The organism is Streptomyces tatrensis (assembly GCF_049310065.1).
Classification (GTDB): Bacteria; Actinomycetota; Actinomycetes; order Streptomycetales; family Streptomycetaceae; genus Streptomyces.
In genome coordinates this window covers 4,582,501-4,640,171 of record NZ_JBMDLB010000011.1, presented here as the reverse complement: position 1 = coordinate 4,640,171, position 57,671 = coordinate 4,582,501, and the positions used below count along the sequence as shown (strand labels likewise).

Annotated in this window: 42 protein-coding genes, 6 tRNA genes, 3 rRNA genes and 1 pseudogene (2 of these 52 only partly in view); 30 read left to right on the top strand and 22 right to left on the bottom strand. The window is 70.3% G+C overall.

Annotated elements, in window-relative coordinates:
• The 6 genes from purS to ACODT5_RS36825 all read left to right on the top strand — a co-directional run.
• Positions 1–49 carry the 3' portion of a phosphoribosylformylglycinamidine synthase subunit PurS gene (purS, locus tag ACODT5_RS36850; protein WP_008740952.1) on the top strand. The gene continues 203 nt to the left of window position 1, outside the view, so only the last 49 of its 252 coding nucleotides appear in the window; the start codon falls outside the window, past its left edge; its stop codon occupies positions 47–49.
• Positions 50–51: 2 nt separating this feature from the next.
• Entirely contained in the window at positions 52–732 is a 681-nt protein-coding gene (gene purQ, locus ACODT5_RS36845; protein WP_385375313.1) for a phosphoribosylformylglycinamidine synthase subunit PurQ, read from the top strand.
• Entirely contained in the window at positions 729–2,978 is a 2,250-nt protein-coding gene (gene purL, locus ACODT5_RS36840) for a phosphoribosylformylglycinamidine synthase subunit PurL (RefSeq protein ID WP_422523387.1), read from the top strand. Before purQ ends, purL begins: the two co-directional genes overlap by 4 nt.
• Positions 2,979–3,084: 106 nt before the next feature.
• Positions 3,085–4,374, top strand: coding sequence for a hypothetical protein (locus ACODT5_RS36835; RefSeq protein ID WP_422523386.1), 1,290 nt, complete (start codon positions 3,085–3,087; stop codon positions 4,372–4,374).
• Positions 4,375–4,384: 10 nt separating this feature from the next.
• The gene (locus ACODT5_RS36830) at positions 4,385–5,176 is read left to right on the top strand and encodes a maleylpyruvate isomerase family mycothiol-dependent enzyme (protein WP_422523385.1); all 792 of its coding nucleotides are present in this window, start codon (positions 4,385–4,387) and stop codon (positions 5,174–5,176) included.
• Positions 5,177–5,214: 38 nt separating this feature from the next.
• Complete coding sequence (locus ACODT5_RS36825; protein WP_422523384.1) at positions 5,215–6,039, top strand: META domain-containing protein; 825 nt, start codon at positions 5,215–5,217, stop codon at positions 6,037–6,039.
• A 9-nt stretch (positions 6,040–6,048) separates the two neighbouring features.
• Here ACODT5_RS36825 and ACODT5_RS36820 read toward each other — a convergent pair whose 3' ends face one another.
• The 3 genes from ACODT5_RS36820 to ACODT5_RS36810 form a co-directional block, all read right to left on the bottom strand.
• Positions 6,049–6,642: an HIT family protein gene (locus ACODT5_RS36820; RefSeq protein ID WP_422523383.1), complete on the bottom strand. Its 594-nt coding sequence runs from the start codon at positions 6,640–6,642 to the stop codon at positions 6,049–6,051.
• A 54-nt stretch (positions 6,643–6,696) separates the two neighbouring features.
• On the bottom strand, positions 6,697–8,118 hold the full coding sequence (locus ACODT5_RS36815) for a sulfatase-like hydrolase/transferase (protein ID WP_422523382.1): 1,422 nt from the start codon (positions 8,116–8,118) through the stop codon (positions 6,697–6,699).
• A 141-nt stretch (positions 8,119–8,259) separates the two neighbouring features.
• The gene (locus ACODT5_RS36810; protein ID WP_323187867.1) at positions 8,260–8,355 is read right to left on the bottom strand and encodes a putative leader peptide; all 96 of its coding nucleotides are present in this window, start codon (positions 8,353–8,355) and stop codon (positions 8,260–8,262) included.
• A gap of 159 nt (positions 8,356–8,514) precedes the next feature.
• On the opposite strand from ACODT5_RS36810, the gene purF reads away from it, so the two are divergent.
• Both purF and purM read left to right on the top strand, forming a co-directional pair.
• Positions 8,515–10,032: an amidophosphoribosyltransferase gene (purF, locus tag ACODT5_RS36805; RefSeq protein ID WP_327253640.1), complete on the top strand. Its 1,518-nt coding sequence runs from the start codon at positions 8,515–8,517 to the stop codon at positions 10,030–10,032.
• Positions 10,033–10,194: 162 nt separating this feature from the next.
• Positions 10,195–11,265 carry a phosphoribosylformylglycinamidine cyclo-ligase gene (gene purM / locus ACODT5_RS36800; protein WP_422523381.1) on the top strand — a complete coding sequence of 357 codons (1,071 nt, stop codon included), beginning with the start codon at positions 10,195–10,197 and terminating at the stop codon, positions 11,263–11,265.
• Positions 11,266–11,366: 101 nt separating this feature from the next.
• Here purM and ACODT5_RS36795 read toward each other — a convergent pair whose 3' ends face one another.
• Both ACODT5_RS36795 and ACODT5_RS36790 read right to left on the bottom strand, forming a co-directional pair.
• Positions 11,367–11,639: a DUF3073 domain-containing protein gene (locus ACODT5_RS36795; RefSeq protein WP_214946570.1), complete on the bottom strand. Its 273-nt coding sequence runs from the start codon at positions 11,637–11,639 to the stop codon at positions 11,367–11,369.
• A gap of 298 nt (positions 11,640–11,937) precedes the next feature.
• Entirely contained in the window at positions 11,938–13,035 is a 1,098-nt protein-coding gene (locus tag ACODT5_RS36790) for a Leu/Phe/Val dehydrogenase (RefSeq protein ID WP_422523380.1), read from the bottom strand.
• Positions 13,036–13,231: 196 nt separating this feature from the next.
• On the opposite strand from ACODT5_RS36790, the gene ACODT5_RS36785 reads away from it, so the two are divergent.
• Both ACODT5_RS36785 and bldC read left to right on the top strand, forming a co-directional pair.
• Positions 13,232–14,086 (top strand): DUF8083 family protein, encoded by an 855-nt coding sequence (locus tag ACODT5_RS36785; RefSeq protein ID WP_422523379.1) that lies wholly within the window; start codon positions 13,232–13,234, stop codon positions 14,084–14,086.
• A gap of 588 nt (positions 14,087–14,674) precedes the next feature.
• On the top strand, positions 14,675–14,881 hold the full coding sequence (gene bldC, locus ACODT5_RS36780; protein WP_003949541.1) for a developmental transcriptional regulator BldC: 207 nt from the start codon (positions 14,675–14,677) through the stop codon (positions 14,879–14,881).
• Positions 14,882–15,578: 697 nt separating this feature from the next.
• Here the strand turns inward: bldC and ACODT5_RS36775 are convergent.
• Both ACODT5_RS36775 and hrpA read right to left on the bottom strand, forming a co-directional pair.
• A tRNA-Asp gene (locus ACODT5_RS36775) sits at positions 15,579–15,652 on the bottom strand.
• 69 nt (positions 15,653–15,721) lie between these two features.
• Positions 15,722–19,657, bottom strand: a complete 3,936-nt coding sequence (hrpA, locus tag ACODT5_RS36770) for an ATP-dependent RNA helicase HrpA (protein ID WP_422523378.1) — start codon at positions 19,655–19,657, stop codon at positions 15,722–15,724.
• A 183-nt stretch (positions 19,658–19,840) separates the two neighbouring features.
• Between hrpA and ACODT5_RS36765 the strand changes: the two genes are divergently transcribed.
• From ACODT5_RS36765 to ACODT5_RS36755, 3 genes are all read left to right on the top strand, one after another.
• Positions 19,841–20,299, top strand: a complete 459-nt coding sequence (locus ACODT5_RS36765) for a hypothetical protein (protein ID WP_422523377.1) — start codon at positions 19,841–19,843, stop codon at positions 20,297–20,299.
• 99 nt (positions 20,300–20,398) lie between these two features.
• Positions 20,399–21,154 carry a DsbA family protein gene (locus tag ACODT5_RS36760; RefSeq protein WP_422523376.1) on the top strand — a complete coding sequence of 252 codons (756 nt, stop codon included), beginning with the start codon at positions 20,399–20,401 and terminating at the stop codon, positions 21,152–21,154.
• Complete coding sequence (locus ACODT5_RS36755) at positions 21,151–22,002, top strand: cytochrome c biogenesis CcdA family protein (RefSeq protein WP_422523375.1); 852 nt, start codon at positions 21,151–21,153, stop codon at positions 22,000–22,002. Before ACODT5_RS36760 ends, ACODT5_RS36755 begins: the two co-directional genes overlap by 4 nt.
• A 48-nt stretch (positions 22,003–22,050) precedes the next feature.
• On the opposite strand, the gene ACODT5_RS36750 is transcribed toward ACODT5_RS36755, so the two are convergent.
• From ACODT5_RS36750 to ACODT5_RS36735, 4 genes are all read right to left on the bottom strand, one after another.
• Positions 22,051–22,127 (bottom strand) — tRNA-Phe (locus ACODT5_RS36750).
• A 22-nt stretch (positions 22,128–22,149) separates the two neighbouring features.
• Positions 22,150–22,223 (bottom strand) — tRNA-Asp (locus ACODT5_RS36745).
• A gap of 39 nt (positions 22,224–22,262) precedes the next feature.
• Positions 22,263–22,335 (bottom strand) — tRNA-Glu (locus tag ACODT5_RS36740).
• 132 nt (positions 22,336–22,467) lie between these two features.
• On the bottom strand, positions 22,468–22,818 hold the full coding sequence (locus ACODT5_RS36735) for a metallopeptidase family protein (protein WP_327253633.1): 351 nt from the start codon (positions 22,816–22,818) through the stop codon (positions 22,468–22,470).
• Between the two features lie 80 nt (positions 22,819–22,898).
• Here ACODT5_RS36735 and ACODT5_RS36730 point away from each other — a divergent pair, with 80 nt between their 5' ends.
• The 5 genes from ACODT5_RS36730 to ACODT5_RS36710 all read left to right on the top strand — a co-directional run bounded on the left by ACODT5_RS36730 (position 22,899) and on the right by ACODT5_RS36710 (position 27,374).
• Positions 22,899–23,366: a FluC/FEX family fluoride channel gene (locus ACODT5_RS36730; protein ID WP_422523374.1), complete on the top strand. Its 468-nt coding sequence runs from the start codon at positions 22,899–22,901 to the stop codon at positions 23,364–23,366.
• Positions 23,363–23,737 carry a fluoride efflux transporter FluC gene (locus tag ACODT5_RS36725; protein ID WP_385375269.1) on the top strand — a complete coding sequence of 125 codons (375 nt, stop codon included), beginning with the start codon at positions 23,363–23,365 and terminating at the stop codon, positions 23,735–23,737. The genes ACODT5_RS36730 and ACODT5_RS36725 overlap by 4 nt, the downstream gene beginning before the upstream one ends.
• Before the next feature lie 116 nt (positions 23,738–23,853).
• Entirely contained in the window at positions 23,854–24,423 is a 570-nt protein-coding gene (locus ACODT5_RS36720; protein WP_422523373.1) for a hypothetical protein, read from the top strand.
• 310 nt (positions 24,424–24,733) lie between these two features.
• Complete coding sequence (locus tag ACODT5_RS36715) at positions 24,734–27,136, top strand: DEAD/DEAH box helicase (protein ID WP_422523372.1); 2,403 nt, start codon at positions 24,734–24,736, stop codon at positions 27,134–27,136.
• A gap of 165 nt (positions 27,137–27,301) precedes the next feature.
• Positions 27,302–27,374: transfer RNA gene (locus tag ACODT5_RS36710), tRNA-Lys, on the top strand.
• 58 nt (positions 27,375–27,432) lie between these two features.
• On the opposite strand, the pseudogene ACODT5_RS36705 reads toward ACODT5_RS36710, so the two are convergent.
• Positions 27,433–27,555 (bottom strand): annotated as a pseudogene (locus ACODT5_RS36705) (helix-turn-helix transcriptional regulator); the annotation flags it as partial.
• A 112-nt stretch (positions 27,556–27,667) separates the two neighbouring features.
• Between ACODT5_RS36705 and ACODT5_RS36700 the strand changes: the two are divergent.
• The 3 genes from ACODT5_RS36700 to ACODT5_RS36690 all read left to right on the top strand — a co-directional run bounded on the left by ACODT5_RS36700 (position 27,668) and on the right by ACODT5_RS36690 (position 30,462).
• Positions 27,668–27,741: transfer RNA gene (locus tag ACODT5_RS36700), tRNA-Met, on the top strand.
• Between the two features lie 188 nt (positions 27,742–27,929).
• On the top strand, positions 27,930–29,111 hold the full coding sequence (locus tag ACODT5_RS36695; protein WP_422523371.1) for a PP2C family protein-serine/threonine phosphatase: 1,182 nt from the start codon (positions 27,930–27,932) through the stop codon (positions 29,109–29,111).
• Between the two features lie 292 nt (positions 29,112–29,403).
• On the top strand, positions 29,404–30,462 hold the full coding sequence (locus ACODT5_RS36690; RefSeq protein WP_422523370.1) for a M23 family metallopeptidase: 1,059 nt from the start codon (positions 29,404–29,406) through the stop codon (positions 30,460–30,462).
• Here ACODT5_RS36690 and ACODT5_RS36685 read toward each other — a convergent pair.
• The 4 genes from ACODT5_RS36685 to ACODT5_RS36670 form a co-directional block, all read right to left on the bottom strand.
• Positions 30,413–31,786, bottom strand: a complete 1,374-nt coding sequence (locus ACODT5_RS36685; protein WP_422523369.1) for a PrsW family intramembrane metalloprotease — start codon at positions 31,784–31,786, stop codon at positions 30,413–30,415. The genes ACODT5_RS36690 and ACODT5_RS36685 overlap by 50 nt on opposite strands.
• Positions 31,787–31,829: 43 nt before the next feature.
• On the bottom strand, positions 31,830–32,651 hold the full coding sequence (gene trmB, locus ACODT5_RS36680) for a tRNA (guanosine(46)-N7)-methyltransferase TrmB (RefSeq protein WP_422523368.1): 822 nt from the start codon (positions 32,649–32,651) through the stop codon (positions 31,830–31,832).
• Between the two features lie 286 nt (positions 32,652–32,937).
• Positions 32,938–34,146, bottom strand: coding sequence for an L-2-hydroxyglutarate oxidase (lhgO, locus tag ACODT5_RS36675; RefSeq protein WP_422523367.1), 1,209 nt, complete (start codon positions 34,144–34,146; stop codon positions 32,938–32,940).
• Positions 34,147–34,227: 81 nt separating this feature from the next.
• Positions 34,228–35,778, bottom strand: coding sequence for an NsdA family TPR-like regulatory protein (locus ACODT5_RS36670; protein WP_422523366.1), 1,551 nt, complete (start codon positions 35,776–35,778; stop codon positions 34,228–34,230).
• Positions 35,779–36,473: 695 nt separating this feature from the next.
• On the opposite strand from ACODT5_RS36670, the gene ACODT5_RS36665 reads away from it, so the two are divergent.
• Positions 36,474–38,792, top strand: coding sequence for an asparagine synthase-related protein (locus tag ACODT5_RS36665; protein WP_422523365.1), 2,319 nt, complete (start codon positions 36,474–36,476; stop codon positions 38,790–38,792).
• A gap of 81 nt (positions 38,793–38,873) precedes the next feature.
• On the opposite strand, the gene ACODT5_RS36660 is transcribed toward ACODT5_RS36665, so the two are convergent.
• Together ACODT5_RS36660 and ACODT5_RS36655 are read right to left on the bottom strand one after the other, a co-directional pair.
• Positions 38,874–40,856 (bottom strand): sigma-70 family RNA polymerase sigma factor, encoded by a 1,983-nt coding sequence (locus ACODT5_RS36660; RefSeq protein ID WP_422523364.1) that lies wholly within the window; start codon positions 40,854–40,856, stop codon positions 38,874–38,876.
• A gap of 290 nt (positions 40,857–41,146) precedes the next feature.
• Entirely contained in the window at positions 41,147–41,947 is an 801-nt protein-coding gene (locus tag ACODT5_RS36655) for a TetR/AcrR family transcriptional regulator (RefSeq protein WP_422523363.1), read from the bottom strand.
• 344 nt (positions 41,948–42,291) lie between these two features.
• Here ACODT5_RS36655 and ACODT5_RS36650 point away from each other — a divergent pair, with 344 nt between their 5' ends.
• Together ACODT5_RS36650 and ACODT5_RS36645 are read left to right on the top strand one after the other, a co-directional pair.
• Entirely contained in the window at positions 42,292–43,683 is a 1,392-nt protein-coding gene (locus ACODT5_RS36650) for an NAD(P)/FAD-dependent oxidoreductase (protein ID WP_422523362.1), read from the top strand.
• Between the two features lie 147 nt (positions 43,684–43,830).
• On the top strand, positions 43,831–45,645 hold the full coding sequence (locus tag ACODT5_RS36645; RefSeq protein WP_422525146.1) for an ATP-binding SpoIIE family protein phosphatase: 1,815 nt from the start codon (positions 43,831–43,833) through the stop codon (positions 45,643–45,645).
• A 66-nt stretch (positions 45,646–45,711) separates the two neighbouring features.
• Here the strand turns inward: ACODT5_RS36645 and ACODT5_RS36640 are convergent, their stop codons facing one another.
• Positions 45,712–46,992, bottom strand: coding sequence for an MFS transporter (locus ACODT5_RS36640; RefSeq protein ID WP_422525145.1), 1,281 nt, complete (start codon positions 46,990–46,992; stop codon positions 45,712–45,714).
• Positions 46,993–47,116: 124 nt separating this feature from the next.
• Here ACODT5_RS36640 and ACODT5_RS36635 point away from each other — a divergent pair, with 124 nt between their 5' ends.
• From ACODT5_RS36635 to rrf, 4 genes are all read left to right on the top strand, one after another.
• A complete protein-coding gene (locus ACODT5_RS36635) occupies positions 47,117–47,653 on the top strand; it encodes a MarR family winged helix-turn-helix transcriptional regulator (RefSeq protein WP_327253600.1) in 537 nt (178 codons plus the stop codon).
• Between the two features lie 586 nt (positions 47,654–48,239).
• Positions 48,240–49,764, top strand: a 16S ribosomal RNA gene (locus ACODT5_RS36630).
• Positions 49,765–50,047: 283 nt separating this feature from the next.
• Positions 50,048–53,171 (top strand): 23S ribosomal RNA (locus ACODT5_RS36625).
• A gap of 74 nt (positions 53,172–53,245) precedes the next feature.
• Positions 53,246–53,363: ribosomal RNA gene (gene rrf / locus ACODT5_RS36620) — 5S ribosomal RNA — on the top strand.
• Together the 16S, 23S and 5S rRNA genes form the textbook arrangement of a ribosomal RNA operon.
• A gap of 70 nt (positions 53,364–53,433) precedes the next feature.
• Here the strand turns inward: rrf and ACODT5_RS36615 are convergent.
• Entirely contained in the window at positions 53,434–53,844 is a 411-nt protein-coding gene (locus ACODT5_RS36615; RefSeq protein WP_422523361.1) for a GNAT family N-acetyltransferase, read from the bottom strand.
• Positions 53,845–54,144: 300 nt separating this feature from the next.
• Between ACODT5_RS36615 and ACODT5_RS36610 the strand changes: the two genes are divergently transcribed.
• Complete coding sequence (locus ACODT5_RS36610; protein ID WP_422523360.1) at positions 54,145–54,735, top strand: hypothetical protein; 591 nt, start codon at positions 54,145–54,147, stop codon at positions 54,733–54,735.
• On the opposite strand, the gene ACODT5_RS36605 is transcribed toward ACODT5_RS36610, so the two are convergent.
• Complete coding sequence (locus ACODT5_RS36605; RefSeq protein ID WP_422523359.1) at positions 54,649–54,999, bottom strand: transposase family protein; 351 nt, start codon at positions 54,997–54,999, stop codon at positions 54,649–54,651. The two genes, ACODT5_RS36610 and ACODT5_RS36605, sit on opposite strands and share 87 nt — an antisense overlap.
• A 1,045-nt stretch (positions 55,000–56,044) precedes the next feature.
• Here ACODT5_RS36605 and ACODT5_RS36600 point away from each other — a divergent pair.
• Positions 56,045–56,668, top strand: a complete 624-nt coding sequence (locus ACODT5_RS36600; protein ID WP_422523358.1) for a hypothetical protein — start codon at positions 56,045–56,047, stop codon at positions 56,666–56,668.
• Positions 56,669–57,403: 735 nt separating this feature from the next.
• On the opposite strand, the gene ACODT5_RS36595 is transcribed toward ACODT5_RS36600, so the two are convergent.
• Positions 57,404–57,671: the 3' end of a P-loop nucleotide/nucleoside kinase family protein gene (locus ACODT5_RS36595; protein WP_422523357.1), read on the bottom strand. It continues 287 nt past the right edge of the window; 268 of the gene's 555 nt are visible here — the last part of the coding sequence; its start codon lies beyond the right edge, outside the window; it ends in the stop codon at positions 57,404–57,406.

The window sequence follows — 57,671 nt, the reverse complement described above, 5'->3', positions numbered from 1 at the left end:
CCTCGCCAACACCGTCATCGAAGACTTCACCGTGAAGGTCGAGGCCTGACGGTGACCACTCGCATCGGAGTCGTCACGTTCCCCGGAACGCTCGACGACCGTGACTCGCTGCGCGCCGTGCGCCTCGCGGGAGCCGAGCCCGTATCGCTCTGGCACCGCGACAAGGACCTCCACCAGGTCGACGCGGTCGTCCTCGCGGGCGGCTTCTCCTACGGGGACTACCTGCGCGCCGGAGCCATCTCCCGCTTCTCGCCGGTGATGGAGAGCATCATCGAGCAGGCCAAGGGCGGCATGCCCGTCCTCGGCATCTGCAACGGCTTCCAGATCCTCACCGAGGCCCACCTGCTGCCGGGGGCGATGCTCCGCAACAACCACCTGCACTTCATCTGCCGCGACCAGAAGCTGCGGGTGGAGAACACGGAGACGGCCTGGACCGGCGACTACACCGCCGGCGAGGAGATCTCCGTACCGCTCAAGAACATGGACGGCCGCTACGTGGCCGACGAGCGGGTGCTCGACGAACTGGAAGCCGAAGGCCGCGTGGCCTTCCGGTACCTCGACGTGAACCCGAACGGCTCGCTGCGCGACATCGCCGGCATCACCAACGCCGCGGGCAACGTCGTCGGCCTCATGCCGCACCCCGAGCACGCGGTCGAGCCGCTGATCGGGACGGGCCGCACCGACGGCCTCCCGTTCTTCACCTCGGTCCTGAAGAAGCTGGTCAGCGCATGAGCCTCGACACCGTCAAGAACGCCACCGAGACCCCGGACGCCTCCCAGCCCTGGAAGGAACTCGGCCTCAAGGAGGACGAGTACGCCCGGATCCGCGAGATCCTCGAACGCCGTCCCACCGGCGCCGAGCTCGCCATGTACTCCGTCATGTGGTCCGAGCACTGCTCGTACAAGAGCAGCAAGGTCCACCTGAAGCAGTTCGGCGAGAAGGTCCCGCAGAACGACGCCATGCTCGTCGGGATCGGCGAGAACGCCGGAGTCGTCGACGTCGGCCAGGGTTACGCGGTCACCTTCAAGGTCGAGTCGCACAACCACCCGTCGTACATCGAGCCCTACCAGGGCGCGGCCACCGGCATCGGCGGCATCGTCCGCGACATCCTCGCCATGGGCGCCCGCCCGGTCGCCGTCGTCGACCCGCTGCGCTTCGGCGCGGCCGACCACCCCGACACCAAGCGCGTCCTGCCGGGCGTCGTCGCGGGCATCGGCGGCTACGGCAACTGCCTCGGCCTGCCGAACATCGGCGGCGAGGTCGTCTTCGACGCCTGCTACCAGGGCAACCCCCTCGTCAACGCCGGCTGCATCGGCGTCATGAAGCACGAGGACATCCACCTCGCCAAGGCCTCCGGCCCGGGCAACAAGGTCATCCTCTACGGCGCCCGCACGGGCGGCGACGGCATCGGCGGCGTCTCCGTCCTCGCCTCGGAGACCTTCGACGACACCAAGCCCACCAAGCGCCCCGCGGTGCAGGTCGGCGACCCCTTCCAGGAGAAGCTCCTCATCGAGTGCACCCTGGAGATCTTCAAGGAGAAGCTGGTCGCGGGCATCCAGGACCTCGGCGGCGCCGGGCTCTCCTGCGCCACGAGCGAGCTGGCCTCCGCCGGCAGCGGCGGCATGCGCGTCGACCTCGACACCGTCCCGCTGCGCGACGCGACGCTCTCGCCCGAGGAAATCCTCATGAGCGAGTCACAGGAGCGCATGTGCGCGATCGTCGAGCCGCAGTACGTCGACCGCTTCATGGAGATCTGCGAGAAGTGGGACGTCATCGCCACCGTCATCGGTGAGGTGACCGACGGCGAGCGCCTGGAGATCTTCTGGCACGGCGAGCAGATCGTGGACGTGCCCCCGGGCACCGTCGCCCACGAGGGCCCGGTCTACAACCGCCCGTACGCGCGGCCCTCCTGGCAGGACGCGCTGCAGGCCGACGACGCCGGCAAGCTGCCCCGCCCGCAGACCTCCGAGGAGCTCCGCGCGCAGGTCCTGGCCCTGGTCTCGTCGCCGAACCAGGCCTCGAAGTCCTGGATCACCGACCAGTACGACCGCTTCGTCCAGGGCAACACGGTGCTCTCGCAGCCCGAGGACGCCGGCATGGTCCGCATCGACGAGGAGACCAACCTCGGCGTCGCCATGTCCACCGACGGCAACGGCCGCTACGCGAAGCTCGACCCCTACACGGGCGCGCAGCTCGCACTGGCCGAGTCCTACCGCAACGTGGCCGCGACCGGCGCCAAGCCGCTGGCGATCTCCGACTGCCTGAACTTCGGCTCCCCCGAGGACCCGGACGTCATGTGGCAGTTCGCCGAGGCCTGCCGCGGTCTTGCGGACGGCTGCCTGGAGCTGGGCACCCCGGTGACCGGCGGCAACGTCTCCCTCTACAACCAGACGGGCGACATCGCGATCCACCCGACCCCGGTCGTGGCGGTCCTCGGTGTGATCGACGACGTCAACCGCCGTACGCCGATGGCGTTCGCGGAGGCCGGCCAGCTGCTGTACCTGCTCGGCGACACCGCCGAGGAGTTCGGCGGCTCCGCCTGGTCCGAGGTGGTCCACCAGCACCTCGGCGGCATGCCGCCCAAGGTGGACCTGGGCCGCGAGAAGCTCCTCGCGGAGATCCTGATCTCGGCCTCGCGCGACGGCATGATCGACGCCGCGCACGACCTGTCCGACGGCGGCGTGATCCAGGCGCTCACCGAGTCCTGCCTGCGCGGCGGCAACGGTGCGCGGATCGTGGTGCCGGAGGCGCTGGACGCCTTCACCTTCCTGTTCTCGGAGTCCGCGGGCCGGGCCATCGTGGCCGTCCCGCGCAGCGAGGAGCTCCGCTTCACCGACATGTGCGGTGCGCGGGGCCTGCCGGCGACCCGGATCGGTGTGGTCGACGGCGAGGAGATCGAGATCCAGGGCGAGTTCACCCTCCCCCTGACCGAACTCCGCACCGCCCACGAGACCACGATCCCGGCGCTGCTCGCCTGATCCGGCTCTCGCACGACGAGGCCCCGTCCACGGTGTGGGCGGGGCCTCCGTGTTGCCGCCGGGCGATTGGTACGGTCGCGGTCCATCAGCTCACGAGGGGGAATCCATGGGCTCCGTCTTCGAACCGCCCGAGCCGGGAGCGGCGTCCCGCCCCCTGCTGCCGGACCGCGGCCGTCGGCGCAACCGCGTCAACTCCCTTGTGCTGATGGTGGCGCTGGGGGCCGTCATCTTCAGCGGCATGTCGCTCAAGGACTCGTACGGGGCTTGGCAGGACCGCAGGGAGAGCCGCGCGCTGATACAGGACAAGTGCGCCGGGCTCGCGGATCCGGACACCGTGCTCGCACTGCACGGCGGGACCGGCAGGCTGGTCCCCGACCAGGGCTGGGGCCGGCGCAACACCTTCGGGGTCGCCGGCCGCCCCTGGCGGTGCTGGCTGGCCAGTGCCGAAGACGCCACGAAGGGCCCGCACTTCTCCCTCGCGGTGGACGCCCTCCCGAGGGAGCAGCCGCTCCGCGTCATCGGAGACGAGGACGAACCGTTCCGGGGGCTGAGTCCCTCGCGGGGAGAGGACGCCACCGCGCGGGCCGTGGAGGCGAGGCGCCACCCGCTGGGAGACGGAACCCTCGGCGACTACCGGGGCCGCCTCGTGACGGTGACCGCACGCTGCGAGCGGCCCGCCCGGGACGGGACCACGTCCGTGCTGGCCTCGGCCGCCGCCGAGTGGAAGGGCAACGTGTCACAGACGGACGTGCGCTCGCTCGCGGAGATCGCCCGCACGGCGGCCGACCGGTCGGCGCGGCAGATCGGCTGCGAAGCCGTCCTGCCCGAACTGCCCGCGAAGCTCGCCGAGACCTCGGTGGACCTCGGCCCGGCGGCGGCCTCGCAGGGCACCTGCTCCTGGTACGCCGCCTTCCTGCGCGGCGCGGACCGGGGCCGGCTGCCCGACCGCTCCCTCGGAGCCCCCCTCGCCGCCCGCACCCGGGGCGAGTCCTGCGTCCTGGCGGCCAGTCCCGCCGAGGCGGAACGGATCTTCCCGGAACTCACCGGGCAGGAGCGGAGCGACCAGGACCTCGACCGGGTCCTGACCCGCGCACCCTGGTGGATCCAGACCCAGACGTACGTCGGCGACGAGGCCGTCGCGACACAGGTGCCGCACACGGGGTACCCGGTCTCGGTGATCGGGACCAAGGCCGGCCGCGGGGAGCACCTCCGCTACGCCTCGGCCGACTGCCAGGGCCGCCCGGCGGCGTTCACGATGGACACGGACCCCGTGTACGCCCGCGTGCTCGGCCCCCGCCTCGACGAGGTCTTCACGGCCTACGCCACCGAGGCGGCGACGCGGCGCGGCTGCACCGGTCTCGTGCTTCCCGGCCGGGGAGAAGGCGGCCGGGGATAGGGTCGGCCCCATGCCGCCCGCCAAGAAGAAGCCGCGTACCTACGACCACGCCAGGACCCGTACGGCCGTCCTCGCGCAGTTCGGGCACGTACGGGACGCCGTACGGGAGTTGGACCCCGAGCGGCTCGCCCGGCCCAGCGGGGTCGGGGACTGGTCCGTCGCCGAGCTGGCCGCGCATATCGCGTGGATCGCCGACTCGCTGGCCGGCGGCCTCGCCCGGCCGCCCGCCGCCGTCGCCGAACTGCCCGCCGCCGAGTGGCCGTTCGCGACGGCCTCGCTCGCCGGGAAGATCGCCGAGGCCGCCAAGGAGACCCTGGAGGGCGCCCCGCTCGCCGAGCTCTACGACCGGGCCGGCGCCCGCCTGGCCGAGGCGCTCGAAGCGAACCCCGGCGGCCGCGTGCTCGACCTGTGGATCGGCGCGATGACCCTGGCCGACTTCCTGGTCACCCGCACCGTCGAGCTGGTCGTCCACACCGACGACCTGCGCCGCGCCACCGGACTGGACATCCCCGTGGACCGCCAGGCCCTGGCGGCCTGCACCCGGCTGCTCGCCGACGCCCTCGCGCTCAAGGCTCCGGGCGGGGCGGTGGAGTTCCGCGTCCCGCCGTTCGCGGTGGTGCAGTGCGTCGAGGGTCCCCGGCACACCCGCGGCACCCCGCCGAACGTGGTGGAGACCGACGCGCTGACCTGGATCCGGCTCGCCACCGGCCGTACGACCTGGGCCGAAGCCTTGGACGGGGCCCAGGTCCGGGCCAGCGGCGAGCGCGCCGACCTCTCGGCGCTGCTCCCCCTGATGAGCTGATCCGGGAACCGGTTCGCGGCCGGCCGCGTCCCACCGGCATGCGTACGCTGCCGCTCCTCCCCGCCGCCCTGGTCGCCGTACTCGCGCTGTCCGCCACCGCCACCGCCTGCGGTGACGACGGCGCCGCGCCGGGGACGCACCCCGCCCGCGGGTTCTCCGGATCCTGGTCGGTCGAGAGCCTGACCGTCGACGGCAAGGTGCTGCCCGCTCCCGCTGCCGCCCGGATGTCGGTGGAGCGCGGCAAGGGCTACGAGGCCGAGGCGACCGGCAGCTACGGCTGCAACGGGTTCACCGCCGCGGTGGTCTTCGACTCGGCGGCCACCATGACCGTGTCGCCCGGCGCCCACACCGACATGGCCTGCCCCGACCTGCCCTTCGAGACGGCCTTCGCCAAGCTGTTCCGGGGCTCGCTGACCGTGGAACAGGGCCAGGAGAAGATCACGCTGAAGGCCTCCGACGGGAACACGATCGCCCTGACCTCGAAGCCCCCGGCCCCCGCGGCCCCGTTCGTGGCCACGCAGTGGACCGTCGACTCCCTGATCAAGGGGGAGACGGCCTCCTCGATCCCGGCCGGAGCCGAGGGCCGGGCCCGCTTCACCGTGGCCGCGGACGGGACGGTGAGCGGCAACCTCGGCTGCAACCGCTTCAACGCGAGCGCCGCCGTCGAGGGCGACAAGCTCACCGTCGGCCCCCTCACCAGCACCCGGATGGCCTGCGAGGGCGGCCCCGGAGAGGTCGAGCGGGCCCTCACCGACCTGTTCGGCGGCGGCCCGCTCACCTGGAAGGTCAGCGCGGACGCGCTGACCCTCACCGGCAGCGACGGCAGGGCGATCACCGCGAAGGCGGCCTCCGCCGTCGAGTGAGCCCCGGCTTCAGAGGTGCGCGGTCCCGCCGTCCTTCGCCATCGCCCCGGCGATCAGGCGCGCGGACTCGGCCCACACCTCGTCCGGGAGCTTCGGCAGCACGTCGTCCCACAGCGGCAGGCAGGAGCCGCGCAGCTGCAGCATCCCCTCGGGGCGGGCCATCAGGAAGAGGTGCAGGTGGGCGCCGCCGTCCCCCCACTTGTTCACATGGACGCGGGCGATCCCGCCCAGCGTCCGGATCGCCCGCTCCACCCGCTGGAGCATCGCGCCGAGCTCGGACGGCAGGTCCAGCAGGTCGTGGTGGCCGCGCGGCACCAGCATCACCGCCGCCGGCAGCGCGCCGTGCTCGCCGTGCAGCCGCCAGTGTTCGTCCGTCCAGAGGAAGCTCGAGTCCGGTCGGGCGCAGGAGCGACAGGTGTCCGGGCCGGCCTCACCGCCGCGCGGCGGTTCGGGCAGGACCGGCTCCTCCAGCACCTTGATCCGCAGGTCCCCCTCGTACGGGAAGATCTCCCAGAACGGGATGCCGTCGGCGGGGAAGGGGATCCGCTCGCCGATCGGCAATCCACGTACGTACGCACTGGGTTCGGGTATCGCATCGCTCATGATCCGCAGCTTTCCACAGGCTGTGGACCACATCACCGACGCGGGGACAGGTGATCAGCCCGGGTACGGCAGCAGCCCCGCGTCCGTCTTCTCCCAGGCCGCCCGCAGTTCGGCCAGCCGGGCCGGCTCCAGTGCCGCCTTGTCGGCCTGCTCGCGGATGTCCCCGGCCAGGTTGAAGAGCTGGTCGCGGCCCGCCTTGCCGCGGTAGTACTTCCAGTCGCCGCGGCGCAGCGCCCGCTCCCTGCGCACCCGCCAGAACAGGTTGCGCTCGGCGACCTTCTCGCCGCGCGGCAGGTACCCGGCCAGGCTGACCCCGTCCAGCGGGTACGCCGGGTTCGCGCGGGCGCCCGCCAGTTCCAGCAGGGTGGCCGTCCAGTCCGGGGTGAAGACCGGTACGTGGCTGACCTGGCCGCCGTCGAGCCGGGCGGGCCAGCGCACGATGTTCGGGACGCGGATGCCGCCCTCCTGGAGGGAGGCCTTGTTGCCCGCGAGCGGCCAGTTGTGGGAGAAGCGCTCGCCGCCGTTGTCGCTGGAGAAGAAGACCAGGGTGTCCTCCTCCTGGCCGGAGCGCTTCAGCGCCTGCAGCACCTCGCCGATCGACCGGTCGAGGTCCTCGACCATCTGCTTGTACTTCTCGATGGACCCGCCGTCCTCGTGCCACAGGGCCCGCCGGTCGCCGGCCTTGATCCGGCGGGTGATCTCGGCGCTCGCCTCGGTGTCCCCGTCGGCGATCCACGGCCAGTGCGGGGTGGTGAAGTTGAGGTTCAGCAGCCACGGCTTGTCGCCGTGGTCGCGGGAGACGTACTCGCTCGCGCGCTCGGTGAGGATCCGGGTGTAGTAGCGCAGGTCCTTGTACTCGGCGTCGCCCTCGTAGAGGTCGTACGAGCCGTCGCCGCCCAGCTTGGAGTAGTACTCCAGGGCCCCGCCGAAGTTGCCGAAGAACTCGTCCCAGCCCGACTTGGTCGGGCTGTAGTCGGGCAGGGAGCCGCAGTGCCACTTGCCTATCAGCGCGGTCGCGTACCCGGAGCCGCGCAGCAGCGAGGCCAGCGTCGGGTGGGTCGGCTCCAGGCCCGCCGACTTGTCGGCGATGGGCTCGGCGAGCCCGCCCTTGGCGCGGCCCGGATAGCGGCCGGTGTACAGGCTGAAGCGGGTCGGGGAGCAGGTCGCGGAGCCCGAATAGGCGTCGGTGAAGCGGACGCCCTGGCGGGCGAGCCGGTCCAGGTTCGGGGTCTTGATGTGCGGGGAGCCGTAGGAGGACAGGTCGGCCCAGCCGAGGTCGTCCCCGAGGATGAACAGGATGTTCGGGCGGCGGGAGCGGCGGCCGCGCTCGGCCCGGAACTCCCGTTCCTGCGGGCCCGCGTGCTGGGCTTCGGCGGCCGGCGCCGCCTGGGCCGGGGCGGCGACGCCCAGCCCCACCGCCGCGCCGACGGCGCCGCCGAAGGCGCGCCGGGACAGGTTGGGTTCGTACGAGGTCACGGGTACTCCAGAGCACGGCCCGCCGGCCCTCCGGCGCGGGCCGGCTCCGGGCAGCGCGGGACGGCGCAGGGCACGGCGGAGCGGACTCGTAGGGAAAGCGGCGGGAAAGGCGAAAAAAGGAAAGGGAAAAGCGCCGTGTGACTACGCGGAACAGCGACAGATGGCGCTGGCGACACGGACGAGGTCCACGTGTCGGCGCGCGACGAGGGTGACGGTGCGGTCACCGAGAGGCTGCATGGGCCGGAGCCTGTACGAAACCACAGGCGACTGTCAACCAGGGCAATCCGGATATTGAGACGGCCGGGCTCCGAACAGGTTTCGTCACCCTGCGTGCTGTGACATTTCCCGGGCATCCCCAATTCGGACCAGTGGTCGATCTCGCCTACACTTGGAGGCGTGCCTCGTGGTGATGGACGACTCAACCACGACCTGCTCCCCGGCGAAAAGGGCCCCCAGGACGCTTGCGGCGTCTTCGGTGTCTGGGCTCCGGGTGAAGAGGTCGCCAAGCTCACCTACTTCGGACTGTATGCATTGCAGCACCGTGGACAAGAGTCCGCGGGCATCGCTGTGAGCAACGGTTCCCAGATCCTCGTCTTCAAGGACATGGGCCTCGTTTCCCAAGTCTTCGACGAAACCTCTCTCGGCTCGCTCCAGGGTCATATCGCGGTCGGTCACGCCCGCTACTCGACCACTGGTGCCTCCGTCTGGGAGAACGCTCAGCCGACCTTCCGCGCGACCGCCCACGGCTCCATTGCCCTGGGTCACAACGGCAACCTGGTGAACACCGCCGAGTTGGCCGAGATGGTCGCCGATCTCCCCCGTCAGGACGGCCGTGCCACCCAGGTGGCGGCCACCAACGACACCGACCTGGTCACCGCCCTCCTGGCCGGCCAGACGGACGACGACGGCAAGCCCCTGACCATCGAGGAGTCGGCCACCAAGGTCCTCCCGAAGGTGAAGGGCGCCTTCTCGCTCGTCTTCATGGACGAGGGAACGCTCTACACCGCCCGTGACCCGCAGGGCATCCGCCCGCTGGTCCTCGGCCGCCTGGAGCGCGGCTGGGTGGTGGCGAGCGAGACCGCCGCCCTCGACATCTGCGGCGCCAGCTTCGTCCGCGAGGTCGAGCCGGGCGAGCTCATCGCGATCGACGAGAACGGCCTGCGGACCTCTCGCTTCGCGGAAGCAAAGCCCAAGGGCTGTGTCTTCGAGTACGTCTACCTGGCGCGCCCGGACACCGACATCGCCGGCCGGAACGTCTACCTCTCGCGTGTCGAGATGGGTCGGCGCCTGGCCAAGGAAGCCCCTGCCGATGCCGATCTGGTGATATCGACGCCGGAGTCGGGCACGCCCGCCGCCGTCGGGTACGCGGAGGCCAGCGGGATTCCGTACGGCGTCGGCCTGGTCAAGAACGCCTACGTGGGCCGGACCTTCATCCAGCCCTCGCAGACGATCCGCCAGCTCGGCATCCGCCTCAAGCTCAACCCCCTCAAGGAAGTCATCCGGGGCAAGCGCCTGGTGGTCGTCGACGACTCGATCGTCCGCGGCAACACCCAGCGCGCCCTGGTCAAGATGCTCCGCGAGGCCGGCGCGGCGGAGGTCCACATCCGGATCTCCTCGCCGCCGGTGAAGTGGCCGTGCTTCTTCGGCATCGACTTCGCCACCCGGGCCGAGCTGATCGCCAACGGCATGACGGTCGACGAGATCGCCACGTCGCTGGGCGCGGACTCGCTCTCGTACATCTCGCTCGACTCGATGATCGAGGCGACGACCATCCAGAAGCCCAACCTCTGCCGTGCCTGCTTCGACGGCGTGTACCCCATGGAACTGCCCGACCCGCAGCTCCTGGGCAAGCAGCTCCTGGAGTCGGAGCTGGCCGGCGGCACCGACGCCGCCGACGCGCTCCGGCGCCCGTAGGGCCCGAGGCAACGCCGCGTTCCGCGGGCTCGCACGAGCCCGCGGGACCCCGGCACCTCCCCTTCCCCCCTCATCCTGCTCAACCTGCGCGAGGCCTTCTCTTTCAGGCTTTTCCGGGGCCTCGCACCACTCGCAGCAACGACACGAAAGCTCTCTCCTGTCATGACAGAGAAGACCACCGGTGCCAGCTACGCAGCCGCGGGCGTGGACATCGACGCGGGAGACCGCGCCGTCGAGCTGATGAAGGAGTGGGTGAAGAAGACGCAGCGCCCCGAGGTCCTCGGCGGCCTCGGCGGTTTCGCCGGCCTCTTCGACGCCTCCGCCCTCAAGCGCTACGAGCGCCCCCTGCTCGCCTCGGCCACGGACGGCGTCGGCACCAAGGTGGACATCGCCCGCCGCATGGGCGTGTACGACACCATCGGCCACGACCTCGTGGCGATGGTCATGGACGACATCGTCGTCTGCGGCGCCGAGCCGCTCTTCATGACCGACTACATCTGCGTCGGCAAGGTCCACCCCGAGCGTGTCGCGGCCATCGTCAAGGGCATCGCCGAGGGCTGCGTCCTCGCCGGCTGCGCCCTGGTCGGCGGCGAGACCGCCGAACACCCCGGCCTGCTGGGCCCGGAGGACTTCGACGTGGCGGGCGCCGGCACCGGCGTCGTCGAGTACGACCGCCTGCTGGGTGCCGATCGCATCCGTACGGGCGACGCCGTGATCGCGATGGCGTCCTCCGGTCTTCACTCGAACGGGTACTCGCTGGTCCGCCACGTCCTCTTCGACCGGGCCGGAATGTCGCTGGAGGGCCACGTCGAGGAGCTCGGCCGGACCCTCGGCGAGGAGCTGCTGGAGCCCACGAAGATCTACTCGCTGGACTGCATGGCCCTCACCCGTACGGCCGACGTGCACGCCTACTCCCACATCACGGGCGGCGGCCTCGCGGCCAACCTCGCCCGGGTGATCCCGGACCACCTGCACGCCACGGTCGACCGCTCGACCTGGACCCCCGGTGCGATCTTCGACCTGGTCGCCGTGGCCGGGCAGGTGGAGCGCCTGGAGCTGGAGAAGACCCTGAACATGGGCGTCGGCATGATGGCCGTGGTCCCGCAGGAGTCGGTGGACGTGGCCCTGACCGCCCTGTCCGACCGGGGCGTCGACGCCTGGGTCGCGGGCGAGATCCTCGACCGCGGCGACCACACCGAGGGCGCGACGATGACCGGCGACTACGCGAGCTGATCAGCAGGACCGAGTGCGAGCAGCACTGAAACCCGGCCCGGGGCGATGCCCTGGACCGGGTTTCCTTGCTTCATGCCTGGCGTGCAGACACCGCTAGAGCGTCAAGCGCCGCGACGATGCGCCGACGGACCGGACTCTTCGTCCTCGTCTTCGTCGTCATCGTCGTTGTAAAGAGCCGCGTACTTGGCGTACGGGTCATCTTCATCTTGATCGTCATCGTCATCGACTTCGACCGGCACGCTGACAGGCAGCGGCGGATCCGTCGGCGATGCGCCCAGCTCATTGGCCAGACGCGACAAGTCAGTCCCGCCGCTGCTGTACTTCAGCTGGCGGGCGACCTTCGTCTGCTTGGCCTTTGCCCGGCCGCGCCCCATGGCTCGACCCCCTCGGTGACGGGGCTCGACGGCCCCAGAGTCTGACACGCGTTCATGGTTCGGAGCGGGCTCTCCGTGGAGAGACCGTCCGTAGGGGTTTAACGGTACCTGCTTCCGCGGCCATACGGTACGCCGCCCGCATGACGCGCCCCGGTGCAGTACCAGCAAGGCGCCCCGTCCTCGCTGGTCAGCTGCGATTTTAGCCGTTTCCTGGCGGGCGACCCGCCGAAGCGCAGTGAGTTCCGTCTCGCTGCGCCCCGGCGGGCCGCCCCAGAGGCCCCGTAGGGCCCCGCGAGGGTCAGACGGTGCGTGCCGCGCTCCGGGCGTCAGCCATGCGCTGCTCGGCGATGCGGTCGGCGGCCGCGGCCGGCGGAATCCCGTCCGACTTCGCACGTGCGAAGATCTCCAGCGTGGTGTCGAAGATCTTCGTGGCCTTGGCCTTGCAGCGGTCGAAGTCGAAGCCGCGCAGCTCGTCGGCGACCTGGATGACCCCGCCCGCGTTGACCACGTAGTCCGGCGCGTAGAGGATCCCGCGGTCCGCGAGGTCCTTCTCGATGCCGGGGTGGGCGAGCTGGTTGTTCGCCGCACCACAGACGATCCTGGCGGTGAGGGCGGGCACCGAGTCGTCGTTCAGGGCCCCGCCGAGCGCGCAGGGGGCGTAGATGTCCAGGCCCTCCACGCGGATCAGCGCCTCGGTGTCGGCGACGGCGGTCACCTTGCCGGGGTGCTTGTCGAGGATGCGCTGCACGGATTCCGTGCGGACGTCCGTGATGACGACCTCGGCGCCGTCCTCCAGCAGGTGCTCGACCAGGTGGTGGCCGACCTTGCCGACGCCCGCGATGCCGACCTTGCGGCCGCGCAGGGTCGGGTCGCCCCACAGGTGCTGGGCGCTGGCGCGCATGCCCTGGAAGACGCCGAAGGCGGTGAGGACCGAGGAGTCGCCGGCGCCGCCGTTCTCGGGGGAGCGGCCGGTCGCCCAGCGGGTCTCGCGGGCCACGACGTCCATGTCGGCCACGTAGGTGCCGACGTCGCAGGCGGTCACGTAGCGGCCGCCGAGGGACTCCACGAACCGGCCGTAGGCCAGCAGCAGTTCCTCGGACTTCAGTACGTCCGGGTCGCCGATGATGACGGCCTTGCCGCCGCCGAGGTCGAGCCCGGCGAGCGCGTTCTTGTACGACATGCCGCGCGAGAGGTTCAGCGCGTCGAGGACGGCCTCCTCGTCCGAGGCGTACGCGTGGAAGCGCGTACCGCCGAGGGCCGGGCCCAGGGCGGTGGAGTGGATCGCGATGACGGCCTTCAGGCCGGAGGCTCGGTCCTGGCACAGCACGACTTGCTCGTGGCCGCCCTGTTCACTGCGGAACAGGGTGTGCAGGACGCCGTCGGTCATTTCGGTCACGGTGGTGACTCCCATGGATGAGATGCGGCGGGAAAGACGCCCGCCCTGCGGGTGGGGGAGGGCGTGCTGGGAGCAGCGTAAGACCTGAGGGGCCCCGCGATGCTCCCTGTCCGAAGATCGGGACACGCAAGGGTCGGGGAGAGGCGGGGGACCGTCCGCCGGAGTAGCGCCGGGCGGGGCGGGGGAGTACGAGAGCGTGAGCGAATCCCCCGATCCCCGGCTGCCGTCCGCCCGCTCGGCCCCCGCCGTCCCCTACGCCTCCTACCTGCGCGTCTACGAGCCGCTGACGGCCTTCCCGGAGCCCGAGCGCACCCACTGGGCCGACTACGCCCGGCGCGGGGACACCCCGACGGCCCAGGACGAACTGCGACGGTCGCTCGTGGACCTGGTACGGGTGCCCGTGGTCGGGGTCCCGGCGCACGAGAGCGCGGACGCCTTCACCGCCGAGGTCGGCGGGGTCCTGCTGGTCTGCCCCTGGCGTACGAGGCTGCGCGGCTGGCTCGCGCTGGAGGAGCTGGTGGCCGAGTTCCCGGCCCCGGTGCTCGACGCCGCCCTGCCCGCGGCCGCCCGCCGCCGCGCGGCCGAGGAGTACGAGGCCTGGCGCGGGCGGAACCCGGATGCGCGGCCGTGGATCCGTACCGGGGTCTGGCAGGTGCCGCTGCGCTGGTTCGTGCTGGTGTCCGACGAGGAGCGGGAGTACGTGCCGGGCGAGGGGCTGCGCTACCGGACGCCGATGGTGCAGGCCCGGCGCCGGCTCGCGCGGGGGCTGCGGACCCTGCGGGAGGCGGAGGGGTACGGGATGCTCGCCGAGGGGCTGGTGGAGGTCGGGAGCTGGCTGGAGGAGTTCCACCCCCGCTCGATGGTGGAGCTGGACTACGGCGGGCTGCTGCACGCCCTGCCGGCGGACCGGCTGGAGGCCGACCACTCGGCGGCGGACCTGGCGGCGGGGCTCGCGGCCCTGCGGGCCGGGGACCGGGACGGGGCGGCGCGGACGTACGGGGCCCTGGCGGAGCGGTGGCGGGCGGTCCGGGAGAGACTCTTCGCCAACTGAGGGGTCGGGTTCCGGATCCTGTCCGAGTGACCTGCGCGACCCGGGTAGCGGCTCGGGACCCGGTTGTCCATCCGCCGACCGGCCGAGCACGGAAGAGAACGGCCAGCTCAAGGCCGTGATGCCCTCTTTTGGGTCTTTGTTCCGGGACCTACGTCCCGATACGGGCCATTGGCCCAAGCGTGACGGACCGCACTTTCTACACCCTTGCGCCCTTCCCCTACCCTCGTGCCAAAATAGGACAAGGAGTCCGGGGAGGGTTCCTTCCGTCCAACTAAGGGCGGAATGCTCGGTATTGCACTCTACGGGGGGTCTGACGACTCCTGATCGCTCTGTGACTGATCGTCACAGTGGGGTGACTGTCCGTTATGGGACGGTCCATCGGCTTCCGCCGCTGATGAACACCTCGGAGGGCAATTCCATCGGTTTGGCCGTCGAGGCTGGACGGATGGTGTAGTTGTAGTGCCGAGGACAAGCCGTTCGTCCTATAACCGACTCGGCCCGCGTATGTCCATTTCGGGCAACGTGGGCCAAGGTGCAGAATTTAGAGGAAAGAACCGAGATGGTTCGGTTCTCCCGAGGAGGCCGCTCATGACCGCTCGCACCCCTGATGCCGAGCCGCTGCTGACCCCGGCTGAGGTTGCCACGATGTTCCGCGTGGACCCGAAGACGGTCACCCGTTGGGCCAAGGCTGGCAAGCTCACGTCCATCCGCACCCTGGGTGGACACCGCCGCTACCGCGAGGCTGAGGTCCGCGCACTGCTTGCGGGAATTCCGCAGCAGCGCAGCGAGGCCTGAGGTTCCGCAGCACTACTAATTGCCGGGTCTAAATCGGGTCCCCCAATCCGATGAACCCCACACAGCTTCAAACGACCGGACCTGCCCCAACAGGTTCACCAGTCGTTCGATCGCGCTGGACTCCGCCGGGTCCAGCGCGATCTTTTTTATGCCCTGGTCAGGGGGTTATCGGGCTGGTGTGCGGAGCCGGCCGGGGTGGGTGCAATGGCACATATAAAATCGAGCGGGCGTATGAGTCCCATAAAAGGGTGCGTCTCAAAAACACATGGGGTGACTCCCGTCACAGATGATCACTCTTGTGGATCAGGCAATGCACCCCGTAAAGGGACGTGCCGCGCAGAGCGCATCATCCGGACGGGCGATTTCGCGGCCGCGATGGGGTGATGGGGCCGGAGGGGGTGCGGGCGGTGGCGGGGCGAGGCGGTCCGGGTCTCCCCCTTGGCCCCGCGCGGGGCTCCAGGGGCCTCTCAGTGCGCCGTGGAGGGCTTGGTGAGGGTTCTGGGGGAGAGTTGCCCAATCGGGGCCGTGAGGCGGACTGGTGGGCCGCCCGACCCAACGGGGCCGTGCCGTCGTCGGTGCACCCGGCGGCACGTTGGGCCGTACGTCCAGCCGTACGTCGCCCCGCACTTCGGTGCCGCCGTGCCCCGGAAACGCAGCAGGGCCCGCATCCCTGAGGATGCGGGCCCTGCTGATCTTGCGAACCTGACGGGACTTGAACCCGCGACCTCCACCTTGACAGGGTGGCGAGCTAACCAACTGCTCCACAGGTCCTCGATTTGCACCCGCTGGGCGGCTGCGAATCAGACTGTACCGCAGCTCAGGGGGTGCAGTCGAACCCGATCACCGAGCGGGTCCCGGGGCGGCCGCGTCCACCGCCTTCACGATGCGCTTGTCGGAGACCGGATAGGCCGTTCCGAGGGCGTGCGCGAAGTAGCTGACCCGCAGTTCCTCGATCATCCAGCGGATCTCGGTGACCTCCGCGGGGACCGGCCTGCCCTTCGGCAACTGCTCCAGCAGCCACAGGTACTCGTCCCGCATCTCGTGGACCTTCTCCATGCGCGTGGTGTCGCGCTGGACGCCCGTGGGCATCTGCTGGAGCCGCCGGTCGACGGCCACCAGGTAGCGCATCAGGTCGGGCAGCCGGCGCAGTCCGGTGAGCGTGACGAAGCCGGCCGGCATGAGGGCCGCGAGCTGCGTCTTGGCGTCCTGGACGTTGGCCACCAGGGCGAGGCTGGCCGTGGTCTTCAGGCGCCGCTCACAGGCCTGCCAGGCGGCCAGCACCTGCTGCACCTGCGTGATCGTCCGCACGGTCGTGTCCACCAGGTCGGTCCGCACGGCCTCGTAGAGCTTGCGGAAGCCCGCCTCGTCCCATGCCGGGCCGCCGTGCCGCGCGATCAGGTGGTCGGCCGCCGCGGTCGCGCAGTCGTCGAACAGCGCCTGGATGGAGCCGTGCGGATTGCGCGACAGGGCCAGCTTCTGCTGGTTGCTCAGGTGGTCCGAGGCGAACTTCGCCGGGTTCACCGTGATGTTGAGCAGGATCAGCCGCCTGGTGCCGAGCCGCATCGCCTGCTGCTGCTCGGCCTCGGTGTCGAAGAGGCGTACGGAGACGCTCGTACCGGCGTCCACGAGCGCCGGGTACGCCTTCACCGGCTGGCCGGCCCGGCGGGTCTCGAAGACCTTGGTCAGCGTGCCGATCGTCCAGTCCGTGAGCCCGGTCTTCTCCACCGACTCACCGCCTTCCCGCTCGGCGGTGGCCGCGGCGGCCTGCGAGAGGGCCTGGCGGGCCTTGGGCTTGAGCTGGAGCCGCAGGGCCTCGAGGTCCTTGGCCTCGGCGAGGTTCTTGCGGCGCTCGTCGACGATCCGGAAGGTGATCTTCAGGTGGTCGGGGATGCGGGTCAGGTCGAAGTCCTCGGCGGTGACCGGGACCCCGACCATCCGCTGCAGCTCCCGGGCCAGCGTCACGTGCAGGGGCTCCTGCAGTGGGTGGGAGGTGGCCAGGAAGCGGGTCGCGAAGTTCGGCGCGGGCACGTAGTGCCGGCGGATCGGCTTCGGGAGCGAGCGGATCAGCTCCGTGACCACCTCTTCGCGCAGGCCCGGGATCTGCCAGTCGAAGCCCTCGTCCGTGACCTGGTTCAGCACCTGGAGCGGGATGTGGACGGTCACGCCGTCCGCGTCCGCGCCCGGCTCGAACTGGTAGGTCACCCGGAACTTCAGCCGTCCCTGCATCCAGGAGTCCGGGTAGTCGGCCTTGGTGACCCCGGCCGCCTTCTCCGTCAGCAGCATCTCGCGCTCGAAGTCGAGCAGTTCGGGCTCGTCGCGCTTCTTGTGCTTCCACCAGGAGTCGAAGTGCGCCCCGGAGACCACGTGCTCGGGGATCCGCTGGTCGTAGAAGTCGAAGAGCGTCTCGTCGTCGACCACGATGTCGCGGCGCCGGGCCCGGTTCTCCAGCTCCTCCACCTCGGTGAGGAGCTTGCGGTTGTCGGCGTAGAACTTGTGGTGCGTCCGCCAGTCGCCCTCGACCAGGGCGTTGCGAATGAACAGGTCGCGCGAGACCTCGGCGTCGATCCGGCCGTAGTTGATCTTCCGCTGGGCGACGATCGGCACCCCGTACAGCGTGACCTTCTCGAAGGCCATCACCGCCGCCTGGTCCTTCTCCCAGTGCGGCTCGCTGTACGTGCGCTTGATCAGGTGCTGGGCGAGCGGCTCCACCCACTCCGGCTCGACCTTGGCGTTCACCCGGGCCCACAGCCGCGAAGTCTCCACCAGTTCGGCCGACATCAGGAACTTCGGCTGCTTCTTGAACAGCGAGGAACCCGGGAAGATCGCGAACTTGGCGGACCGGGCCCCCAGGTACTCGTTCTTGTCGGTGTCCTTCAGCCCGATGTGCGACAGCAGGCCGGCGAGCAGGGAGATGTGCACGCTCGTCTCGGGGGCATCGGCCTCGTTGACGTGGATGCCCATGCCCTTGGCGACCGTACGCAGCTGCGAATAGATGTCCTGCCATTCGCGGATCCGCAGGAAGTTCAGGTACTCCTGCTTGCACATCCGGCGGAAGGAGGAGGAGCCGCGCTCCTTCTGCTGCTCCCGGACGTAGCGCCACATGTTCAGGAAGGAGAGGAAGTCGCTCGTCTCGTCCTTGAACCGGGCGTGGTTCTGGTCCGCCTGCGTCTGCTTGTCCGAGGGCCGCTCGCGCGGGTCCTGGATGGACAGGGCCGCCGCGATGACCATGACCTCGCGGACGCAGTTGTTCTTGTCCGCCTCCACCACCATGCGGGCGAGGCGCGGGTCCACGGGGAGCTGGGAGAGCTGGCGACCCATGGGCGTGAGCCGCTTCTGGTGATCCTTCTCGTCCGGGTCGAGCGCGCCGAGCTCCTGGAGGAGCTGCACGCCGTCGCGGATGTTGCGGTGGTCCGGCGGGTCGATGAAGGGGAACTTCTCGATCTCGCCGAGGCCGGCCGCGGTCATCTGCAGGATGACGGAGGCGAGGTTCGTGCGCAGGATCTCGGCGTCCGTGAACTCCGGACGGGTCAGGAAGTCGTCCTCGGAGTAGAGCCGGATGCAGATGCCGTCCGAGGTACGGCCGCAGCGGCCCTTGCGCTGGTTGGCGCTCGCCTGCGAAATCCGCTCGATGGGCAGCCGCTGCACCTTGGTGCGGTGGCTGTAGCGGGAGATGCGGGCGTTGCCCGGGTCGATCACGTACTTGATGCCGGGGACGGTCAGGGAGGTCTCGGCGACGTTGGTCGCGAGGACGATCCGGCGGCCGGTGTGCTGCTGGAAGACGCGGTGCTGTTCGGCGTGCGAGAGGCGCGCGTAGAGGGGGAGGACCTCGGTCAGGCGGAGCTTGCGCTTCTCCAGCGCGTCCGCCGTGTCGCGGATCTCGCGCTCGCCGGAGAGGAAGACGAGGATGTCGCCCGGTCCCTCGGCCTGGAGTTCGTCCACGGCCTCGCAGATCGCGGTGATCTGGTCGCGGTCGGAGTCCTCGGAGTCGTCTTCGAGGAGCGGTCGGTACCGCACCTCCACCGGGTAGGTCCGGCCGCTGACCTCGACGATCGGGGCCTCGCCGAAGTGCCGGGAGAAGCGCTCCGGGTCGATGGTCGCCGAGGTGATGATCACCTTGAGGTCGGGGCGCTTGGGCAGCAGCGTGGCGAGGTAGCCGAGCAGGAAGTCGATGTTCAGCGACCGCTCGTGCGCCTCGTCGATGATGATCGTGTCGTACGCGCGCAGCTCGCGGTCCGTCTGGATCTCGGCGAGCAGGATGCCGTCCGTCATCAGCTTCACGAAGGTCGCGTCCTGGTCCACCTGGTCGGTGAACCGGACCTTCCAGCCGACGGTCTGGCCGATCTCGGACTTCAGCTCCTCCGCGATGCGCTCCGCGACCGTGCGGGCCGCGATGCGGCGGGGCTGGGTGTGCCCGATCATGCCGCGGACCCCGCGCCCCAGCTCCATGCAGATCTTGGGGATCTGCGTGGTCTTGCCGGAGCCGGTCTCGCCCGCGACGATCACGACCTGGTGGTCGCGTATCGCCTCGGCGATCTCGTCCTTCTTCTGGCTGACCGGAAGGTTCTCGGGATACGTGACCTCGGGCTTCCGCGAGGCGCGCCGGGCCAGTCGCGCGGCGGCCGTTTCGGCCTCCGCTGCGATCTCGTCGAGCACGGCCTGCTTGGCCTCGGGCTTGCGGATGCGGCGGGCGCCTTCGAGGCGGCGGCCGAGGCGGTGCGCGTCACGGAGGGAGATCTCACCGAGAAGCGTCTGCAGGGCGGCGAAGGAAGTAGACATACCTGGTCGAGGATCTCACCCGTAGGTGCCGGGTGGCGAACGCATTTGTGGGGCTGACCCGTACCATTTCGGGACGAGTCCCCCGAGCGTTACCCCGATGTGTCCCCCGACGCGTCCCCGGTGATGTCCCGGCTACGCCCCCACCCGTGCCCGCACCGATGCCCCAGCGAGAGGCCGCCCACGATGTCCCGCAGCCGCCGCCTCCGGTGCGTGTTCGCGGTGCTGCTGGGCTGGGCCCTGCTGGCGGGGCCCTTGCAGGCGGCGATCGCCCCGGCGACCGCCCGGGCCCTGCCGTCGCCGGTGGCCTTGGCCGTCCCGGCCGTCGGGGCTTCCGCAGCCGTCGGGCAGGGGGCCGTGCGGGCCTCGGCCCCCGTGGAGGCGGGCTCCGCTCCCGGCGCGGACTTCGCCGTCGCCTCCGCCGGTCCGGGCGGGCCCGCCTGCGCCCCGGGATCCGCCGGCCGGGACGGCGTACCCGCCCTGCCGGCGCGGGCCGGGTCCGACCAGGCCCAGGCCCAGGTCCCGCCCGCGCGGCTCGGGCCCGAGGCGGTGGTCCCGTCGCGGGCCATACCCGTACGGGTCCTCGTACGCGGGCCCGCCCAGCCGGCGCCGACCCCGCTGGAGCTGTCCGTGATGCGGGTTTAGGAGGACCGGCCGCATCAGCCGCCCGGTCCGCCCGTCCCGCACCGCATCGCATCGCCCCGCACCGCATCGCATCGCCCCGCACAGCTCTGGAGCACCCGCATGTCCCCTTCCCCTTCCCCTTCCCCTTCCTCTTCCTCCCGCAAGCCCCTGCTGATCTCCGCCGGGGTCGCCCTCGCCGCCGTCACCCTCGGACTCGTCTCCTGGCAGGCCACCAAACCCGACAGCGGCACCGACAGCGCCGCCCGGCCGTCCGCGGCTTCCGCTCCTGAAGCCGGATCCACCGCGGACCCCACCGCGCAGCTCAAGGCCCTGGCCCGCCGCGAGGCCGGGGACAAGCTCGCCGCCGGCCGGGCCGACGCTCCCGTCGTCCTGATCGAGTACTCCGACTTCAAGTGCGGCTACTGCGGAAAGTTCGCCCGCGACACCGAGCCCGCGCTGGTGAAGAAGTACGTGGAGGACGGCACCCTGCGCATCGAGTGGCGCAACTTCCCGATCTTCGGCGCCGACTCCGAGGCCGCCGCAAAGGCCGCCTGGGCGGCGGGGCAGCAGGACCGCTTCGCGCAGTTCCACGCGGCCGCGTACGCCGAGGGCGCCAAGGAGAAGGGCTTCGGCGTGGAGCGGCTGACCGAGCTGGCGCGCGAGGCCGGGGTCCCGGACCTGGAGCGCTTCACGACGGACATGGCCGGGGAGCAGGCCGCCGCCGCTCTGGCCAAGGACCAGGAGGAGGGGTACCGCATCGGCGTCACCTCCACCCCGTCCTTCCTGATCAACGGGCAGCCCATCGCCGGAGCCCAGCCCCTGGCGGCCTTCGAGGCCGCCATCGCCAAGGCCAAGGCGCAGGCGGCCGCGAAGTGACCGACGTCGGATACCTGGCCGCCCTGCTCGGCGGCCTCCTCGCGCTGCTCAGCCCGTGCAGCGCGCTGCTCCTGCCCGCCTTCTTCGCGTACTCCATCGACTCCACGTCCCGGCTGCTGGCGCGCACCGGGATCTTCTACGCGGGCCTCGCGAGCACCCTCGTACCGCTGGGGGCGGCGGGTTCGTACGCCGGGCGGTTCTTCCACGGCAACCGCGAGGCCCTCGTGCTGTTCGGCGGCTGGCTGATCATCGGGCTCGGGCTCGCCCAGATCCTCGGCCTCGGCTTCGCCTCGAAGCGGATCTCGGAGCTGTCGGGGAAGATCCGGCCGACCACCGCCCTGTCGGTGTACGCGCTGGGCGCGGTCTACGGGCTGGCCGGCTTCTGCGCCGGCCCCATCCTCGGCAGCGTCCTGACGGTGGCGGCGGTCAGCGGCAGCCCGGTCTACGGAGGCCTGCTGCTGGCGGTGTACGCACTGGGCATGGCCGTGCCGCTGTTCGTGCTGGCCCTGCTCTGGGAGCGCTTCGACCTGGGCCGCCGGCGCTGGCTGCGCGGCCGAGCCTTCTCGGTCGGCCGCTTCGAACTGCACACGACCTCGCTGGCCTCGGGCCTGTTCTTCATCCTGCTCGGCGCGCTGTTCCTGGCGTACGACGGGGCGAGCGCCCTGCCGGGGCTGCTGGACGTGGACGATTCGTTCGCGGTGGAGCAGCGGGTCCAGGCCGTGGCGGACGCGGTTCCGGACTGGGCGCTGCTCGGGCTGGTGGCCGTGGCGGCCGCGGGCGCGGGCCTGACGCAGTGGCGCCGACGGGCCCGGGCGGCCGGAGTCGGCGCGGGCGCGGAAGGGGAGTAGGGGAGCAACGGAGAAGGCCCCGTCCGATGGACGGGGCCTTCTTGATTCTGGTGGCTGGGGCCGGGGTCGAACCGGCGACCTATCGCTTTTCAGGCGATCGCTCGTACCAACTGAGCTACCCAGCCACGAAACCGTTTCCGGCTTCAGCGAACCTGACGGGACTTGAACCCGCGACCTCCACCTTGACAGGGTGGCGAGCTAACCAACTGCTCCACAGGTCCTTGCAATGTGCGAGCACAAGTCTCGCACACGGTAATGCGTACCCCCAACGGGATTCGAACCCGTGCTACCGCCTTGAAAGGGCGGCGTCCTGGGCCACTAGACGATGAGGGCTAAAGGCCCGCCGGGCACTTTCCAGCGCGTCGGGGACGTGAGAAGCATATGGGATCCCGGCGGCGATCGCCAAAACGGTTTCGGCGGGCGGGTCAGAGGTGGGCCGGACGCGGGCCCGGGGCCCCCGCGGGGTCAGCCCCAGCCGAGTTCGTGGAGCCGCTCGTCCTCGATGCCGAAGTGGTGGGCGATCTCGTGGACCACCGTCACGGCGACCTCGTGGACCACTTCCTCCGTGCTCTCGCACATCCGCAGGGTCGGCCCCATGTAGATCGAGATCCGGTCGGGCAGCACCCCGGCGTACCACTCGCCGCGCTCCGTGAGCGGGGTCCCCTCGTAGAGGCCGAGCAGTTCGGGGTCGTCGGAAGCGGGCTCGTCCTCCACGAAGACGGCCACGTTGTCCATGACCCGGGTCAGCTCCTCGGGGATCGAGTCCAGCGCTTCGGCCACCAGCTCTTCGAACGCGTCACGCGTCATCTCCAGCACGAGGTCATTCTCCCGTGCCGGCGTCCGATTGCGGCGGCCCGTTTCCGGCGGGCCGGAACCCGGCGCGCGAGAATGACCCGGTGGCGACAAGCGAAGCGGAGCGCCGGGTGCTCGCGGCGGTGGCGGCCGGAGGTGCCGTGGGAGCCGCGGCCCGGTACGGGGTCGGGCTGCTGTGGCCGGCCGCGCCCGGGGCCTTCCCGTGGGGGACCTTCTGGATCAACGTGGCGGGATGCGCGCTCATCGGCGTCCTCATGGTGCTGGTCGGCGAGGGCGGCCGGTCGGCGCATCCCCTCGTACGGCCCTTCCTCGGGGTCGGGGTGCTCGGCGGGTTCACCACCTTCTCCACCTACGCCGTGGACTTCGCGCGGCTGCTCGACGCCGGTGAGGCCGGTACCGCACTGGCGTACGCCGGGCTCACGGTGGCCGGGGCGCTGGCCGCCGTATGGGCGGCGGCCGTGATCACCCGGCGCGCGGTCGGCGACGGCCGGGGACCGGGGCCGGGGCCGGGGCCGGCTCCGGAGCAGGGGCAGGGGCGGGTGCGGGCATGAACTGGCTGATCGTCATGGTGGGCGCGGCCGTCGGGGCGCCCCTGCGGTACCTGACCGACCGGGCGGTGCAGGCGCGGCACGACTCGGTCTTCCCCTGGGGGACCTTCGTGGCGAACGCGGCCGCCTCCCTGGTGCTGGGGGCGCTGACCGGGGCGGTGCTGGACGGGGCCGCCTCCTCGCGGCTGAACCTGCTGCTCGGTACGGGGCTGTGCGGGGCGCTGAGCACCTACTCGACGTTCTCCTACGAGACGCTGCGCCTTGCCGAGCGGGGCTGGAAGTTCCTGGCGGCGGCCAATGTGGTGGCCTCGGTGCTGGTCGGGCTGGGTGGGGTCACGCTCGGCCACCAGGTGGCCGGACAGCTGTTCGCCTGAGGGTGCGCCGCCCGTACGCCTCGGGGCGTGTTGGGGCGTGTCCCTTACGGGGGAGAGGGAGTTGGGCACATTGACCCGCTCATCGCGGACCCTTGCCAGCGTTCCGGAGGTGCCCCGTGCGCCAGTTGTCCGCTTCCCTCCGATCCCCCCGCTCGCTCCGCCTCGCCGTCGCCGCGCTCGCGGTGGCGGCGACCGCGGGCTGCATGAGTGTCGGGGAGGACGCCGCGAAGCCGGGGCCCTCCGCGTCGACGGGCGTCCAGGGCGGCAAGTCCGGCGGTGGCTCCTCGTCCGGGAAGAGCGCCGGGAGCCAGGGCGGCGGCCACGGCTCGAAGGGCGGTACGGCGAACCAGGACGGCAAGGCCGGAGGCCCCGGGACCACCGCCGGCGCGGCCGGGGCCTCCCCCAGCCCGGGCGCCCCGGCCGGTCCGCCCGGGGCCCCCTCGCCGTCGGCCGGTCCAGGTGGCGGAGCCGGCGGCCAGGGTCCCCAGCAGCCCCCGGCGGGCGGTTCCGGGTCAGGCTCGGGCTCCGGTGGAGGCGGCTCCTCCGGCGGCGGCCCGCCCGCCTCCCCGACCGCGGCGCCGCCGACCCCCGAGCCGCCGCTCCCCACTCCGCCCGTGACGGAACCCACACCGCCCGTGGAGTCCCCGCAGCCCGAACAGTCGACCGATCCGGGGGCCCAGCCCTAGGCCCGGTCCCGGCTCGGACCCGGACCGATCCGCCCGCCGATCTCTGGCGGGCGGATGACGTTTCCGCAGGTCAGCGCCGTCTTCGAGGGAGTGACTTGCCAGACCCGGGGGAGGGTGCGTATGGTTATAGATCGTTTGATCCCATTGCCCGGCGCCGACTCCGAAGAGCGCCGCGTGGCGCGTACTCTCCCCAGCCGTGACTGACCGCATTGAGGCGGTCGATTTGCGAATTCACGGAGTTTGGGCGCGTGCCGAGACTCCGGAAGGTTTCGCATTTCGCATGTCCATTTCCAGTTCTGACCGTTCCGTCATGCCCGAGAACGACTCCAACGAGATCGTCGACGCCGAGACCCTCGCGGTCACCGAGGCCCTTGAGGCCGTCGTCACCGACGAGATCATCGAGGCCCTCGAGGCCGACGTGACGAACCACGAGTCCGACGAGTCCGACGAGTCCGAAGAGTCCAGCGACTCCTTCGAGGACTCCACCGAAGACTTCAACGACGACGCCGCGTCCGACGACGACGCCGACGCCGAGCCCACCCTGACCTTCGGCGACCTCGGTCTGCCGGAAGGCATCGTGCGCAAGCTCGCGCAGAACGGCGTCACCGCGCCCTTCCCGATCCAGGCCGCGACCATCCCGGACGCCCTGGCCGGCAAGGACATCCTCGGCCGTGGCCGCACCGGCTCCGGCAAGACCCTCTCCTTCGGTCTGCCGACCCTGGCCTCGCTGGCCGGTGGGCACACCGAGAAGAAGAAGCCCCGCGCGATCATCCTGACGCCGACGCGTGAGCTCGCGATGCAGGTCGCCGACGCTCTCCAGCCCTACGGCGACGTGCTCGGCCTCAAGATGAAGGTCGTCTGCGGCGGTACCTCCATGAGCAACCAGATCTTCGCTCTGGAGCGCGGTGTCGACGTCCTCGTCGCCACCCCGGGCCGTCTGCGCGACATCATCAACCGCGGCGCCTGCTCCCTGGCGAACGTCCAGGTCGCGGTCCTCGACGAGGCCGACCAGATGGCCGACCTGGGCTTCCTGCCCGAGGTCACCGAGCTGCTCGACCAGATCCCCGGCGGCGGCCAGCGCATGCTCTTCTCCGCCACCATGGAGAACGAGATCGGCACCCTGGTCAAGCGCTACCTGACCAACCCCGTCACGCACGAGGTCGACAGCGCGCAGGGCAACGTCACGACCATGACGCACCACGTCCTCGTCGTGAAGCCGAAGGACAAGGCGCCGGTCACGGCCGCCATCGCCGCCCGCAAGGGCCGCACCATCATCTTCGTCCGCACCCAGCTGGGCGCCGACCGCATCGCCGAGCAGCTCATCGAGTCCGGCGTGAAGGCCGACGCGCTGCACGGCGGCATGACGCAGGGTGCCCGTACCCGCGTCCTCGCGGACTTCAAGGACGGCTACGTCAACGCGCTCGTCGCCACCGACGTCGCCGCCCGCGGCATCCACGTCGACGGCATCGACCTGGTCCTGAACGTGGACCCGGCCGGCGACCACAAGGACTACCTGCACCGCTCGGGCCGTACCGCCCGCGCCGGCAAGTCCGGTGTCGTCGTGTCGCTGGCGCTTCCGCACCAGCGCCGCCAGATCTTCCGCCTGATGGAGGACGCGGGCGTCGACGCCTCGCGCCACATCGTCCAGGGCGTCGGCGCCTTCGACCCCGAGGTCGCCGAGATCACCGGTGCCCGTTCGCTGACCCAGGTCCAGGCCGACTCCGCGAACAACGCCGCGAAGCAGGCCGAGCGCGAGGTCGCCGACCTCACCAAGCAGCTGGAGCGCCTGTCGCGCCGTGCCGTCGAGCTGCGCGAGGAGGCCGACCGCCTGGTCGCCCGCTCCGCGCGTGAGCGCGGCGAGGACCCGGAGGCCGCTGTCGCCGAGGTGGTCGAGGCCGCCGAGGCCGAGGTCGCGGCAGCCGTGGCCGAGCCGGTCGCCGAGGAGCGCCCCGCGTTCCAGAGCCGTGACGACCGTGGCAACTACGAGCGCCGTGACAACCGTCGCGACGACCGTGGCGGCGACCGTGGTGGCGACCGTGGCAGCTTCCGCCGTGACGACCGGGGTGACCGCGGTGGCGACCGTGGCGGTTTCCGCTCCGGTGGCGACCGTCCCACCGGTGGTGGCTTCCGTCGCGACGACCGCCCCTCGGGTGGCTTCAACCGTGACGACCGTGGTGGCGACCGTGGCGGCTTCCGCTCCGGTGGCGACCGTCCGACCGGTGGTGGCTTCCGCTCCGGCGGCGACCGTCCGGCCGGCGGCGGTTTCCGCTCCGGTGGCGACCGTCCGACCGGTGGTGGCTTCCGCCGCGACGACCGCCCCTCGGGTGGCTTCAACCGTGACGACCGTGGTGGCGACCGTGGTGGCTTCCGCTCCGGCGGCGACCGTCCGACCGGTGGTGGCTTCCGCCGCGACGACCGCCCCTCGGGTGGCTTCAACCGTGACGACCGTGGCGGCTTCCGCTCCGGTGGCGACCGTCCGGCCGGCGGCGGCTTCCGCTCCGGTGGCGACCGTCCGACCGGTGGTGGCTTCCGCCGCGACGACCGTCCCTCGGGCGGCTTCCGCTCCGGTGGCGACCGTCCGGCCGCCGGTGGCGACCGCCCGTACGGCCGTCGTGACGACAACCGTCCGTCCGGCTCCGGCTCGACCGGTGGCTTCCGCGCCGGTGGCAGCGACCGCCGCGACGACAAGCCCCGCTGGAAGCGCAACGGCTGAGACCGGCCGCTGAACTGATCGCCTGACAGGGGCCCTACGACAACACGTCGTAGGGGCCCTGTTCGTGTGCGCGCCCGCCACCGCGACGACTTCCCCGGGCCGGACAACCGATATGCGATCGGTGCTCCCGCGCTCTCCGGCTATGCTCTGGGGTGAGCACATCGAGGGCCATTAGCTCAATTGGCAGAGCAGCGGACTTTTAATCCGTTGGTTGTCGGTTCGAGTCCGACATGGCCTACTGCTCGAAGCGCCCCATCCGGTCCTCCGGGTGGGGCGCTTCTCGTCGTGACGGCCGGTCAGGGGTGGTGCGGGAGCCAGCCGTGCTGGACCGCCCGGGCGCCGGCCTCGAAGCGACTGCGCGCTCCCAGGCGTTCCATCAGCTGGGTCGCGATCCGGCGGGCCGTGCGGTGGGAGACGCCCCCCAGAGCCGTGTTTAAGGCCCCTGACCAGCAGTAATGTTCACTTCAGGGGTGGCTCGGACGTTAATTGGCGGAGGCCTCCCCCCAGATGGCGTAGAGTTGGGTTTACCGACGCGGGGTGGAGCAGCTCGGTAGCTCGCTGGGCTCATAACCCAGAGGTCGTAGGTTCAAATCCTGCCCCCGCTACTCAGTACGAAGGCCCGGTCCCCTTTGGGGGGCCGGGCCTTCGTCGTATCCGCGGTGCGTCCGCGTGTCCGCGCCTGTGTGTCCGTGGTGCGCGCCCCGTCACTCGAACGGTCCCGCCCGGGTCGCCGTACGGGCCCTCCTGCCCCCAGCCTTGGGGGGCGAGGCGGACCGGGCGGCAGGAGAGCAGCGTGGCGGGGCTGGGCCGGCAGGGCAGGGGCGAGCGCGTCTTCGGCGCGGTCGCGGGCAGCGTCGTGGTCCGCCGGATCGTCAAGATGCTCCCGGGCACCCTGATCGTGCTCGGCTTCCTCTTCGACGTGCTGACCCCGCCCAGCTTCACCGGCTCCCCCTTCTTCTCCGCCGCCCCACTCGTCGCGGCCCCGCTCTTCTCGCTCCGGGCCACCGTCCTCACCGGGGTCCTCGCCACCCTCGCCGTGGTCGTGCTGCACCTCTACAACGGCACCACCTTCAAGGTGGAGGCCATGACCGAGCTGGTCACCGTCGTGACCGTCTCCGGGCTGGCCACGTTGATCAACATCGTCGTGCGGCGCGGTACGGAGCAGCTCGCCTCCGCGCGCGGGATCGCCGAGGCCGCCCAGCGCGCCGTACTGCCCACGCCCGCCGAGCGGATCGCCGGCCTCCAGGTCTCCGCCTCGTACGAGGCCGCGCAGGCGGACGCCTTCATCGGCGGCGACCTCTACGCCGTGCAGGACACCCCGTACGGAGTGCGCCTCGCGGTGGGCGACGTACGGGGCAAGGGGCTCGGGGCGGTCGAGGCGGTCGCCGTGGTGCTCGGGGCGTTCCGGGAGGCGGCCGAGAGTGAGCCCACGCTGGAGGGAGTGGCCCGGCGGCTGGAGCGGGCGCTGGCCCGGGAGGGGAACCGGCGCGACAGCCTGGACGCGGTGGAGGGGTTCACCACCTGCGTGCTCGGCGAGATCCCGCCGGGCGCGGGCCTGCTGCGGCTCGTCAACCGGGGCCACCCCGAGCCCTTGCTGCTCTACGCGCACGGCGGCCTCGCGGAGCTGGCCCCCGCCGAGCCGGCGCTGCCGCTCGGCATGGGGGAGCTGGGCGGGTGGCCGGACCAGGTGCAGGAGTGGGCCTTCCCGGAGGGGGCGACCCTGCTCCTCTACACGGACGGCCTGACCGAGGCCCGGGACGGCGCGGGCGTCTTCTACGATCCGGCGGCCCGGCTGCGCGGGCGGGTCTTCCCCGGGCCCGACGAACTGCTGAGCGCGCTCGCCACGGATGTCCGCCGCCACACGGGCGGCGCGGCGACGGACGACATGGCCCTGCTGGCGGTGGCCAGACCGGGGGCGCGGCAGCCGAGCCGGCGCCGGACGGTGCGGGTGGTCCCGAAAGGCGAGGGAGTGTGACCGCACGTAATCGAAGGAGCGCGCTCGGCAAGCAATCTGACGGACCGTCAATGTGAAGATGTGGCGCGAGGGATGGGAGAGGTGGCCGTTTTTTGCCCGAGTTGATCCCCGAGTGCGGCGGTAAGTCCTGGCCAGAGCTGTGCAAGCGGTGGCTGATTGTCGTTAACGATCAATCGCAACTGCTTGGAATCACTCCCCTTTCTCTATTACCGTTCGATAACGCAGAGCGGTCGTCCCAGCCGTCGCAAGAGACGGCACCGTGCGCGTGCTCGCCCATGAGGAGTGTGCCCCGGTGGCCTCCAACTCGCCTGCCCCTGAAGGCATCGACGTCCAGGAGCAGCCCACCGCCGGAGCCTGGGGCGAGTGGAACCCCACCGAGGACTCGGCCCGGCCGCCACGCGGCAAGCACCGCGTGCTCAAGCAGCGCGGGGGACTGGCCCGTTCCTCCACCGTCCTCGGCGTCGGCGTGATCGCCGCGGTCGGCGCGGGCGGCATCGCCACCGCGCAGGACCGGCCCCAGGTCGCCATATCCATGCCGTCGCTGCCGGACCTGCCCGACCTGCCCGACTTTCCGGAAGCCCTGGGCGGCGCGGACCAGTCCACCGGTGACTCCGGCGCCGCCACCGCGCGCTCCGCCGAGCCGACGCGGTCGGGGATCATCCCGCAGCAGGCCGACCGCCGCTCCGACGCGGGCGAGCTGCTGCGCAGCCGCATCCTCCAGCAGGCCGAGAACCAGCAGGAGGCCGCCGCGGCCCAGGAGCGGGCCGAAGCCGAGCGGGTGGCACAGGAGGCCGCGGCGCAGCAGGCCCGCGACGCCCGGGCGGCCAAGGAAGCGGCCGAGAAGGCGGCGGCGGAGGCGGCCGAGAAGGCCGCGGCCGAGGAAGCGCGCAAGGCGCAGGAGGCCAAGGAGGCCGCCGAGGCCAAGGCCAAGGCGGAGGCAGCCGCCCGGTCGGCCGGATCCTTCTTCCTGCCCACCTCGGCCTACACCCTCACCTCGCACTACGGCGACTCCGGCTCGATGTGGTCCTCCGGCCACCACACCGGCCTCGACTTCGCCGCCCCGACCGGCACCCCGGTCAAGGCGGTCGGCTCCGGCAAGATCATCTCGGCCGGCTGGTCCGGGGCGTACGGCTACCGCATCGTGCTGGAGCTCCCCGACGGCACCGAGATCTGGTACTGCCACCTGTCCTCGATGTCGGTGACCGGCGGCTCGGTCGCCGGCGGCGACACCATCGGCCGGGTCGGTGCGACCGGCAACGTCACCGGCCCCCACCTGCACCTCGAAGTGCGCCAGGGCGGCGTCACGGTGGACCCGCTGTCATGGCTGACGGCACGGGGCCTGAACGTCTAGGACCCGGTACGAGGCCGGGCGCGCGGCCGGGTACGCGTCCCGGCGCCGGCCGGGCGAGCGGCCCGTCGAGCCCGCCGAGCGTTCGGGCGAGCGGACCGCCAAGCGGGCCCAGGGGGTCGAACCGGGGCGGGAGCAGGTCCTCCAGCACCGCGGCGCGGGACAGCGCCGGGCCCGCCGTCGCGCGGCGCAGCCAGAGCCGGCGCAGCAACTCCCGCTCCCGCCCCGCGAAGTCCGGCTCCCGGGCCGGGCCGCCGCTGCGCGCCCGGTGACGTAGCAGGGCCAGGGCCGCGGCGTCGGCCTCGTACAGCGCGACCGCCCGTCCCGCGGGCCGGCCCCCGGTGCTCCGGGCCAGTGCGCGGGCCAGGGAGCGCGCGGGCATCGACACCAGCGCGGGCACCTCGGCCGGGCTCAGCCAGCCGGCGGCCGCGTACAGGGCGAGTTCCCCGGCGACGGCCCGTAGTCGGCGGCGCCGTATCGACACGGCCAGCCAGGCCAGCAGCCCGAACACCGGGACCATCACGCACCCGTAGACCACGTAGAAGCCGGACTCGCCCAGGTCCGAGGAGCTGTTCCACAGCGCGTGCAGCCCCATGGCCGAGGCGAGGCCGAGCACGGGCAGACCGATCCGGTGCGTACGGCGCACGGCGAGCGCGGCGGCGCCGAAGCCGAGACCGGTGGCCACGGTGAACAGCGGATGCGCGAAGGGGGACATGACGCCCCGGACGAAGAACGTCGCGGCCGTCACGGAGTTCAGCACGCCGGTGCCGTTCTCCACGTCCTCGTAGAAGGCGTTGCCGAGATAGAGGATGTTCTCGGTGAAGGCGAAGCCGGTGGCGGTGAAACCGGCCATCACGAAACCGTCGGAGGGGCCGGTGAACTGGCGTCTCCTGAACAGGAACACCAGCAGCAGGGCGGCCGCCTTGGCGCTCTCCTCGACCACCGGAGCGATCGCCACCGAGCCGAGCTGGTCGGCGTCGGAGGGATCGGCGGTGGCCGCGGCTATCCACTGGGTCGCGAAACTGTTGGCCAGTATGGCGATCAGCGCCGCGGCGCACGCGCCCCAGCCGAAGCAGAACGACAACTGCGCCCACGGATGCGGCGCGGCCCGCCCCACCCAGCGGAACGCCGCAAGGAGCGGCGCCACCGGCAGCAGGGCCAGGCCCAGACCGACGAAGAACCCGGGCGTACCGGTCTGTTCGCGTACGAGTTCCAGGATCGCGATGCCGCAGCCGCCGAGCAGCACGACGAGTACACAGGTACGCACGGCGCCGGGGGTACGCGGCACGCGGTGCGGCAGCCGGGGCGGCCGGGTCGCTCGGAGCACGTGATGACTCTACCGAGCGGACCCGACACGCGGAGTGATGTGCTCAGTTCTGGGCGTTACCCGTGCGCCGGAACAGCAGATCGTGTACGACGTGCCCCTTGTCGAGTCCCTGGCCCTCGAAGCGGGTGAGCGGCCGGAAGTCGGGCCGGGGCGCGTAACCGCCGTCTGCCTGCGTGTTCTCGAACTCCGGCTGGGCCGTCAGCACTTCGAGCATCTGCTCGGCGTACGGCTCCCAGTCGGTCGCGCAGTGCAGGACCGCCCCGGGTGCCATGCGGGTGGCGGCCAGCGCGAGGAACTCGGGCTGGATCAGGCGCCGCTTGTGGTGGCGGGCCTTGGGCCAGGGGTCCGGGAAGTACACGCGGAGCCCGGCGAGGGAGTCCGCGGGCAGCATCTCGCGGAGCAGGATGATGGCGTCCCCGTTCGCGACGCGGATGTTGGTCATCCCGCCCCGCTCGGCGAGGGCGAGCAGGTTCCCCTGCCCGGGGGTGTGCACGTCGGCGGCGAGGATCCCGGTCCCGGGGTCGGCGGCGGCCATCTGCGCGGTGGCCTCGCCCATGCCGAAGCCGATCTCCAGGACGACGGGAAGCCCGTCGAACATCTCCTTCAGATCGATGACGCGGTGCCCGTCGATGTCGAGCCCCCAGGTCCCCCAGAGCCGCTTCAGGGCTTCGCCCTGCCCGGTGGTCACCCGGCTGCGACGGGGCTGGAAGCTCCGGATCCGCCGCTCGTGGTGCGACCCGGCCGGATCGGGCGCGGGCCCGTCGGGAAACCGCGGCTCGGTACGCCACTTCGGGGGCACGTAGCTGGAGGTCGCCTCCGGCGCGGGCTCGGCGGCGGGATTCTGGGGACTCAGAGACTCAGACACAATCCCCGGATTCTACGCGCGCCCACTCCCACCCACGCTGCGGCACCATTCCCCCTGATCCAGCCTCGCCGGCGTTTGAGGCGCGGGGTCTGGGGCGGAGCCCCAGGATCTTTCAGCCCGTCCGGCGTTTGAGGACCGGGTCAGGGCGGAGCCCTGGGAACGGTGGAAGGGCGGGTAGGGGACTCCGCCCCGCGCAGCGGCACACCCGCAGCCGCGCACCGGCGAAGCGGCCGGCCCCGCGCAGCGGTGATCCGGGCCCGGCCGGCCAGGGCCAAGCCCCGCAGGGCTACGCGCTGCGCAACACCTTGAGCGCACGCCCGGCAATCTCCCGCCCGATCGGCAGCGAAGCGGTAGCCGCAGGCGAAGGCGCGTTCAGCACGTGCACCGCCCGCTCCCCCTCCCGGATCAGGAAGTCGTCCACGAGCGTCCCGTCCCGCAGCACGGCCTGCGCCCGCACCCCCGCCGCCGCAGCCACCAGGTCCTCCCCGCGCACCGCGGGCAGCAGCCTGCGCACCGCCTCGACGAACGCCGCCTTCGACAGCGACCGCCGCACCTCGCCCGCTCCGTACCGCCAGTGCCGCGCGGCCATCCGCCAGGATCCCGGCCAGGCCAGCTCGTCCGCGAGGTCCCGCGGCCGGACCACGCCCCAGCCGTACCCCTCGCGCGCCAGCGCCGGCACCGCGTTCGGCCCGACGTGGACCCCGCCGCCGATGCCCCGGGTCAGGTGGACGCCGAGGAAGGGGAACGCCGGGTCCGGCACCGGATAGACCAGCCCGCGCACCAGCCCGGGCCGGGCCAGGTCGTAGTACTCGCCCCGGAACGGCAGGATCCGCATCCCCGGGTCGTCGCCGGCCAGCCGCGCGATCCGGTCGCACTGCAGCCCCGCGCAGTTCACGAGCACCCGCGCGCGCACGACCAGCCCGCTGCTCGTCCGCACCGCCACGCCCGACGCCCGCCGCGAGATCAGATCCACCGCCCCGCCGTAGACGATCTCCGCCCCGGAGGACTCCGCGAGCTGCTGGGCGACCCGCCCGTAGTCCACGATCCCCGTGGTGCCGACGTGGATCGCCGCGAGCCCGCGCACCTCGGGCTCGTACTCCGAGATCTGCGTCGGCCCCAGCTCCCGCACCGGGATGCCGTTCTCCCGGCCCCGCTGCACGAGCGCGTGCAGCCGCGGCAGCTCCTCCCGCCCGGTGGCGACGATGAGCTTGCCCGTCACCTCGTGCGGGATGCCGTGCTCCGCGCAGAACTTGACCATCTCGGCCGCACCGCGCACCGCGAAGCGCGCCTTGAGCGAGCCCGGCTTGTAGTAGATCCCGCTGTGGATCACACCGCTGTTGCGGCCCGTCTGGTGCCGTGCGGGGCCGTCCTCCTTCTCCAGGACGACCACCCGGGTCCCCGGAGCGAGCCCCGCGAGGGCATGCGCCGTCGACAGGCCGACGATCCCGCCGCCGATCACCAGCACGTCGCAGTCCAGCCTGCCCAGTCTGCTCATGCCGCCCACGCCGCCGCCCACACTGACACCTCCCACCCCTGCATAGTGCACCCCGCCACTGACAACGAGGCCACGCGGGGCCTATGCCGGGGTTACCAGCAGAGGCCTGGCCCGCTCGCGCAGTTCGGCGACGCGCGGTTCGTCCCCGTACGGTTCCAGCCGGTGCAGCAGGTCCCGTACGTACTCCGTCGTCCGTGCCGACGAGATCCGCCCCGCGACCTCCACCGCCCGGGTCCCCGCCGCGCACGCCGCGTCGAGGTTCCCGGACTCCAGCTCGGCCACCGCGCTCACGACGAGCCGCAGCCCGTGTGATCGTACGTACTCCTCCGTCGGCCGGGACAGTGCCTGTTCCGTGAAACGCCTTACCTGGCGCGGGAGTTTGAGGTCGCTATAACACTCGGCCGCGTCCGCCGCGAAGCGGTCGTACGAGTAGAAGCCCAGCCAGGTCGGATCGGCGTCGCCGTCCCGGGCCCGTTCCAGCCAGCCCTCGGAGGCCCGCAGCGCGGCCCCGGCGGCCGCCGAATCGCCCGCCTTCGCGTGCGCCCGGGCCTCGACGAGGCGGAAGAAGCTCATGGTCCGCGCGGTGGCCAGGCCCCGGTTGCGCTCGACGGCGGCCTGCGCGAGGTCCACGCCCTCGTCCGGGAAGTCCCGGTAGGTGGCCTGCAGGGACATCGACGCCAGCACGTACCCGCCGAGCGGTACGTCCGCCGCGGCGCGGGCCAGGCGCAGCGCCTGGATGTAGTACCGCTGGGCCGCTTCCTGCTGCCCGGTGTCGAAGGCCATCCAGCCGGCCAGCCGGGTCAGTTCGGCGGTGGCGCCGAAGAGCGCGCGGCCCACCTCGTCGGTGTAGGAGCCGAGCAGCAGCGGCGCCGCGTCCACCCGCAGGCATTCGGGGACCATCGAGGAACGCCAGTCGCCGCCCCCGTACTTGGAGTCCCAGCGGCGGGCGTCCTCGGCGGCCTCGCGCAGCTTGGTCACATCGCTGTGGCCCACGCGCTGCGGGCCCCCGGCCTCGGGCGCGGCCGGAGCGGGCGCCGGTGGCGCGTGCGGCGGCGTTTCGCGCGAAGGCTGGGCGGGCACACCCCCGACATGGGCGCCGGGCGGCGCCGGAAGGCCTTCCGGCGGGGCCGCGCCCGGTACCGGCTCGCGTGCCACCGGTTCGCGCGCCACAGAGCTGTCGGCAGGAGATATCAGCCAGCGTGAGGCCGGCGTCGCGTACGCCGACACGGAGAAGGAACCGGCGAGCGACTGCCAGATCCCGCCACCCCCGCGCCGGCCGACGAGGTCGAGCCGGTAGAGGTCGGTGGCCGAGCGCACGGCCGCGCCGACATCGCGCGGGAAGGCCAGTCCCACCTCGGGCGCCGGATCCGCGTCCGCGAGCCCGATCTCGTGCAGTGGCACGGGCCGGCCGAGCTTCGCGCCGATGGCGGCCGCGATCAGGTGCGGGGCGGCGCCCTGCGGCACCATCCCCTTCGACACCCACCGGGCCACCGACGTCTTGTCGTAGCGGAGGGTCAGACCGCGCTGAGCGCCGAGGTCGTTGACCCGCCGGGCCAGCCCGGCGTTGCTGATGCCCGCGAGGGCGAGGACGGCGCCGAGCTTCTCATTGGGCTCGCGGAGCTCCCTGGACATGCGCCACCCCTCGTCACACGCGGAACGCAGACGCCGCCGGGGCATAGGCGCCCGGCATTTCGTAAACCCAGCGTAGTTCCCCGCCTCCCAAGCGTTAAGGCCCCCTGTTCCGTATGGCGGGATTGTTGTCCGTATGCACAGTCGGGCGGGGGCCCGGGACCGGGGCGCACGTGTCAGCGCGTGCTCCACCCGTGTGGCCGTGCGCCCGCCCGTGCGCTCTGGCCGCTGCGGGGGCCCGGCGATTCGATGTGCGGTGCGTGGGTCGACCCGCCGCGTGGACCGGGCGGGCCGGGGGATGCCGCTGCCTCAATCCCCGCGGGTGGCGGAACGGTCCGGGGGGTGGATCCCGCCCCCCGGGCCGCGCTCCGCCGGGCCGACCCGGGCGGCGGACCCGCGGGCTGCTCGTACGGCTCCGCACGGGGCGCCGTACGGGCCTGCGCACAGGGCTCCGCGCAGGGCTCTCAGTACGGCCGAAGAATGGCCGAAACCGACCTATGGGGCGGTCGGAACGGAACGCCAAATACCGCATGGCCGGGGCGTGTTCGTTTATACGTGCGCCCCCCTTACCCACTCCCGCACGCCTGTCTCGTGGCAGCATGGACCCCGAGCCACCCGGGGTCCCTCCGGCCCGCGCGCAGAGCGCCGGCCGCGCGGTTCGCACCCCGGTCAGGTGCCCACGGGCTGGGGAGGCGGCGGTGCGCTGGTTGGTGGGTTGGAGCAGTATCGCCGCGAGCTTCGGCACGGCCGGACGGGTCGCGGGGCACGGCGCTGCGTACGCCTCCGACCAGGGCGGATACGGATCGGGTGGCTACGGATCGGGAGCGGGCTACGGCTCGGCCACGAGCTACGGCTCCGCGAACGGCTCCGGAAACCGCTCCGCGAACGGCTCCGCGAACGGCTCCCACCCCGACGCGTGGGGCGACGGCCCGGTCCGCGGCGGGCTCGCCGACGCCGGCCACCCCGACGAACCGGGCGCCGCCGCGGCCGACCGCACCGTGGTCCCCGTCGGCGCCCAGCTCCTCTGGGGCGACCCCGACCCCCTGTGGGCCGTCGGCGACTGGCGCCCGGACGAGATCCGCACCCTCACCGCCGACCCCGCGGACCCCTTCACCCGCCTCGCGGTCCTCGGCTGCTGCGGCGCCACCGACGAGGAACTGCGCCGCGCGCTCTACGCCGCCCGCGGCGGTGCGCTGCGCCACCTCACCCAGTGGCCCGGCAGCTACACCGCCGTCGTCCAGGCCGGCCGCCGCATCACCGTCGTCGGCGACCTGGCCGGCGCGCGGCCCGTCTTCTACACCCCCTGGGCGAGCGGGACCGCCTACGCGACCGCCGCCCTCCCGCTCGCCGACCTGATCGAGGCGCAGCTCGACATCGGCCATCTCGCCGCCCTGCTGGCCTGCCCCGACAGCCCGGAGGCGCTGGGCGACGGCACACCGTACGTCGGCGTACGCCGCATCCCGCCCGGCCACGCGCTGATCCTGCGCGAGGGCTCGCGGGAGATCACCGGGTACGAGCCGGTGGCCTCCCTCGCGGTGGCCGCCCCCACCGCCGACCCCGAGCTCGCGGTGGAGGGCGTACGGGAAGCTTTGGTCGACGCGGTGCGCGCCCGGCTCACGGCTCCGCGGCATGCTCCCGAGACGCTGCCCTACGACCCCGGGCCCGTCCCCGGAATGGGCCCGGCCGACCGGAGGGCCGCGCGCGGCGCCCCCGCGCCCGTCCCCGGAGTCGGCGCGGACCTCTCCGGAGGCAGCGCCTCCGCGACCCTCGCCCTGCTCGCGGCCGGCCTCCCGGGCGCACCCGGCGCCCTGCTCGGCCGCACTGGGGAACGCCTCCTCGCCGTCACCTTCAACGACCTGGCCACCCCCGAGGGCCGCGAACCCGAACTGGAACGCGCCCACGCCATCGCCACCGACCCCCGCCTGCACCACGTGGTCGTGGCCGCCGCCGAGGAAGCCCTCCCCTACGCCGACCTCGACGGGCCGCTGACCGACGAACCGGGCCCCTCCCTGGTCTTCGCCGCCCGCGAGCGGCGCCGCCTCGCGGCCGGCTCGGCCGACCACTTCACCGGCCACGGAGCCCGCCAGGTCCTCGACGCCCACCCCGCCCGGCTCGCGGACCTCCTGCTCGACCGGCGCCGCCGCCACCTGCTCCGCCCCACCCTGGCCCTCGCCCGCTCGTCGCCCTCCCTCTCCCCGGGCGACTCCCTGCTGGTCCCCCTCACCGTGTACGCGGCGGCCCGCCGTCTGGCCCGTACGCCCTACCGCGCCGGCATGGAGGCGGCGGCGGCCCGCCTGCGCGAAGGGCTCGCGGCCGCGGGGCCCTGCTCCCCCGTCGACGCCTCGCTCGCGGCCCTGACCTGGTCCCGGCCCGGCCCGGCGGCGGCCTGGCTGACGGGCGAGGCCCTGGCCGAGGTATCGATCCGCCTCACCGCCGCCGGGGGCCGCCCTCCGCTCTCGCTGCGCCCGGGGGAGGCGCGGGCCCGCGCCGTCCTGGCCCGGCACGCCGCCGACCACCGGGTCTTCGAGCAGGCCGTGGAGGTCCGCAGCCAGCGGCTGCACGCCCCGTTCCTGGACAACCAGGTCGTACGGGCCGCCCGGGCCCTGCCCGAATCCCTCCGCGTCCAACCCGGCGCCAGGGCCGCGGTCCTGCGCGGGGTCCTGTCCTCGGCCGGAGTCCGGGACCTGCCCCCGGGGTGGGGCGCGACGGCCCACGCCCCGAACGAGTCGGCGACCCGCCTGGGACTGCGCGCGGCCCTCCCGCGGCTCCTGACCCTCTTCGCGTCCCCCCTCCTGGCGGACGCGGGCCTCATCGAAGCCCGGGTCGTCCGCCAGGCCCTCCTCGACGCGGCGGACGGCCGCCCGGTCCCGCTCGACGGCCTCGCCGAACTCGTCTCGATGGAACTGTGGCTGACCCGCCTCCTGGCCCGCCGCGGCACCTGCTGGACCGGCACCTCGACCCCCCGCCGCAGGGCCGTCCCCACGGGAGTGCCCCTCCGCCGCCCGGCGCTGTCCTGACCGCTGGTCCCCGCCCCCGGGCCCCAGGGCTTGGCTCCGCAGCCTTCGACCGCGAGGAACCTCAGCGGCAGCTGATGAACCTCAGCGGCAGCTGATGACCGAGTCGGCCCAACTCGCCAGCGTCGGCAGGCGGCCGCCCCCGGCGCGCTCCACCACCAGGCGCAGCGTCTTGCGCCCGGAGAGCGAGACGGACACCTTCGCCGCCGGGTCCTCGTAGCCCAGCGCACCGGACTGCCACAGCCGCTGCCCGTCCGCGTACACGGAGAAGCGGACCGTGCCGTTCGTGAGCAGCGACATGCCGTCCACACCGGCTCGCGCGGAGAAGCTGACGCAGCTCCGGTTGAGGGTGATCTCCACGGAGGAACGGGAGTTGACGGTGATCCCGTGCGTGAAGCGCTGTCCGCCGATCACCGGTGCCCAGCGCTGCCACACCCAGCTGCTCCGCCAGGTCTCGATCTCGGGGCCGTCGTGGTTCCCGTAGGCGGACTGGCCCAGCGAGGAGAGCCGGAACCCCTGCGGGGCCTGCGGCGAAGGCTTGGGCGGCGTCGTCCTGGGCGGCGGTACGGGACTCGGCGTGGGGCTCGGCTTCGGACTCGGGGCCCGGCTGGGACTCGGAGCGGGCGAGGACCGCTCCGGGCTCCGCGAGGGCTTGGGCACGGTCGGCGCGACGGCCGCCGGCGGGGGTGCCTGCTTCTTCGGGGGCGGTACGGATCCCCGCGCCGCCGGCGGCTCCGCCCGCGACGGGCCGGGCTCCGCCGCGGAGGGGTCCGGACTCCGCGGCACCGGCACGGCCACGCCCGGCGCCGGGTTCGCGCGGACGGTCGGAGCGGCGTCGTCACCGGCCAGCGCGAACACCACGCCGGCGGCCGCGGCCACCACGACCCCGGCGGCGATGGCCGCCTTGGCCGGAAGCCCCAGCCCCTCCGAAGCCACGGCTCCGCCGACCCCACCGGCCCCGCCTCCACCGGCGGCCCCTCCGGCGGCTCCACCCGCGGCCCCTGCCCCGGCGGCTCCGGCACCAGCCGTGGTGGACCCGCCCGCGGCTGCGGCAGCGGCCCCGGCACCACCCGCGGCGACGGCACCGCCGGCCACGACTCCGGCCGCCTTGGCCGCGTACCCGGCGGCGAACCACCCGATGACGGCGACCGGCAGCAGCGCGGGAATGCCCGCGTTGACGTCCTTGAGCTCCCCGGCGGCGAGCCGGCAGCGGGCGCACTCCTCGAGGTGCTTGCGCAGCCCACGCTCCGCCCGCATCCGCAAGCCGCCGCGGGCATAGGCCCCCAGCCGGTCGGCGTACCGTGCGCAGTCCCCTCCGGAGCTCAGCGCGGTGCTCACATGGGCCTGGAGGTAGGCCTGCTTGAGGCCCTCGCGGGCCCGGCTGGCCAGGACCGCGGTGGCGTTCGCGCTCAGCCCGAAGAGCGGGGCGATCGCGCTCGGCGACGCCTCCTCGACGGTGGTGTGCCAGAGCACCGCCTGCCACCGCTCGGGCAGGCTCCGGAAGGCCTGCATCGCGAGGGTCTGCTCGGCCTCGTGCATGGCGCGCACATCGGCGCCGAGTTCGAGGGTGTCGTCCCCAGCCCGACCGGGCAGCCCGACCGCGCCGTCGCCGGACCCGGAGGCCTGCTCCGCGAACAGCGCGAAGTCCTCGACCAGATGCTCCCGCTTGGCCGTTTTCGCCCAGGCGGCGGCGACCCGGCGCACGGTGGTCAGCAGGTAGGCGCGCACCGACTGGTCCGGACCCGCCCCGCCCCGTACGGCCTGGAGGGTCCGCGCGAACACCTCGGCCGTCAGATCGTCGGCGGTGTGCCCGTCGCGGCAGCAGGTGCGGGCATAGCGGCGCACGGCATCGGAGTGGCGGCGGAACAGTTCCTCGTAGGCACCGTCGTCGCCCCCGCGCATCCGGGCGATCAAGTCCCCGTCGGAGGGCGGGAGTTCCCCGCTCGCCCCGGCGGCGTGGCGACCGCCCGGTTCGCGCTGCGCCGGGACCTGCCGTGCGGGCAGGCTGCCCGCCTCGACCTCGCCGCCGGCGCCACCGTGTGGCTCTTCCCGCCCGTCAACGCTCATCGCGGAAGCCCTCGCACGACACACTCAACCGGTCCACCGATCCAGCGTGTCACACGGCGGGCACGCGCCGAACCGGTCTCCACACCTTCCACTCATCCGGGCAAGCCCCGACGAATCGCCGTACGGACCCTCACCCGTTCGAGCGAGAGCCCCCAGGAAGGAGCCGGTTGACGCCCACCACCAGAACAAGCCCTCCGACGTGCACCGCCCTGAGCCGCCCTCCGGTCTGAGCCGACCTACACCGCCCCAGACCTACGCCTCAGCCCGCCTGCGCCTACGCCGCCCCCGCCCTACGCCGTCCGGGACCGAAGCCCTTCGAGCAGGATGTCCAGCAGCCGGGCGGAAGCCGCCGCCTGCTGAGCCGCGTCGGGCAGCGCGGGCGCGGCCGTGGCGATCACCAGCAGCACATCGGCCACCGTGACATCGGTGCGCAGCGCACCGGCCTCCCGGGCCCGGTCGACGAGGCGGCCGACGACCTCGAGCAGCTCGCCCGCGCCCGCGTCCTCCGAAGGCTCGTCGTCCAGGCCGGTCCGCGCGGCGCCGACGACCCGCAGGTCGGGCGCACCGCCGGCCGCGACGACCTGACGCTGGTGCGGAACCCGCGCGGCCTCGCCGTCCACCCCGTCGGCCCCGTCCTCACCGGGTCCGCCGACCCGCAGGACCTGCGGAGGCAGCAGCCGGCCGGCGCCCGAGGCGACGGAGGTGCGCAGGAAGCGCGACAGCGCCTGCCACGGCTCCTCCTCCTGGCCGAGAGCCGTGCGGGCCTGCTCGGTCAGCCGCGAGGTCTCCTCCTCGGCTATCCGCCGGACCAGGACGTCCTTGCTCGGGAACCGCCGGTACACGGTGCCGACGCCCACCCGCGCGCGTCGTGCGACGTCCTCCATCGGAGCCCCGTAACCGAGCTCGCCGAAGACCTCGCGGGCCGCGCGGAGTACGTGTTCGAGATTGCGCTGTGCGTCGACGCGCAGCGGCGTGGAGCGACCCACGCCGTGTGTGGTGGCGCCGCCGGCCATCAGTCGCCCATGGCTGTCGGTCGCGGAAGCAGCCGACGACAGAGCGGTGGCAGAAGCATGGAAATCGGAAATGTTCATATGTATCCCCCGGTAATCATTTGTCTCCCCCCGGAGACACTCCCCGCCTTCAGCCGAGGGGGGCCACGGTCATGAGGGCCCTGGTCCTACTCCTCGACGAGTTACGAACATAGTTGAGCCAGAGTCAATTCAGAAGAGGCAGCCCCGGACGGACCACCGCCCGATCGGAGCATTCACCCCCAATTTTCCGTTCGAAGCCCCCGGAATCACTCATTCCGTACCGCCTGACCTGCGCACCTTCCCCTCCATCCGCACCCCCCGACAACCTCGCCCCGCCGTCCTCTCCGGTCACACAATTTGTCGGGCCTGTGGACAAACTCCCGGCCACGTTGCGTCATGGGACGGTGAAGGCTGCTAACTCCCGGGGCACGGCCCCCGGTACCCCGCCCCGTACGCGGATCCTCATCGTCGGCGGCGGCTACGTAGGCATGTACACGGCGCTCCGGCTCCAGCGAAAGCTGAGAGCCGACGAGGCCGAGGTCACGGTGGTCACTCCCGAGCCGTACATGACGTATCAGCCCTTCCTCCCCGAAGCGGCCGCCGGCTCCATTTCCCCGCGCCACGTCGTGGTCCCGCTCCGCCGCGTCCTGCCGAAATGCCGCATCGTCATCGGCGAGGCCCGGCACATCGACCACGCCGCCCGGACCGCGACCGTCACCACCCTCGCCACCGACGAGGAGGGCGGCGGCCCGGTGGAGATCGAGTACGACGAACTGGTCCTCGCCCCCGGCTCCGTCTCCCGCACGCTCCCCATTCCGGGCCTCGCCGAGTACGCCATCGGATTCAAGACCGTGGAAGAGGCCATCGGCCTGCGCAACCACGTCATCGAGCAGATGGACATCGCCTCCTCCACCCGCGATCCCGCCCTGCGCGACGCCGCCCTCACCTTCGTCTTCGTCGGCGGCGGCTACGCGGGCGTCGAGGCACTCGGCGAGCTGGAGGACATGGCCCGCTACGCCGCCCGCTACTACCACAACGTCAAGCCCGAGGACATGAAGTGGGTGCTGGTCGAGGCCAGCGACCGGATCCTCCCCGAGGTCGGCCCGGAGATGGGCACGTACACGATCCGCGAACTGCGCCGCCGCGGCATCGACCTGCGCCTGGAGACCCGGCTCGAATCCTGCGAGAACCGAATCGCCGTCCTCAGCGACGGCGCCCGCTTCCCCACCCGCACCGTCGTGTGGACCGCCGGCGTCAAACCGCACCCGATCCTCGCCGCCAGCGACCTGCCCAAGACCGACCGCGGCCGCCTCGCCTGCACCTCCTTCCTCACCGTCGAAGGAGTCGAGCACGCCTGGGCCGCCGGGGACGCCGCATCCGTGCCCGACATCACCGCCCCGGAGAAGGGCGTCCCCTGCGCCCCCAACGCGCAGCACGCCGTCCGCCAGGCCAAGGTCCTCGCCGACAACCTCGTGTCCTCCCTGCGCGGCGGACTCCTCACCGAGTACGCCCACAAGTACGCGGGATCCGTGGCCTCCCTCGGACTCCACAAGGGCGTCGCCCACATCTACGGCCGCAAGCTCAAGGGCTACCCGGCCTGGCTCATGCACCGCGCCTACCACCTCAGCCGCGTCCCGACCCTGAACCGCAAGACGCGCGTGCTGGCCGAGTGGACGCTCTCCGGCCTCTTCAAGCGTGAGATCGTCTCGTTGGGATCCCTCGAACACCCCAGAGCAGAATTCGAACTCGCAGCGGGCGGAGGCCCCAAGGACCCCCCGAAGAAGAGCGAAGGCTGATGCTGTCAGTCCCCTCGGCCACACTGGACGTGTGACCATAGGTGGGCTCACACCTGCACAGAGTGACATCAGCGTGACATCCGAGTGCCACCCGATCGCCACCGAGTGACACAGCGACCACGAGCGACACCACGAGGCTTGAACGCAGTGAACTTCACGCGCTGGAGCGCCCGGTTCCCCGGAACGCAGCGTCGCGCCGCCGCCCGGTCCGAACACGCCGCCGCCCAGGCCAAACGGGGCGAGGGCTCGGTCCCGGCCGCCCGCGGCGCCGTCGGCCATTCCGCGACCGGCCCGGACGGCTGCCCCGCCGACCCCACGGTCCGCGGCACCGGTTCCGTTCCCGGCCCCGGCTGCGCCCCGGCCGCCGCCGACGGTACGGCGATCCCCGCACCCTCCCTCGACGAGCTCTCCGTACGCGACGTCCTCGACCGCCTCCCGGCCCTCGTCGCCCTCGTGCACGGCCCCGAGCACCGCGTCGCCTACGTCAACGACGCCTACACCGCCGGCTTCGGCGCCCGCGCCCCCGGCGCCCCCGCGTACCTGGCCCTCCCCGAGCTCGGTGACCTCGGCCTGCTCCCGCTCCTCGACCAGGTCCAGCGCAGCGGCAAGCCCCGTACGGCCAAGAACCGCACCGCACCCGGCGGCACCAACTCGTACACGGTCACCTGCACCCCGATCGAGTTCCCGAAGACCAAGGCCGACGCGGACGGATCCCAAGCCACCTCGGCACCCGGCTCCGAAAGCGAACCGGAAGCCCACACCGGCACCGGCGTCCTGATCCACCTCGCCGACGTCACCGACCACGCCGAGGCCGTCGAACGGCTGCGTGCCAGCGAGCGCCGCCAGCGCGAGGCCGCCGTCACGCTCCAGCGCTCCCTGCTCCCCCAGGAGCTCGAGCAGCCCGACGACCTCCGCGTCGCCGCCACCTACCAGCCCGGCGGCACCGAAGCCGCCGTCGGCGGCGACTGGTACGACGTCATCACCCTCGGCGCCGGCCGCACGGCCCTCGTCATCGGCGACGTCATGGGCCGGGGCGTCCGCGCCGCCGCCGTCATGGGCCAGCTCCGCACCGCCGTCCGTGCGTACGCCCGCCTCGACCTGCCCCCGCACGAGGTCCTCCAGCTCCTCGACGGCCTGGCGGCCGAGATCGACGCCAGCCAGATCGCCACCTGCGTCTACGCCGTCCACGACCCCAACGAGGGCCTCCTCGCGTACGCCTCCGCCGGCCACCTCCCGATCCTCGTCCGCGACGAGGACGGCACCGTCCGCCGCGCCGCCGACCCCACCGGCCCGCCGCTCGGCACCGGCGGCTGGCTGCACACCTCGGGCACCATCGCGCTGGGCCCCGGCTCCACCGCCGTCCTCTATACGGACGGCCTGGTCGAGCGACGCGGCGAGGACATCGACGAAGGCGTCGCCGCCCTGGAGCGCGCCCTCTCCGGCGCCCAGGGCACCCCCGCCGTCATCTGCGACCGCCTGATGCGCGCCCTCGGGGTCGACGCCGACCACGACGACGACGTCGCCGTGATGGTCCTCCAGCAGCCCGCCCGCACGGGCGCCGACGCCGAGCTCTTCCACAACGCCGCCCTGGAACTCCTCGGCGGCATCGAGGCCGCCCCCCGCGCCCGCGCCTTCGCCCAGGGCGTCCTGGCCTCCTGGCGCTTCCCGGTGGAGCTGTGCGACCTCGGAGTCCTCGCGGCCAGCGAACTCGTCGCGAACTCCCTCCAGCACGGCACCCCGCCCATGCGCCTGCGCCTGCGCCGCACCGACCGCCGGCTGATCATCGAAGTCACCGACGGGGACGACCACCTCCCGCGCCGCCGCCGCGCCGAACCGGCCGACGAGACCGGCCGCGGCATCTCCATCGTCGCCACCATCGCCTCGGCCTGGGGATCCCGCCGCACCCCCGGCGGCGGCAAGGCCGTCTGGTGCGAGTTCGCCCTCCCGGACAAGACCCCGTAGCCACACACGAAAACGAAGGAGGCCCCGGTCCAAAGGACCGGGGCCTCCTCTCCTACCTCTACTTCCCTACGCGTGCACGGGCTCGGGCGCGGCGTCCTTCACCCGCTTCACCACGACGGTGCTCCCGGCCAGCGACGGGTTGTCCTGCACCGGCGTCAGCTGCTTGCCGAGCCGCAGCGCCAGCACGGCGATGCCGAGCGAGACCACGACGAAGATCCCGATGTAGAGCATCGGCACACCCGCGGCCAGCGGCACACCGAGCGGCCCGAGCGCCAGAGCCAGCTGCTTGACCAGCGCGAAGGCCGAGTTGTACTGGCCCACGGAACCCTCCGGCGCCAGGTCGGCCACCAGCGGCGCCAGCGTCGGCGACAGCATGGCCTCGCCGATGCCGAAGAGGGCGTACGTGGTCACGAACGCGGCGGCGGCCATGACCGCGCTGCCGTGTCCCAGCCCGGAGAACGCGGCGATGATCCACGCAACGGTCCAGAGCAGACCGACGAGCGCGATCACCCGGGACCGGCGGTGGTTCTCCACCAGCCGCAGCACGACGAACTGCGCGAGCACGATCGCACCGGTGTTGGCGGCGAGCGCGAAACCGAGCGTGGACGGGGAGATCCCGGCGGCCTCGGTACCGAAGGCGGCGAGACCCGACTCGAACTGTCCGTAACAGGCGAAGAACAGAACGAACCCGAGAATGCAGAACTGCACCATCGCCTTGTGCTGCATCAGCCGCTTCCAGCCGCCGCCCGCCTGGGCCGCGTCCTTGGCCAGCGCCGTGCTGATGGCCGGCACCTGCGGCATCCGCACGGTGGCGATGACCCCGGCCAGCACCAGGAACATCACGGCCTCGATGCTGAAGAGCAGGGTGAAGCTGCCGGGACGGCTCTCGTCGACGATGAGCCCGCCGATCAGACCGCCGATGCCCAGACCCAGGTTCTGCATGAAGAACTGCAGGGCGAAGGCACGGGTCCGGGTGGACGGGGTGGAGCACCGCACGATCATCGTGGCCAGCGCGGGCTGCATGACGGCCTGGCCGGCGCCCAGCGCGAGCGCGGAGAGCAGGATCGCGACCACACCGGTGGAGAGCCCGAGCGACAGCGCGCCGAACGAGGCGACGACGGCCGCACCGATGACGACGGGGACCGGACCGCGCCGGTCGATCACCCGTCCGGTGAAGGGCAGCGCGAGAAGCGCACCGAGGGCGAACGCCATGAACGTTCCCGTCGCCCACATGGGATCCAGCTCTCGCACCTTCGCCGCGTAGACGTAGAGGAACGGAACCGTGAAGCCGATACCGAACGCGGTCAACGCGTTCCCGGCCTGGATCCTCCGCATCGCAGCGCCCATCACCCTGGTCACTTCTCACCACCTTGATTGCTGAAGCTTGAAGACTTCATACCTAAAGTTCGATCCTTAACACTACACACCGAAGGAGTTAGATGCCAACGGCCCCCGTGCCATACTTCGATCCATGGGTGACACCCCCGACGGCACTGCGCCCGTCCACGAGCCGAGCCTCGACGAACAGATCGCCGTCTATCAGCGCGAGTTCCAGGACCTCGACCCCCAGGTCGAGAAGGTCGTCTCGGCCCTCAGCCGCCTGAACCGCCGCATGAACGTCGCCTACGGCCGCCAGACGGCGGCCCTGGGCATCAGCAACGCGGAGTGGGAGGTCCTCAAGGCCCTCGTCCTCTCCGGAGCCCCGTACCGGATGGGTCCGAGCGAGCTCGCGAAGCAGCTGGGGCTCACGCCGGCGGCGATGACCCACCGGATCGACCGCATGACGGCGGAAGCACTGGTGACGCGCGAGCGGGACGAGAACAACCGCGTCCGCGTGATCGTGGAGCTCACCGCGGAAGGCCGCAGCAAGTGGCTGGACGCGATGCGCGCGGCGACGGTCTTCGAGGAGGACCTCCTCCAGGACCTCTCCACGGCGGAGCGGGGCGTACTGGGCGACATGCTCACCCGCCTCCTGGACCGCGTTGAGGACCTCCAGTCCCCGCACTGACCGCCTAGTCACCCGGCCCTGACCGGCCGGGTTGACACCGGCCCCGTGGATCCGTAAGATTCTTCGAGTTGTCCCTGAGCCGAAAGGTTTCGGAGACAGCGAATCCCGCCGCCTCGTTGCGGCACCCAACTCAGCAAGATCTCCCACTGGGAACGCATTCGGCATGCCCGAATTCATTCCTGAAGGTCGATTATGAATCGCCCGGGAAATCCACTAGAGTTCGGGAGTCGGAAGGGCCCAACAGCCCGGAAGACAAACCCCGCTGACTGGGAGTCAGGCCCGAAAGAGTCTGATAGAGTCGGAAACGCAAGAACAGAACGAAAGCCCGGAGGAAAGCCCGAGAGGGTGAGTACAAAGGAAGCGTCCGTTCCTTGAGAACTCAACAGCGTGCCAAAAATCAACGCCAAAAAGTTGATACCCCGTCCATTTCGGTGGATGAGGTTCCTTTGAAAAAGACCTGTGAGGTCACTGGCTTCGGCCACGACACTTGCAGGCAATTACACAGCGAGGATGCAGTGGACGGTCGGTCTTATTCCGACATGACTGTCCCGCTCTAAGTGCGTGTGCACCGGATTACCGGTAAACATTCATGGAGAGTTTGATCCTGGCTCAGGACGAACGCTGGCGGCGTGCTTAACACATGCAAGTCGAACGATGAAGCCCTTCGGGGTGGATTAGTGGCGAACGGGTGAGTAACACGTGGGCAATCTGCCCTTCACTCTGGGACAAGCCCTGGAAACGGGGTCTAATACCGGATAACACTCCTGCCTGCATGGGCGGGGGTTAAAAGCTCCGGCGGTGAAGGATGAGCCCGCGGCCTATCAGCTTGTTGGTGGGGTAATGGCCCACCAAGGCGACGACGGGTAGCCGGCCTGAGAGGGCGACCGGCCACACTGGGACTGAGACACGGCCCAGACTCCTACGGGAGGCAGCAGTGGGGAATATTGCACAATGGGCGAAAGCCTGATGCAGCGACGCCGCGTGAGGGATGACGGCCTTCGGGTTGTAAACCTCTTTCAGCAGGGAAGAAGCGAAAGTGACGGTACCTGCAGAAGAAGCGCCGGCTAACTACGTGCCAGCAGCCGCGGTAATACGTAGGGCGCAAGCGTTGTCCGGAATTATTGGGCGTAAAGAGCTCGTAGGCGGCTTGTCACGTCGGATGTGAAAGCCCGAGGCTTAACCTCGGGTCTGCATTCGATACGGGCTAGCTAGAGTGTGGTAGGGGAGATCGGAATTCCTGGTGTAGCGGTGAAATGCGCAGATATCAGGAGGAACACCGGTGGCGAAGGCGGATCTCTGGGCCATTACTGACGCTGAGGAGCGAAAGCGTGGGGAGCGAACAGGATTAGATACCCTGGTAGTCCACGCCGTAAACGTTGGGAACTAGGTGTTGGCGACATTCCACGTCGTCGGTGCCGCAGCTAACGCATTAAGTTCCCCGCCTGGGGAGTACGGCCGCAAGGCTAAAACTCAAAGGAATTGACGGGGGCCCGCACAAGCAGCGGAGCATGTGGCTTAATTCGACGCAACGCGAAGAACCTTACCAAGGCTTGACATATACCGGAAAGCATTAGAGATAGTGCCCCCCTTGTGGTCGGTATACAGGTGGTGCATGGCTGTCGTCAGCTCGTGTCGTGAGATGTTGGGTTAAGTCCCGCAACGAGCGCAACCCTTGTCCTGTGTTGCCAGCATGCCCTTCGGGGTGATGGGGACTCACAGGAGACCGCCGGGGTCAACTCGGAGGAAGGTGGGGACGACGTCAAGTCATCATGCCCCTTATGTCTTGGGCTGCACACGTGCTACAATGGCCGGTACAATGAGCTGCGATACCGTGAGGTGGAGCGAATCTCAAAAAGCCGGTCTCAGTTCGGATTGGGGTCTGCAACTCGACCCCATGAAGTCGGAGTTGCTAGTAATCGCAGATCAGCATTGCTGCGGTGAATACGTTCCCGGGCCTTGTACACACCGCCCGTCACGTCACGAAAGTCGGTAACACCCGAAGCCGGTGGCCCAACCCGTAAGGGAGGGAGCTGTCGAAGGTGGGACTGGCGATTGGGACGAAGTCGTAACAAGGTAGCCGTACCGGAAGGTGCGGCTGGATCACCTCCTTTCTAAGGAGCACAGTACCGATTGCAGACAAACGTTCTGCACGGTCAGCTCAGGGTGGAACGTTGATTAGTTGGCACGGTTTCCAAAACCTTCTGTAAGTACTGCTTCGGCGTGGAAAACAGTTTGAGTGGCGGGGATCGTGCTTGGCACGTTGTTGGGTATCTGAGGGTACGGCCGAAAGGCTTTATCTTCGTGATGCCGGCCCCAGTGAACTTCGTCTGCGGATGAGGGTGATGGGTGACTGGTCGTTGCTTGAGAACTACACAGTGGACGCGAGCATCTGTAGGCCAAGTTTTTAAGGGCGCACGGTGGATGCCTTGGCACCAGGAACCGATGAAGGACGTGAGAGGCCGCGATAGGCCCCGGGGAGCTGCCAACTGAGCTTTGATCCGGGGGTGTCCGAATGGGGAAACCCGGCAGTCGTCATGGGCTGTCACCCACTGCTGAACACATAGGCAGTGTGGAGGGAACGCGGGGAAGTGAAACATCTCAGTACCCGCAGGAAGAGAAAACAACCGTGATTCCGGGAGTAGTGGCGAGCGAAACCGGATGAGGCCAAACCGTATGCGTGTGATACCCGGCAGGGGTTGCGCATGCGGGGTTGTGGGAATTCTTTTGATCGGTCTGCCGGCCGGTCGGCGAGTCAGAAACCGTTGATGTAGTCGAAGGACATGCGAAAGGTCCGGCGTAGAGGGTAAGACCCCCGTAGACGAAACATCAGCGGCTTGCTTAAGAATCTCCCAAGTAGCACGGGGCCCGAGAAATCCCGTGTGAATCTGGCGGGACCACCCGCTAAGCCTAAATATTCCCTGGTGACCGATAGCGGATAGTACCGTGAGGGAATGGTGAAAAGTACCGCGGGAGCGGAGTGAAATAGTACCTGAAACCGTGTGCCTACAAGCCGTGGGAGCGTCGCCGTTATTCTTCGGAATAACGGTCGTGACTGCGTGCCTTTTGAAGAATGAGCCTGCGAGTTAGCGGTGTGTAGCGAGGTTAACCCGTGTGGGGAAGCCGTAGCGAAAGCGAGTCCGAATAGGGCGATTGAGTTGCACGCTCTAGACCCGAAGCGGAGTGATCTAGCCATGGGCAGGTTGAAGCGGAGGTAAGACTTCGTGGAGGACCGAACCCACCAGGGTTGAAAACCTGGGGGATGACCTGTGGTTAGGGGTGAAAGGCCAATCAAACTCCGTGATAGCTGGTTCTCCCCGAAATGCATTTAGGTGCAGCGTCACGTGTTTCTTGCCGGAGGTAGAGCACTGGATAGGCGATGGGCCCTACCGGGTTACTGACCTTAGCCAAACTCCGAATGCCGGTAAGTGAGAGCGTGGCAGTGAGACTGTGGGGGATAAGCTCCATGGTCGAGAGGGAAACAGCCCAGAGCATCGACTAAGGCCCCTAAGCGTACGCTAAGTGGGAAAGGATGTGGAGTCGCAGAGACAACCAGGAGGTTGGCTTAGAAGCAGCCACCCTTGAAAGAGTGCGTAATAGCTCACTGGTCAAGTGATTCCGCGCCGACAATGTAGCGGGGCTCAAGCGTACCGCCGAAGTCGTGTCATTGCAGCAATAGGGCCAACGCCCGCTGTGATGGGTAGGGGAGCGTCGTGTGCCGGGTGAAGCAGCAGCGGAAGCTAGTTGTGGACGGTTCACGAGTGAGAATGCAGGCATGAGTAGCGATACACACGTGAGAAACGTGTGCGCCGATTGACTAAGGGTTCCTGGGTCAAGCTGATCTGCCCAGGGTAAGTCGGGACCTAAGGCGAGGCCGACAGGCGTAGTCGATGGACAACCGGTTGATATTCCGGTACCCGCTTTGAAACGCCCAATATCGAATCAGGCGATGCTAAGCCCGTGAAGCCGTTCCGGACCCTTCGGGGAAAGGAAAGTGGTGGAGCCGGTGACCCAGACTTGTAGTAGGTAAGCGATGGGGTGACGCAGGAAGGTAGTCCAGCCCGGGCGGTGGTAGTCCCGGGGTAAGGGTGTAGGCCGAGGGGTAGGCAAATCCGTCCCTCATATAAGGCTGAGACCTGATGCCGAGCCGATTGTGGTGAAGTGGATGATCCTATGCTGTCGAGAAAAGCCTCTAGCGAGTTTCATGGCGGCCCGTACCCTAAACCGACTCAGGTGGTCAGGTAGAGAATACCGAGGCGTTCGGGTGAACTATGGTTAAGGAACTCGGCAAAATGCCCCCGTAACTTCGGGAGAAGGGGGGCCATCACTGGTGATCGGATTTACTCCGTGAGCTGGGGGTGGCCGCAGAGACCAGCGAGAAGCGACTGTTTACTAAAAACACAGGTCCGTGCGAAGCCGTAAGGCGATGTATACGGACTGACGCCTGCCCGGTGCTGGAACGTTAAGGGGACCGGTTAGTCACATTTCGGTGTGGCGAAGCTGAGAACTTAAGCGCCAGTAAACGGCGGTGGTAACTATAACCATCCTAAGGTAGCGAAATTCCTTGTCGGGTAAGTTCCGACCTGCACGAATGGCGTAACGACTTCTCGACTGTCTCAACCATAGGCCCGGTGAAATTGCACTACGAGTAAAGATGCTCGTTTCGCGCAGCAGGACGGAAAGACCCCGGGACCTTTACTATAGTTTGATATTGGTGTTCGGTTCGGCTTGTGTAGGATAGGTGGGAGACTTTGAAGCGGCCACGCCAGTGGTTGTGGAGTCGTCGTTGAAATACCACTCTGGTCGTGCTGGATGTCTAACCTCGGTCCGTGATCCGGATCAGGGACAGTGTCTGATGGGTAGTTTAACTGGGGCGGTTGCCTCCCAAAAAGTAACGGAGGCGCCCAAAGGTTCCCTCAGCCTGGTTGGCAATCAGGTGTTGAGTGTAAGTGCACAAGGGAGCTTGACTGTGAGACCGACGGGTCGAGCAGGGACGAAAGTCGGGACTAGTGATCCGGCGGTGGCTTGTGGAAGCGCCGTCGCTCAACGGATAAAAGGTACCCCGGGGATAACAGGCTGATCTTCCCCAAGAGTCCATATCGACGGGATGGTTTGGCACCTCGATGTCGGCTCGTCGCATCCTGGGGCTGGAGTCGGTCCCAAGGGTTGGGCTGTTCGCCCATTAAAGCGGTACGCGAGCTGGGTTTAGAACGTCGTGAGACAGTTCGGTCCCTATCCGCTGTGCGCGTAGGAATATTGAGAAGGGCTGTCCCTAGTACGAGAGGACCGGGACGGACGAACCTCTGGTGTGCCAGTTGTCCTGCCAAGGGCATGGCTGGTTGGCTACGTTCGGGAGGGATAACCGCTGAAAGCATCTAAGCGGGAAGCCTGCTTCAAGATGAGTATTCCCACCTCCTTGAGAGGGTAAGGCTCCCAGTAGACGACTGGGTTGATAGGCCAGATGTGGAAGCCCGGTAACGGGTGGAGCTGACTGGTACTAATAGGCCGAGGGCTTGTCCTCAGTTGCTCGCGTCCACTGTGTTAGTTCTGAAGTAACGAACTGTGTCATATCCGGTTTGGTTAACTTCATAGTGTTTCGGTGGTCATAGCGTTAGGGAAACGCCCGGTTTACATTCCGAACCCGGAAGCTAAGCCTTTCAGCGCCGATGGTACTGCAGGGGGGACCCTGTGGGAGAGTAGGACGCCGCCGAACAATCATTGTAGAGAGCCCCGTACCGGGTAACCGGTACGGGGCTTTTCTGCGTTTACGGACCTTTCCGGATTCAGCTTTCCCAGGGCTGCCAGACGTAGCGGACATCCGGCTCCTGCTCCTCATTGCGCAGCCCGTCGGTCCGGTCGACCGCGATGAAGCCGTTCCGCTCGTAGAAGCGTTGAGCCGGCCCGTTGATCTGGAACGTCCACAGCCCCAGTCCCTCCGGCCGCTGCTGCTTGGCGAGCGCCAGGAGCCGGTCACCCAGGCCTTGTCCCCGCCACGACGGATCCAGGTAGAGCTGATCCAGTTCCTGGCCGTCGAGTACGAGGAGCCCCACCACGGAGCCGTCGGCAGCTGCGATCCAGGTCTCGTACCGCGGCACGACCACCGACGAGAACCAATCCCGTACCTCCTCGTCGCCATGCGCAAGACGCACGGTCGGCAGGGCGGTCTTGAAAGAGCGCAGCCAGGTGTCGGCCATGCCGGCCGCATCAGAGTCCGTCGCACGCCGAATCACAAGCTCAGCACTGTTCACAGCCCGGGACTATCGCAGAGGAGCAACCCTGCCGCATCCGGATTTGAGCTCACTGCCCACAACCGCAGGGCTGCGAACTGGGATAGAGAGAAGGCGCGTTGGGCTCCTCACCCGCCCCGCGGCAGGGACGTCCAAGTCCTCACTGATCCGTTCGGCCAACGACTGCGGGCTTCACCGGCGTTGTAAAGGCCGCCGTGGTCCTTCACTGGGCCTCAACCTGAGGGCAGAGAGGGTAGAAGGGACTCCATGAACTTCGACATCTTCGTGTGGCGGTTCGAGAACGGCGTGCCGGCGACGCTGGACATGAGCGCCGCGCACGAGGTCCTCGACCCCCATGCGGTGGTGTGGGACCCCGAGACGGACTTCCTGCTGGTGAGTACGGCGGAGGGGGAGGAGGCGAGCGTGTACTTCAGCAACCCGACCGGCATCACCTTCAACCGCTTCGGAGGCGACGGAATCATGGACCTCCTGGCCGTCCTGCTGCAACGGCTGGATGCCGTGCTCGTCGTCCCGGGCGGGGTGACCGTGCTCCAGCGGAACGAGGACCGCGAGCTCCTGCCCGCCTCCCTCAGCGACGAGTGGCCCGTACCGGAGCGGAGATCGCCCGGGCGATCCGGGCTGCTTGAACGAACGGGCCTTAGCCTCCACGCGGCAGCGGTCGCCGGCCAGTACGGCTCCGGGGTTGGCGCCCGGCCCGGCTGCTCGCCGCTACACAGGACAACAGGCTGGCGACGGCATGGATCCTGTCACTCAGGTGCTCGCGTCGACCGTGTGACGAGCGAGTGCCTGCCAGTTCTTGAGGTGCGCAATGCCGCGCTCGACCCGGACCCTGCGTGAAGAGTGCGCCTTGCGCCGGAGCTCGTAGATCTCCTCGTACCACTCCGGTGGGATCTTCTTGAACTTACGGTGCGGTGTCGCCACGCGGCCGCCGGCCCGGGAGCCCAGGCCGTGGTAGCGGGCGTCGGCGAGGATCTCCACGGCCGGGCCGTTGGTCAGGTGCTTGACCAGGCCCAACTGCCGGGCGTGGGTAACGTCGGCGCAACTGGCCGGCTGGGCTGGACTGCAGAACAGCAGCCTGCCGCTGGCGTCGGTGAGGACCATTGACGAGGCTCTTCGAATTTGGCTGGTTCGGCTGTGGCCCCTGGTCGAGGGCGCGGGCCATCCAGCCGGTGAGGTCGTGACCTCGACGTTCGCGGGCGATGACACTGAACTCCTGAGCGAGGCCGCGGGCGGTGGCAAGGTCTGGACAGGCGTCCAGGTCCAGGATGCGGTCGAGCTTTTCGCGCTGGTTGTCTGTCAGGCTGTCAGGGCGACGCATGATCCAGGTCGTGATGCGGCGGGGGCTGGGTATCGGCTGCGGAGGTTCGTGGATGGCCGTGCCGGTCCGGAGTGTCACGATGTACTTGGTGACGACGACGCGACTGCCGGGGTAGCCGCGTTCGCGAATCTCACGGAAGAGGCCCGCGGCGTTGGTCGAGCCGCTGCGGAAGCGTTGCTGCAGGTAGGGCTTGAAGCCGTTGATGTGGCCGTCGGGCGCCGCGCGAGCGGCGGCCTGGCTGAATGTGCTGCACCGGTCCCGGCAGATCACCTTGATGCCGGGGTGCGCGGCGAGCTACGCGGCCACCGTGTCGGCGGTGCGGTCGGGCAACAGGTCGACCGGCCGTCATGTTTCGATGTCGATCAGCACGGTGCCGTAGGTGGCGCCCCTGCGGAACGCGAATTCGTCGATGCCGAGGACCGTGACCTGGCCGGTCGGCGGGTCCGGGAGCCGCCGCACTTCCCGCACGATCACGTCCCGGCTCGCCCGGACCGGCAAGTACTCGGCGAGTCGGGACCCAGTCCGTCCACCGACAGCCAGCCCGATCGCCTGCTCTCGCCTGGTGTCGCCTGGTGTCGTTCATGCCATAACGGTCATATCGAGGCGACGAGTTCTGCAATCACAATCGGCCGAGAGCCCTGTGATCCTCCGGTCCCTGATGATCGCTCCACGAGTCCCGTTCCCCACCACACGAACACGATCAGGGATCAAGCCCCGGCGCCGCACCGCCAACCGAGCACGAGCTCGTACGAGCTGTCCCGTAGCCGGGCAGCGACTCCAAGTCGATCCCGGATCGGGCGTGTCAGTGGCTGGTGACAGGATCCAGGGGTGCTGATCCAGGGATACGACGACGGCCTGCTGGTCGCGGGCGAGTCACTGCTGGCCCGCCCGGGCTTCTGGTCGAACTACCTCATGGCGATGTGCGGCGATGGGCTGAGTGCTGAGCCTCCTGTTCCGGAGTGGTTCGGCGATGACGGAGCCGATGCGGATGCCTTGTCGGAGGTTCTCTTCGATCCCGAATGCTGGCCGGTGTTCCGGGTGCCGGCTGAAGACGGTCCCGGAGCTGTGGTGGTCTTCCGCAACCTGATCGGCGAATACGGCATCGACTACCTCCTCACCCATCCAGGCCGGAGGGACGCCCAGCAGATCGCCAACTGGGAAGGAGAGCTTTCCGGGATCGGGCTGACGTGGCATGAACTGGTCCGCCTCGCCGACAGCCCATCCCCTGCGGTCGAAGGTGTCGAGGACACGGCCGCCCGCCTTCTGCTGGTCCTTCCCCTCCTTACCGACTCGGACGTGCCCGAGTCAGCGTCGGCAAGGCTCAGCGGCGCCCTGACTTCGGCTGGAGCGCCGCAAGACACCGTCTTCAGTACGGCGGAGCGTCTGCTTACCCACCTGACGAGAAGATCGCGCCACGATCCCACCTGGGGATCACCGTTGAGCGGCAGCTGAAGGGCTGCTCAAAGCTGCTAGGCCTCGAGGGTGCGGACGGTGTCTGCGAGGGCCGGCCGTGGAGCCTTCCGCCAGAGGTCAGAGCGCTGCTGGTCGCGGCGTACTGGCGGACGAAGGGCGAGTCCGCGGAGACGGCCGCCAGGGTGGTCGCTTCGTTGCTGGAGTGGCGCGACTGACTGGGGGAGCTGGCCGGGCGGCTAGCCGCCTGGTGACGGTGGTCGTGGACCGCGCGGGTGCCGAATGCGGCTGGTACGGGTGGATCCCTTCGTCCACGGGCATGGGGCCGGAGCCCACGAAAGACGCGGTCTTCGCCGCGATCGGTGGACGGTTCAAGAGCTGGGCGGCACCGCTGCGGACCTTGGTCGATGCTGTGGGAGAGGACTTCTCCGTAGGACTGACCGGGGAGCAGTCGTACCGTGATCGCTGGCGCCTTGGCTGTCTGGTGCGAGGTCAGGGCGCAGATCGGTTGGGCTTCCGTGGTCGGCGGGACGCCGGCCCCGCTAGAGGCGGCCGTGGACGGCCTCGGTGTGTGGTGCGGTGAGAGGGACAGCTCCTTGAATCCGGCTCGAGGCGAGTTCTTGTGATGCCTTTGCCAAGGGTGGGCGGGAACGCTGCGCACTGACGAGTTACGCGGACGGCGCCGCCGGTGCACAAGACCACCTGGCCGTCCTGGTCGCCGTCCTCATCCGTTTTACCCGTCGACGGGTAAAAGCAGAGCCCGCTACTACTGGGAGCTCAAGCGCCCGGCTCGGTGAGTGGGGTGGGGGAGAGCAGTACGCGGATCTCCCCGGCGAGGGCGCTGATGTCGACCTGGCGGCTGGTGTCGACGGTCCGGACGGGGCCGCCCAGACCGAGTGGGCCGGGGTGGGATGCCCAGGCAGACACGCGGTCGTGGAGCTGTGCGGGGGTGAGGTCCTGGTCGAGGTGGCCTGGGTGGCGCTTGCGCGTACGGAAGCGTTCGGCGACGAGAGTGGTGTGGCAGTCGCAGAACACCTCGACCAGG

Bases quoted from the DNA above. Each gene is read 5' to 3' on its own strand.
- purL (WP_422523387.1), top strand. From the start codon at position 729: ATGAGCCTCGACACCGTCAAGAACGCCACCGAGACCCCGGACGCCTCC.
- ACODT5_RS36835 (WP_422523386.1), top strand. From the start codon at position 3,085: ATGGGCTCCGTCTTCGAACCGCCCGAGCCGGGAGCGGCGTCCCGCCCC.
- ACODT5_RS36830 (WP_422523385.1), top strand. From the start codon at position 4,385: ATGCCGCCCGCCAAGAAGAAGCCGCGTACCTACGACCACGCCAGGACC.
- ACODT5_RS36825 (WP_422523384.1), top strand. From the start codon at position 5,215: ATGCGTACGCTGCCGCTCCTCCCCGCCGCCCTGGTCGCCGTACTCGCG.
- ACODT5_RS36820 (WP_422523383.1), bottom strand. From the start codon at position 6,642: ATGAGCGATGCGATACCCGAACCCAGTGCGTACGTACGTGGATTGCCG.
- ACODT5_RS36810 (WP_323187867.1), bottom strand. From the start codon at position 8,355: ATGCAGCCTCTCGGTGACCGCACCGTCACCCTCGTCGCGCGCCGACAC.
- purM (WP_422523381.1), top strand. From the start codon at position 10,195: ATGACAGAGAAGACCACCGGTGCCAGCTACGCAGCCGCGGGCGTGGAC.
- ACODT5_RS36795 (WP_214946570.1), bottom strand. From the start codon at position 11,639: ATGGGGCGCGGCCGGGCAAAGGCCAAGCAGACGAAGGTCGCCCGCCAG.
- bldC (WP_003949541.1), top strand. From the start codon at position 14,675: ATGACCGCTCGCACCCCTGATGCCGAGCCGCTGCTGACCCCGGCTGAG.
- hrpA (WP_422523378.1), bottom strand. From the start codon at position 19,657: ATGTCTACTTCCTTCGCCGCCCTGCAGACGCTTCTCGGTGAGATCTCC.
- ACODT5_RS36765 (WP_422523377.1), top strand. From the start codon at position 19,841: ATGTCCCGCAGCCGCCGCCTCCGGTGCGTGTTCGCGGTGCTGCTGGGC.
- ACODT5_RS36760 (WP_422523376.1), top strand. From the start codon at position 20,399: ATGTCCCCTTCCCCTTCCCCTTCCCCTTCCTCTTCCTCCCGCAAGCCC.
- ACODT5_RS36725 (WP_385375269.1), top strand. From the start codon at position 23,363: ATGAACTGGCTGATCGTCATGGTGGGCGCGGCCGTCGGGGCGCCCCTG.
- ACODT5_RS36715 (WP_422523372.1), top strand. From the start codon at position 24,734: ATGCCCGAGAACGACTCCAACGAGATCGTCGACGCCGAGACCCTCGCG.
- lhgO (WP_422523367.1), bottom strand. From the start codon at position 34,146: ATGAGCAGACTGGGCAGGCTGGACTGCGACGTGCTGGTGATCGGCGGC.
- ACODT5_RS36670 (WP_422523366.1), bottom strand. From the start codon at position 35,778: ATGTCCAGGGAGCTCCGCGAGCCCAATGAGAAGCTCGGCGCCGTCCTC.
- ACODT5_RS36660 (WP_422523364.1), bottom strand. From the start codon at position 40,856: ATGAGCGTTGACGGGCGGGAAGAGCCACACGGTGGCGCCGGCGGCGAG.
- ACODT5_RS36655 (WP_422523363.1), bottom strand. From the start codon at position 41,947: ATGAACATTTCCGATTTCCATGCTTCTGCCACCGCTCTGTCGTCGGCT.
- ACODT5_RS36640 (WP_422525145.1), bottom strand. From the start codon at position 46,992: ATGGGCGCTGCGATGCGGAGGATCCAGGCCGGGAACGCGTTGACCGCG.
- ACODT5_RS36635 (WP_327253600.1), top strand. From the start codon at position 47,117: ATGGGTGACACCCCCGACGGCACTGCGCCCGTCCACGAGCCGAGCCTC.
- ACODT5_RS36615 (WP_422523361.1), bottom strand. From the start codon at position 53,844: ATGGCCGACACCTGGCTGCGCTCTTTCAAGACCGCCCTGCCGACCGTG.
- ACODT5_RS36610 (WP_422523360.1), top strand. From the start codon at position 54,145: ATGAACTTCGACATCTTCGTGTGGCGGTTCGAGAACGGCGTGCCGGCG.
- ACODT5_RS36605 (WP_422523359.1), bottom strand. From the start codon at position 54,999: ATGGTCCTCACCGACGCCAGCGGCAGGCTGCTGTTCTGCAGTCCAGCC.